Raw genomic sequence first — 57671 nt, forward strand, 5'->3', positions numbered from 1 at the left:
TGGTTCAGGTCGATGTAACGCGCAAGACACCTCGGTCGGCTCCCTCTCCCTCCGGGCGGTCCGACGTTTCGGGAGGGTTGGGGTGAGGGCCGGCTTTAGAACCACGCATCCTGCATTACCAGACACGTATCATCCCGCGCCTCCAGCAACGCCAGCTCATGCTGGCACCCCGGCACTTCCCACGTCAGAAAATAACGCGCCGCCTGCAACTTGCCCTTATAGAAGTCGGCATCCGCCACATTCCCCTTGGCCAACCCTTCCTCGGCCCGAATCGCCTGCTCCAGCCAGCGCCAGCCTATCACTGCATGCCCGAATACCTTCAGGTACAGCGCCGAATTCGCCAGACTGCTGTTGACCTTGCCCTGAGCCAGGTCGGTCAGCAGACCGATGGTCACCGTCTGCAGGCGCGCGACCAGTTTCTCCAACGGCTCACGCAGTGCGGTCAACGATTCGTACGCGACTGCGCGCTCGGCGGTGTTGGCGATCAGGCGAATCAGTTGCTTGAGCCCGGCACCACCGTTCTGCGCCAGTTTGCGTCCCAGCAAGTCCAGCGACTGAATGCCGTGAGTGCCTTCGTGGATCGGGTTCAGGCGATTGTCGCGGTAGTACTGCTCCACCGGGTATTCGCGGGTGTAACCGTGGCCGCCGAGAATCTGGATCGCCAGTTCGTTGGCCTTCAGGCAGAACTCGGACGGCCAGGATTTGACGATCGGCGTCAGCAAATCCAGCAGTTCATGCGCCTGTTTGCGCTCGGCTTCGGTCTCCAGCGTGGTGGTGTCATCGAACAGGCGCGCCGCATACAGACCGAGATCGAACGCCCCTTCAACGTAGGATTTCTGTGTCAGCAGCATGCGTCTGACGTCCGCGTGCTGAATGATCGCCACCGGCGCCGTCGTCGGGTCCTTGCTGTCCGGCACCCGACCCTGCGGCCGTTCGCGGGCGTATTCCAGCGAGTACAGGTAACCGGCGTAACCGAGCATCACCGCGCCCATGCCGACACCGATCCGCGCCTCGTTCATCATCTGGAACATGTAGCTCAAGCCGTGATGCGGCTTGCTTACCAGATAGCCGACGCACTCGCCGTTATCGCCGAAGTTCAGCGCGGTGGACGTCGTGCCGCGCCAGCCCATCTTGTGGAACAGCCCGGCCAGCAACACGTCGTTGCGTTTGCCGAGACTGCCGTCATCGTTGACCAGGAATTTGGGCACGATAAACAGCGAAATACCCTTCACCCCGGCCGGCGCGTCCGGCAGTTTGGCCAGCACCATGTGCACGATGTTTTCCGAGAGTGGGTGATCGCCGCCGGAAATGAAGATCTTGTTGCCCTTGAGGCGATAGGTGCCGTCGGACGCAGGCTCTGCACGTGTACGAATATCCGACAGCGACGACCCGGCATGGGGTTCGGTCAGGGCCATGGTGCCGAAGAAGCGGCCGTCGATCATCGGTTGCAGGAAACGTTGCTTCTGCTCTTCGGTGCCGAAACTTTCGATCAGGTTGGCCGCGCCCATGGTCAGGAACGGATAGGAAGTAGAAGCCGCGTTCGCTGACTGAAAGTGAGCGAAGCAGGCCTGGGACAGCAGTGTAGGAAGTTGCATGCCGCCAGCGTCGAAACTGCGCGCCGCGTTGAGGAATCCAGCCTCGAGGAAGGCATCCACCGCCGGTTTCACCTCGGGAATCAGAATCGCCTGACCGTTCTCGTAGCGCGGCTCGTTTTCGTCGCCCTTGCGGTTGTGCGGTGCGAAGTACTTCTCGGCAATGTTGCGTGCCGTGCCGATGGCGGCGTCGAAGGTTTCGCGGTTGTGCTCGGCAAATCGCTCGCGCCGGGTCAGGCCCTCGGCATCGAGGACTTCGTACAGCTCGAAAGCCAGATTGCGGGAACTGAGCAGCGTCTCGGACATGGCGGCCTACCTTAAATAAAGTATGCCGCAGTCTAGGGAGGCTTATAAAAAGGGGAAAGGAAGATAGATAAGGGTGATGGGGCGGCACAAGTTACAAGCTTCAAGCCGCAAGTAAGAGCAGTTTGCTTTTACTTGCAGCTTGTCGCTCGAAGCTTGCAGCTGCTTTTATCCGATGGTCATCAGGCTGGCGTTACCGCCCGCTGCCGCAGTGTTGACGCTCAACGCGCGCTCGATCACCAGACGCTCCAGCGCAATGTTGGTCTCGCCCTGGGACAGACCCTGGACTCCAACAATGGCGCCAGCACGTTTGGCGATCTGCTGGCAGACCGCACGCAACTGGTCGGAGTGGCCGTGATGCAGAACCGCATCGAACACCACGTCGTCCTTGTTCCAGTCGGAAACCAGTTTGATCCGCGCCTGAATCTCCTTCGGCAGGCGTGCGAACAATGCCTTGCTGGTGTCGGATTCCGGCCAGACCGCCGAACCGCCCACCGCCAGTACCGCCGCGAGTTGGGTCAGCAGATCACCTTCGATGTCAGCCAGGCACAGCACGTGCTCGCGCGGCAGGATCGCGTAGCTGTTCTTCTCGCCGGTCGGGCCGGCCAGTACGCGGGTGATACCGCTTTGCGACTGCGCCGCGTACTGCACGCACAGGGTGCTCAGGTCGGCGAACTTATTGCTGTCGGCCCAGGCTTTCAGGGCGGTCAGCGGTTTGCTCATGGCGTCGCGCAGACGAACGTCCGGTGCCACGGCAGCATCACCGCGAGCGAAGGATTGTTCGATGGCATCGGTAGGACGCGTCGACAGCAGACGGTACAGGTACAGCGGGCCACCGGCTTTCGGGCCAGTACCCGACAGGCCTTCACCACCGAACGGCTGGACGCCGACCACGGCACCGACGATGTTGCGGTTGACGTAGACGTTGCCGGCGTTGACGTTGTCGATCACCTTGGCGATGGTCTCGTCGATGCGGGTGTGCACGCCGAGGGTCAGGCCGTAACCGGAGGCGTTGATCTGGGCGATCAACTGGTCGATCTCTTTACGCTTGTAGCGCACCACGTGCAGCACCGGGCCGAAGATCTCGCGTTGCAGCTCGTCGAAGCTTTCCAGCTCGATCAGGGTCGGCATCACGAAGGTGCCACGTTTCACTTCTTCGGTATCGGCGATGGCCACCTGGTACACGTTGCGACCTTTGTCGCGCATGCCCTGGATGTGCTTCTCGATACCAGCCTTGGCTTCGGCGTCGATCACCGGGCCGATGTCCACGGACAGGCGCTCCGGGTTGCCGAGACGGCTTTCAGCCATCGCGCCTTTGAGCATTTCGATGACGCGATCAGCGGAATCTTCCTGCAAGCACAGAACACGCAGGGCCGAGCAACGCTGACCGGCGCTGTCGAAGGCCGACGACACCACGTCGATCACCACCTGTTCGGTCAGTGCCGAAGAGTCGACGATCATCGCGTTCTGGCCGCCAGTTTCGGCGATCAGCGGAATTGGACGGCCTTGGTTGTCGAGGCGGCCGGCGATGTTGCGTTGCAGCAGGCGGGCGACTTCGGTGGAGCCGGTGAACATCACGCCTTTGACGCGCTCATCGCCCACCAGACCGGCGCCGACGGTTTCACCGCGACCCGGCAGCAGTTGCAGCACGCCTTCCGGAATCCCGGCTTCGAGCATCAGACGCACGGCTTGTGCGGCGACCAGCGGAGTCTGTTCGGCCGGTTTGGCCAGCACCGGGTTACCGGCGGCCAGTGCGGCGGCGACCTGACCGCTGAAGATCGCCAGCGGGAAGTTCCACGGGCTGATGCAGACCACCGGGCCCAGTGGGCGGTGGGCGTCGTTGCTGAAGTCGTTGCGTGCCTGCACCGCGTAGTAACGCAGGAAGTCGACGGCTTCGCGGACTTCGGCGATGGCGTTGGCGAAGGTCTTGCCGGCTTCGCGGGCCAGCAGGCCCATCAGCGGCTGGATCTCGCCTTCCATCAAATCAGCGGCACGTTCCAGAATCGCGGCACGTTCGGCCGGCGGGGTGGCCTGCCAGATCGGTGCGGCGTTCAGGGCGCATTGGATTGCGTTGTCGACGTCTTCGACCGTGGCTTCCTGCACATGGCCGACCACGTCACGCAGATCGGACGGGTTCAGCACCGGTGCCGGCGCTTCGTTGCTGGAGGCGCAACCGAGCATCGGCGCAGCTTTCCAGTTGTTGTGCGCGGTCGCCAGCAGGGCACAGGACAGCGAAGCCAGACGATGTTCGTTGGCCATGTCGATGCCGGCAGAGTTGGCACGCTCGGAACCGTACAGGTCACGCGGCAGCGGAATGCGCGGGTGCGGCAGGCCGAAACCACCTTCCACGGTCGCCATCTGCTCGATCTGTGCAACCGGATCGGCGACCAGTTCCTGAATCGAAATCGACTGGTCGGCGATGCGGTTGACGAACGAGGTGTTGGCGCCGTTTTCCAGCAGACGACGTACGAGGTACGCCAGCAGGGTTTCGTGGGTGCCGACCGGAGCGTACACACGGCATGGACGGTTCAGCTTGCCTTCGGAGACTTTGCCTACAACCTGCTCGTACAACGGTTCGCCCATGCCGTGCAGGCACTGGAACTCGTACTGGCCCGGATAATAGTTCTGACCGGCAATGTGATAAATCGCCGACAGGGTGTGGGCGTTGTGCGTGGCGAATTGCGGGTAGATGACTTCCGGCACCGACAGCAGTTTGCGGGCGCAGGCGATGTAGGAAACGTCGGTGTACACCTTGCGGGTGTAGACCGGATAGCCTTCCAGGCCTTCGACCTGAGCGCGCTTGATTTCGCTGTCCCAGTACGCGCCTTTCACCAGACGGATCATCAGGCGATGACGGCTGCGGCGAGCCAGGTCGATCACATAGTCGATCACGTACGGGCAACGCTTCTGGTAGGCCTGGATCACGAAACCGATGCCGTTCCAGCCGGTCAGTTGCGGCTCGAAGCACAGGCGCTCGAGCAGATCCAGCGACAGCTCCAGGCGGTCGGCTTCTTCGGCGTCGATGTTCAGGCCGATGTCGTATTGCTTGGCCAGCAGGGTCAGCGACAGCAGGCGCGGGTACAGCTCGTCCATTACGCGCTCGTACTGGGCGCGGCTGTAACGCGGGTGCAGGGCCGACAGCTTGATCGAGATGCCCGGGCCTTCATAAATCCCGCGGCCGTGGGACGCTTTGCCGATCGAGTGAATGGCTTGTTCGTACGAGGCCAGGTACTTCTGGGCGTCGTGTTCGGTCAGCGCCGCTTCACCGAGCATGTCGTAGGAATAGCGGAAGCCTTTGGCTTCGAACTTGCTCGCATTGGCCAGGGCTTCGGCGATGGTTTCGCCGGTCACGAACTGCTCGCCCATCAGGCGCATGGCCATGTCGACGCCCTTGCGGATCATCGGCTCGCCGCTCTTGCCGATGATGCGGCTCAGGGACGAAGTCAGGCCGGCTTCGTTGTGAGTGGAAACCAGTTTGCCGGTCAGCAGCAGGCCCCAGGTCGCCGCGTTGACGAACAGCGACGGGCTGTTGCCCAGGTGCGGCTGCCAGTTGCCGGTGCTGATCTTGTCGCGGATCAGCGCATCGCGAGTCCCCTTGTCCGGGATACGCAGCAGCGCTTCGGCCAGGCACATCAGCGCCACGCCTTCCTGGGACGACAGGGAGAATTCCTGCAGCAGGCCCTGAACAATGCCTGCACGACCGCCGGCACTCTTCTGGTTACGCAGTTTTTCCGCGATGGTTGCGGCGAGTTTGTTGGTGGCTTCGGCCATCGGCGCCGGCAGGCGAGCCTGCTCGATCAGCATCGGTACCACTTCCGGTTCAGGGCGACGGTAAGCGGCGGTGATCGAGGCGCGCAGCACCGACTGCGGCAGGATGCTTTCGGCGAATTCGAGGAAGCATTGGTGAGCGTGATCGGTGTGGACTTCGCCCGCGTCGTCGGCGTCCTTGGCGGTCAAACCGTTCAGCTCGGTCAGGGTTGCACCACCCTCGAGTTTTTCCAGGTAATTGAAAATTGCCTGCTTGATCAGCCAGTGCGGTGTGCGATCAATCGAGGTTGCGGCGGCCTTCAGGCGTTCGCGGGTCGGGTCGTCAAGTTTGACCCCAAGGGTGGTGGTAGCCATATTTTTATCCTCATAGGTGCCGCAGTTGCGCGACAACAGCTGGCGGCAAGATTAGCCGCGAGCCGAAACAGGTGCAACCGGGTGCAACCCTTTTTTGTCGGAATATTCTGCAGCTCGTCAGGAAATAATTTCTGGTACGAAAGTGCTGCTCTTGCTTGGTGCTTTTGCTTCTAGAAAAGCTCTGCGACTGCGTTAAAAAGGAGCAAAAAGCCACTTCCGTAAGATAAATCCGACTGGGTGCAACTAATTCCCAAGAAACTGGTTGCACCTGTTTTGCTTTGTTGCATAGGATTCGCGCCCAAGGTGCAACCGGGGAAACCCGGTGCACCGGCCAATGGCTTTCCTGGGGAAACATTGGTCATAAATGCGCGGCCGTGCGATTCGTCTGTCAGGCGTCAGTCTGCAAACGGTGCAACCGCCGCCGCTACATAAAAACAAAGCCAGGGCACGTACGTAATGAGCGCAAGCAATCCAACCCTGATCACGTTCGTGATCTACATCGCAGCAATGGTGCTGATCGGCTTCATGGCCTATCGCTCCACCAATAACCTTTCTGACTATATTCTGGGCGGCCGCAGCCTGGGCAGCGTGGTGACGGCATTGTCCGCCGGCGCTTCCGACATGAGCGGCTGGTTGCTGATGGGCCTGCCGGGCGCCATCTACATGTCTGGCCTGTCCGAAAGCTGGATCGCCATCGGCCTGATCGTCGGTGCCTACCTGAACTGGCTGTTCGTCGCCGGTCGTCTGCGTGTTCAGACCGAGCACAACGGCGATGCACTGACTCTGCCGGACTACTTCTCCAGCCGTTTCGAAGACAAGAGCGGTCTGCTGCGCATCATTTCGGCGGTAGTGATTCTGGTGTTCTTCACCATCTACTGCGCATCCGGCATCGTGGCCGGTGCCCGTCTGTTCGAAAGCACTTTCGGCATGTCCTACGAGACCGCGCTGTGGGCCGGTGCTGCGGCGACGATCGCCTACACCTTCGTCGGCGGTTTCCTCGCAGTCAGCTGGACCGATACCGTACAGGCAACCCTGATGATCTTCGCCCTGCTGCTGACGCCGATCATCGTGCTGCTGGCCACCGGCGGCGTCGACACCACGTTCCTGGCGATCGAAGCGCAGGACCCGAGCAACTTCGACATGCTCAAGGGCACCACTTTCATCGGCATCATCTCGCTGATGGGTTGGGGTCTGGGCTACTTCGGTCAGCCGCACATCCTGGCGCGTTTCATGGCCGCTGATTCGGTGAAATCCATCGCCAACGCCCGTCGCATCTCCATGACCTGGATGATCCTGTGCCTGGGCGGCACCGTGGCGGTGGGCTTCTTCGGTATCGCTTACTTCTCGGCGCACCCGGAAGTGGCCGGTCCAGTGACCGAAAACCACGAGCGCGTGTTCATTGAACTGGCGAAAATCCTCTTTAACCCGTGGATTGCAGGCGTGCTGTTGTCGGCGATTCTCGCGGCAGTAATGAGCACCCTGAGCTGTCAGTTGCTGGTGTGCTCGAGCGCCCTGACCGAAGACTTCTACAAGGCTTTCCTGCGTAAATCCGCTTCGCAAGTGGAGCTGGTATGGGTTGGTCGCGCCATGGTGCTGCTGGTTGCGCTGGTTGCTATCGCCCTGGCTGCCAACCCGGAAAACCGCGTGCTGGGTCTGGTGTCCTACGCCTGGGCTGGTTTCGGTGCGGCCTTCGGTCCTGTGGTGCTGATCTCGGTGATCTGGAAAAAGATGACCCGTGACGGCGCACTGGCGGGCATCCTGGTCGGCGCGATCACCGTGATCGTGTGGAAGCATTTCGAACTGCTGGGTCTGTACGAAATCATCCCTGGCTTCATCTTCGCCAGCCTGGCGATCTACTTCGTCAGCCTGATGGGCCAGCCGAGCGCCGGCATGGTTCAGCGCTTTGAAGCGGCCGAGAAGGATTTCCATCTGAACAAGTGATGGAAATGAGCTGAGGCTCACCAGAAAGCGGCCCGTTTCCTACCAGGAAGCGGGCCGTTTTTTTTGCCTGCGATTTTTCTGAAGGCAAAGTCTGTAGTCGAATGCGCCAATTCTTGAAGGGGAGATCGAAGTTTCAAGTAGGGGAAATCTGATTTTTCAGTCACCCAACCTGCACCCCTTGCCCCTCATGCAGAATCGCCCGCCCTCAATCTGCAGAGAGACATCGGATGTTCGCGCCTGCCAATCAACCGCGTTTCACGTTGACCGTCGAAGGCGCCCTGTTTGACCTCAAAGTCCTTGAGTTCACGGGCAAGGAAGCCATCAGCCAACCCTTTCGCTTTGACCTGGAGCTGGTCAGTGAACGGCCGGATCTGGATCTGGAAAGCCTGCTGCACTGTCAGGCGTTTCTGAGTTTTGATGAAGACGGTTCCGGTATCCACGGTCAGATCTATCGGGTCGGGCAGGGGGATTCCGGCAAGCGTCTGACCCGCTATCACGTCAGCCTCGTTCCGCGTCTGGCCTATCTGGGTCATCGGATCAATCAGCGGATCTTCCAGCATCAAAGCGTGCCGCAGATTGTGACGCAGATCCTCAAGGATCACGCGATCCTGCGCGACGCCTTCGAATTTCGCCTCGGCAGCGATTACCCGCCGCGTGAGTATTGCGTGCAGTACGCCGAGAGCGATCTGGCGTTCATCCAGCGCCTGTGTGCCGAAGTCGGCATTCACTTCCACTTTCAGCACAGCCCGGACGGGCATCTGTTGGTGTTCGGTGACGATCAAACGGTGTTCCCACGTCTGGCCGAGCCGACGCTGTACCTGCCGGGCAGCGGCATGGCTGCATCGGCACCGGCAATCAAGCGCTTCACCGTTCGAGTGGAAACCCGCACCAGCGTGGTCACCCGGCGTGATTACGACTTCACCAAACCGCGGCTGGCGCTGCAGAGCTGGGTGGAAAGCGACCAGCGCCCGGTGCTGGAGGATTACCACTTTCCCGGCCAGTTCACCGATCGCGCCACTGGCAAGCAACTGGCCCAGCGCACGCTTGAGCGGCATGTCGCCGATTACCGTCAGGCCGAGGGGCGCAGCGATCAATCTGCCTTGGTCAGCGGACATTTCCTGCAACTGGCCGAGCATCCGCGCCAGGATCTGAATGACCTCTGGCTGCTGACCGCAATCGAGCACCATGGCCGACAGCCGCAAGTGCTGGAGGAATCGGTGACCAGCGAGGGTGACGAATTCCAGGGTTACCGTAATACCTTTCTCGCCACACCGTGGGACGTGTTCTTCCGCCCGCCGATGGGCCCGGAAAAACCTCGGATGCTCGGTTATCAGCCAGCCGTGGTCACTGGTCCGCAAGACAGTGAAATCCATTGCGACGAGTACGGTCGGGTCAAGGTGCAACTGGCCTGGGATCGCGACGGCGAACTCAACGAGCATTCCAGTTGCTGGCTGCGGGTCGCCAGCGGCTGGGCTCATGACCGTTATGGCAGCGTGCTGATTCCGCGGGTCGGCATGGAAGTGCTGGTGGGGTTCATCGATTCCGATGCCGACAAACCGCTGGTCATGGCTTGCCTGCCGAACGCCGCGACGCCAGTGCCGCTGGACCTGCCGGCCGACAAGACCCGCAGTATTTTCCGCAGCCAGAGCAGTCCCGGCGGTGGGGGCTACAACGAACTGCGCATCGAGGATCGCAAAGGCGCCGAGGAAATCTACCTGCGGGCCCAGCGAAACTGGACGCAGCATGTGCTGAACGATCAGCAGGTGCAGGTCGATAACCAGCGCAGCGTCGTTGTGACCGGTCTCGCCAAGCATGAACTGAAAGCCGATGAGCAGCGCATCACCCACGGCCAGCGCCAGACCGAAGTGAAGCAGGACGACCACCTCACGGTGACCGGCGACCGGCACATCCGCGTAAGCAATCAGGCGATCAACGCCAGTGCTCAATTCCACGTCAGCGCAGGCCAGCAAGTGGTGATCGACGGCGGGGCGAGCGCGACGATTCAGGCGGGCGGGCAGTGGATCAACATCGGCCCCGGCGGGATCTTCAGCAGCGTGCCGATTGTGGTGGGTGGCGCGCCAATGGCGGCGATGAGCGCGGCGCCGACAGTGCCGGGGTTGCCGGAAAAACTGGTGGCGGCACCGGCTGTGATTCTGACTGCGGCGCAAATCATGAGCCTTAAAGGTGATGCGCCGTTCTGCGAAGAATGCGAGCGCTGCAAGGGTGGTGTCTGTGCAGCCTGAACAATGGTTGAAGGATGTGCCGCTGAAGCCGTCGGAGCAGTTGTTCGCGATTTTCAGTAGCGCCAGTGCGGCAGAGCCACTGAAGGCCTGGCCGCTGAAAGCGCAGATGCCGAAACCGGTCTGGGTGGAAACAATTTATGCCGAGTGGGATGCGGTGATGCCCTACGTGGGAATCGTCGACGCGGGCAGTGAGTTTCTGGATTGGGTGGCGACCACGGAGTCTCGCGACTGGGGCTGGCTGGCGGTTTCTTCAGCAGGGCTTGAGGCGGTGGTCGAGCACTTTCGCAGTTTGACCCAGGTGCTGATGCCGGACGGGAAAGTGGTGTTCTTCCGGTTTTGGGATGGGCGGTATTTGTTGCCGATCCTTGAGTCGTCCGAGGTGGATGCCGGGCAACTACTACCGGTCCTCACGCGAGGATTGATCAACGGTCAGGCCGTCGAGATAGGGGGTAGAGCGCAGGTCTCCGGTCGAGAGTTTCCTTGGTGGTCGGTGCCGGAAAAACTGCTGGCGCAATTCGGCGAAGATGCCCGGATCAACAACGCCTTGCAGTGGTTGAGCGAGGAGCAACCGGCGTTGTTCGAAGCGTTCCCCGCCGATGTCTTGCGCTGCAAGGTTGTCAGGTTTTTTGCGGTTTCAGCGTCGGACGAATCGTCGGCTTCGGCACTGCTGGACTACTTGCGGGACGAATCAGAGTGAAATTTCCGGGCAAAGGCTTCGGACGTTTCCTGCGAGTTGCGGCGGTTTGCGTGAACTGGTGGGCGCGGTGGTGCGGGGATAGTCTTTGGCTGTCACCGCAAATTCGGTGACAGGGCGTGGAAGCCCTTTTATCGTTAGGCGCGTCAAGCTGCACCAGTCAGGCGTTTTTGTCGTTTGAGTTTTTGGTGGCTGTGCGCGGGGCGCTTTCGAGTGCGCCGGGTGCCTAACGTCCCGGTCTTCCACACCTGCGTACAGCCGCCACCTAATGCGTGGAAGTGAGAGTTGGCGGCTCCACCCAATACGTTAGGAGTGATTCCAGTGCCAACATTGAAACCCGATCCACCCTACGAGCCCTTCATCCCCCACCCCGACAACCGCCTCATGGCGCTGACCAGTAACTGCAACGACATGCCCACGCTGTTCATCGACACCCACGCCCCGCTCGACATCCTGATGGACGCCGCCAACTACCGAATCCGCGCGGTAATCCAGGTCCTGGAAAACATGTGCATGCGCGGCTCGGTCGAGTGCGACTCGGTCATCCTCAGCGACTTCGCCCAGCTCTGCGTGATTCCGTTGCGTGACGGCTGTGATGTCTTGGATGTGATTGGCCGCAGGTTGCGTGACCGGCCTTAGATCCCCAACCCCTCACCCTAGCCCTCTCCCAAGGGTAGAGGGGACCGACCGAGTTGTTTGGGTCATGTACGCCGACCTGCGACTTCGGTGGTGAACTTCGCTTGGCCAAGCTGAGGTCGCGGTGATTTTTCAGGTCGATGCAAACCGAAAGATCACCTCGGTCAGTCCCCTCTCCCTCCGGGAGAGGGCTAGGGTGAGGGAGCTCTCACGGATGTACCCGACAGCTAGACTGCCCACTCACCCCTTTCCAACATCCGTTTTGGAAAGATCATTTAGTCAGGCGAGAAGATTTCAGTTTTGCAGATACTGATCCTGCGACTTGATGAAAGCGTCAAATTCCGGCGAGTTATAAATTTCCAGACAAGAATAGAACACTATGTTTTTACTAGTCTGTTTGCTGGTTGAGGATGTTTTGAGGTAGGCGCCAGCCATGTATTTCTCAGTCTCAGCATACGGATCATGCGTGACCTCCAGCGTGTCCTCATTCTGAACAATGGTGTGCAGGCCTTTGCCCATGAACGAGTAGGCTCCGGCGGACAGTCCGATGTCTTTTTCCAGTGCAGATTGTTCTTTGAATGGCGCCAGGATGCAGTAGCTCAAACCGTAGTTCTTCAGATTCTGGCGTGCCTGTTCGGTGTGTTCTTCGCCAGCGAAGGCGTGTAATGAGCCCGGCAGGCAAAGGAGGGCAATGATCCGGCAATACATGATTTTCAGACTTCCTGTCAGGTGGTTGCGGCCAGTGTAGCGCCGGGAACGCCCACTCAGCCCCCAACCCCTGACTTGCCGCCCGGTAAAAGGTAAACTTCACGGCCCTCGCAGGAGCAGCCATGAATTATCGTCACGCCTTCCATGCCGGCAATCACGCCGATGTGTTCAAACACCTGACCTTGACCCGCCTCATCGCCCTGATGTCGCGCAAGGAGCAGCCGTTTGCCTATCTCGACAGCCACGCCGGCATCGGTCTGTATGACCTGCAGGGTGATCAGGCCAACCGTACCGGCGAGTACCTGGAAGGCATCGCGCGGTTGTGGGATCAGCCGGATCTGCCGGCGCTGACCGCCGACTATATGAAGGTGCTGCACGAGATGAACCCGGACGGCCAGCTGCGCTATTACCCGGGCTCGCCGGAGCTGGCGCGGCGTCTGACCCGACCGCAGGACCGGGTGATGCTCAACGAGAAGCACCCTGAAGACGGCGTGCAGCTCAAGGAGAACATGGCCGGCGATCGTCGGGTGAAAGTGCATCTGGGCGAGGGCTGGCATGTGGCCCGAGCGATGTTGCCGGTGCAGGAGAAACGCGCGGTGATGCTGATTGATCCGCCGTTCGAACAGCTCGATGAAATGCAGCGTTGTGCGGCGTCGATGAAAGAGGCCATTGGCCGGATGCGCCAGACCGTGGCTGCGATCTGGTATCCGGTGAAGGATCAGCGCGCATTGCGTCGTTTCTATCAGGATCTGGCCGGCACCGGTGCGCCGAAACTGCTGCGTGTGGAGCTGCTGGTGCATCCGCTGGACACGCCGAACAGCCTGAACGGTTCCGGCTTGGCGATTGCCAATCCGCCGTGGGGGCTGGAGGAAGAATTGCGTGAGCTGCTGCCGTGGCTGTCCAAAAAGCTTGGGCAAACCCAGGGTGGGTGGCAGATGGATTGGTTGATCGCCGAGAGCTGATCGCTGACCGATCGTTCCCACGCGGAGCGTGGGAACGATCAGTGGTCGCGGTCAGTTACCCGCCAGACTCGGCGGCATGCAAACGCCCGTGCCGCCAATCCCGCAGTAGCCTTCCGGATTTTTCGCCAGATACTGCTGGTGATAGGTCTCGGCGAAGTAAACGGTCGGCGCCTGTTCGATCTCGGTGCTGATTTCACCCAGACCCGCCTTCGACAGCTCAGCCTGATAAACAGCTTTGCTCTTCAGCGCCGCATCCAGTTGTTCCGGATGGGTCGCGTAGATCACCGAGCGGTACTGAGTGCCGATGTCATTGCCCTGGCGCATGCCCTGCGTCGGGTTGTGCAATTCCCAGAACATCGCCAGCAGCTCTTCGTAGCTGACCTTGGCCTTGTCGAACACCACCAGCACCACTTCAGCGTGGCCGGTCAGGCCCGAGCAGACTTCTTCGTAGGTCGGGTTCGGCGTGTAACCGCCGGCGTAACCGACCACGGTGCTGACCACGCCTTCACGCTGCCAGAAGCGGCGCTCGGCACCCCAGAAGCAGCCCAGGCCGAAAATCGCGAAGTCGACGTCCTGAAAGAACGGGCCCAGCAACGGCGTTTCGGTGAAAACAAAGTGTTTTTCAGGCAGGGCCATCGGGGTTTCGCGGCCAGGCAGAGCTTGTTCTTTAGTCGGTAGCACGTTTTTGTTCACCAGAATTTCCGAGCGCAGAACCATGATCGTTCCTCTCAGTCAGGATGGGATGTAAAAAGTCTGACCGCCAGTGTGCCCAATGATGCCCCGTTAATCACTAGGCAAAATGTGCGGGTACTGTCTTGGGATTTACAGGCAGAGCGGGCCGCGCGGATAGCGCTTGAGCGCCTGGATCAGCTCGGCGCCCGGAATCGGCCGGTCGAACAGGTAGCCCTGGCCGACGTCGCAGCGGTGGCGACGCAGGAACGCCAGTTGCTCGGCAGTCTCGATGCCTTCGGCGACGACCTTGAGTTTCAGGTTGTGGGCCATGGCGATCACGGCGGAGGTGATTTCCATATCGTCCTGGTTGTCCGGGATTTCATGGATGAAGCTGCGATCGATCTTGATGATGTCGATCGGGAATTTTTTCAGGTAGCTGAGCGACGAGTAACCGGTGCCGAAGTCGTCCATCGCCAAGGTCAGGCCCAGGCGCTTGAGCTGGTCGAGCTGCAAGTGGGTGTCTTCGGTCGCTTCCAGCAGCAGGCCTTCGGTCAGTTCCAGTTCCAGCAGATTGGCCGGCAGCGCTTCCTCCTTGAGGATGTTGGCGATCGAGGCCACCAGGTCCGGGTCGGAGAACTGCTTGGGCGACAGGTTGATCGCCACCTGCAGATTGCCCATGCCGGCGGCGGTCAGCGCCTTGCTCATGCGGCAGGCCTGGCGGGCGATCCATTTGCCGATCGGAATGATCAGACCGGTTTCCTCGGCGACGCTGATGAACTGGTCCGGGCGGATCATGCCGCGTTCCGGGTGGTTCCAGCGCAGCAGCGCTTCCATGCCCAGCAGACGACCGCTGCGCAGGCACAGCTTCGGCTGATAGAACACGTCCAGCTCGTTCTGGGTCAGGGCCCGGCGCAGGTTGTTCTCGACGAACAGTTTGTAGCTGGCCTCGGCGTTCAGTGCTTCAGTGAACACCTGAACCTGATGTTTGCCGTTGGCCTTGGCCTTGTGCAGAGCGAGGCCGGCGTTGCGCATCAGGGTCTGCGGGTCGCGACCGTGCAGCGGCGCGCAGGCCAGGCCCACGGAGCCGGTGACGCTGATCAACTGGTTGTCGACGAACATCGGTTTATCCAGAGTCGCCAGCAATTGGTTGGCGATCTGCTGCCCGGTGGCAAGGTCTGTGTCGTCGAGCAACACTGCGAACTCGTTACTGGCGAACCGCGCCAGACTGCCGCTCGGGCTCAGGCTGTTACGCAGGCGCCGGGCCAGGCTGATCAACAGTTTGTCGCCGGTCTGGTGGCCGAGGCTGTCGTTGATCCGCTTGAAGTTGTCGATGTCCACCAGCAGCAGGCTGATCGGGGTATCGCTATCCCGGGCGAAGCGTTCATCCAGATTGCGGATAAATGCAGGCCGGTTGCCGAGGTTGGTCAGGTTGTCGGTGTAGGCCAGGCGCTCGATGCGCTGCTGCGCCAGTTTGGTCTGGGTGATGTCTTCGTAGATGCCGATGTAGTGCGTCAGCTCACGGTTGTCGCCGTAGACCTTGGAGATCGACAACTGGCCCCAGTAGGGTTCGAGGTTCTTGCGGCGGCTCTTGAATTCGCCCTGCCAACTGTTGCTCTTGGCCAGCGCCGACGGCGCGTCGAACAGCAGCTCGCTTAAGTTTTCCAGGGCTGGCAATTCCGAGAGGCGCTGGCCGTGGACTTCCTCGGTGGTGTACTGGGTGATCGCGGTGAAGCTCGGGTTGACGTACTCGACCACGCCGTCGCAGTTGACCAGCAAAAAGGCGTTGGCGCTTTGCTCGACCGCACGCTGGAACAGGTGCAGCGCGCTGGTGGCGGTGCGGCGGTTGTGATTGTTGATGACCTGGGCGAACTGGTCGGCCAGTTCACCGGCAAAAGCGATTTCGTCGGACTGCCAGGCGCGGGTGACGCCGGTCTGCTCCAGGCACAGCACGCCGACCACTTGGCCGTCGACGCGGATGCTGGCGTCGAGCATGGCGTTGACGTCACGCGGGCGCAGGGCTTCGGCCATTTCCCGGGTACGCGGGTCGCGCATCGCGTTGTGCGCGTCGATGGCGCGGCTGCCGTGCAACGCGTCCATGTAATCGGGGAAGCCGCTGACGTCGATGACCTCCGGCAGGATGTATTCCTGGGTGGCGCGGTGGTACGCCGAGATCGGCACCAGCTTCTGGCCTTCAAGGTTCCACAGACTGGCGCAGTCGATTTCGTAGATATCGCAGGCGCAGCGGGTAATCAGTTCGGCGGCTTCTTGCAGGGAGTTCTGGCTGCTGTAACGCTGGCGGGCCAGCAGCAGGATCAGGTCCTGCTGGGCGCGCACCCGCTCCAGATGTTGCAGCTGTTCCTGCTGGGCACGCTGGTTGAGTTCAAGGGCGATTTGCAGGCGTGAATTCTGGGTTTCCAGATCGACGGAGGGCAACGTCGGCGCTTCGTCGAATACATCGTCGACCGCCAGCAGGTAACCGCGCAGCAAGTGGCGGTTGTGCTGTTTGTAGGCTTCACCGAGTTCAAGAATGCTCAACGCGCCGGCGGCGGTGTGCAGGGTATAGCGCACCAGGTAATGCGGGCTTTGGCCGAGTTGTTGCTGGATCGCATCATGCAGTTGATAGCGCGCTTCGGGCTCCATCAGGCTGGCGTAGGGCGAGCCGACCAGGGCGCAGAGCTCGACGGCGGGCTGGCCGAACTGGCGTTCACAGTTGGGATCGAGAAACAGCATCGCCCAGCTGGCTTCATTCAGGCGCTCGAAACGCAGCATGCCGAGCCGCGAGGGCACAGGCAACTGCGTCACTACCTCGGCCACCATACGGCTGGCGGCATCGGGTTGGCTCTTCATGAAGGGAACTCGCTTGGAAATTTGCTGAACGCGCCGGGCTCTCGCCCTCTTTACTGTTGCCTGCGGCAAGGTTGCATCATTGCGGCACCGACTGACAAGAGACATGAAGGCCAAGTGCTATAAGAATATGTCGGCTGCAGTGAACATTTCTCCAGCACTTGCCGGAAACTAATGCTATCAAGCGCGGAGATGGCCGTTCCAGAGCCTTCGGCCATCCGGAACGGTCGTGCCGCTGGATTTCATCGCAGCGGAATATCGATGGATTGCAGGTGCCTGCCATCCCGGTCGTGATAGTTGACCTGGATCCGTCCGGCCTCGACCACCATGTGCGCAAAGTTGTCCTGGCTGATGACTTGGCTGGTCAGTTCGTGCCGGTATTCGCCTGCCTCGGTCTGCGCCAGCGGCTGGTCGAGCATGAAGGTCGCGGCGGTGGCGTAGGGCAGCAATTTGCTGTTGCTCAGCGGCGAAGATACGACGGTGTGTACCTCGAAGTCCGGGTCTTCGCTGTGGCTCAGGCGACTGGTCAGCGAGCCATGCACATCGCCGGAAATGAACACGACGTTCCTGAGCCGATGCCAGCGGATGGTTTCCAGCAGGCGCAGGCGCTGTTCGGGGAAGCCTGCCCAGGCATCATCGCCGTTCATTTTGCGGTCGGGGTAGAACATGACACTGGTGACCACGAACTTGACCCTCGCCGGGCTCTTCACCAGCCAATTGCACAAGGCTTGTTCCTGTTCTTCATCGAGGATGCGGCGGTTCTCGGCCGACAAGTTGCGGCGAGTTCGACTGTCCGTTACAAACCATTCGATATCGCCGTCGCTGAATTGATACCAGTAGTGTTTCAGTGAAGTACGGTCGATTGTGCCGTTAGTTGTTGCGGAGTAAGCCGGGCTATGACTGACTTGATAGAGTTCGTAAGCCTTCATCGCATTGCTGAACAGTATTTCATCGGACTCGTTGGCGTTCATTGGCCAGTTATCTTCTATTTCATGATCATCTAGAATCATGTAAGTCGAAGTCTCCGACATCAGTCGTCGAATATTGGGCAGGGAAAACGCCGTACGATACTTTGCGATGAACTCTTCATAGTCGCGATCCGGTGCGAACAGGTTCAAATCATCAGCGTAGATTTGATCGCCACACATCATGATGGCGCTGATCGCCGGTTGTGCGCCTTCGATCAATTGACTGATCGACGCGAAAATCCGGTCGCCCAGATGCGGAAGAACCGGGATGCCGGCGGTCATGCGCAAGTAGCGGCAGGAACCGAGGATATAAGCGCGCGGCTGCAAGGGCTGATGGCTGCGGGTGCGCAGGCGATACGTTTCCCGTGGCCATTGCAGCGGTAACTCCGCCACGCTATCCACACTGTGGACGGGACTCATCGGGCTGAACCAGCCGGTCTGGTATTCGTAGTCGGTGTCGTCCTGCAAATGATCGAGCACCAGCACTTCAGTCATGTCGCGGGTTGAATCCAGTTTTACAAACTGGCCCGTCTGCCATTGTTTCGAATCCAATATCCGATAGCGAATGCCGGCAAATACGGCAGCGTTATGCTGCAGTCCGCCGCGAATAAAGATCCGCACCTGATTAGTTGTCGTGTAGCCAATGATCGGGCCGACAGTAGGTTTCAGCATGTTCGAGTCCATTCGAATAAGTGTTGGTGATTGATAAAGTTACCCGGCTGGTTGGTGCAACTTTGATGCGCCAAGGTTAGTTGCCTGTTGCTGAAAAATATCGACAGGAAGTGGACTCGAGTCGTGGCTTATATCAGCGCAAGTTGTGGGAAAAGTTCGGGCGACAGTTATTTCAGGCAAAAAAAAGCCCCGCCAAACTGACGGGGTTGAGGTACGAGCGTGTGGCGCTCGAAAACGTGGAACGCGGTCGGCCCTCCGTTGCCGGAGGGCCGAGCGCTTTACAGCAGGATGGTGCGGATGTCCGCCAGCAGGTCGCTCAGACGCTTGGTGAAGCGTGCAGCAGCGGCGCCGTTGATCACACGGTGATCGTAGGACAGCGACAGTGGCAGCATCAGTTTCGGCTGGAAGGCTTTGCCGTCCCAGACTGGCTGGATGGTTGCCTTGGAAACACCGAGGATCGCCACTTCCGGCGCGTTGACGATTGGCGTGAAGCCGGTGCCGCCAATGTGGCCGAGGCTGGAAATGGTGAAGCAGGCGCCTTGCATCTCGTCCGACGAGAGCTTCTTGGTCCGGGCTTTTTCAGCCAGGGAAGCGGCCTCGGCGGCCAGTTGCAGCAGGCTCTTCTGGTCGACGTTCTTGATGACCGGTACGAGCAGGCCATCCGGGGTGTCGACGGCGAAGCCGATGTTCACGTATTTCTTGCGGATGATCGCCTTGCCGCTTGGTGCCAGCGAGCTGTTGAAGTCCGGCAGTTCCTTGAGCAGGTGCGCGCAGGACTTGAGCAGCAGCGGCAGGATGGTCAGCTTGACGCCGGCCTTCTCTGCGACAGCTTTCTGTGCGGTGCGGAACGCTTCCAGCTCGGTGATATCCGCCGAGTCGAATTGCGTTACGTGCGGCACGTTCAGCCAGCTGCGGTGCAGGTTGGCAGCACCGACCTGCATCAGGCGGGTCATCGGCACTTCTTCGATTTCGCCGAAACGGCTGAAGTCGACGACCGGAATCGGCGGGATGCCCGCGCCACCGGTTGCGCCAGCGGCAGCGGCCGGTGCTTCCTTGGCCTTCTGCATCATGGCTTTGACGTAAACCTGCACGTCTTCTTTCAGGATGCGACCGTGCGGACCGCTGGCGCCGACAGCGCTCAGCTCGACGCCGAATTCGCGAGCCAGTTGACGCACGGCAGGGCCGGCGTGAACTTTGGCGCCTGGCTTGGCTGGCGCAGCAACCGGAGCGGCAGCAGCAGGTGCAGCGGCAGCCGGAGCAGCAGCAGCGGCCGGCGCCGGAGCGCTCGGAGCAGCAGCGGCAGCTGGAGCCGGGGCAGCAGCTGGAGCGGCACCTTTGACTTTCAGCTTGAGGATCAGGTCGCCGGTGCCGACTTCGTCGTCCAGCTTGATGGAAACGCTTTCCACCACGCCAGCGGCAGGCGACGGGATTTCCATGCTCGCCTTGTCGGATTCCAGGGTGATCAGCGACTGGTCGGCTTCAACGCTGTCGCCAGCCTTGACCAGCACTTCGATGATCTTGGCCTTGCCGGCCGAACCGATGTCCGGAACGTGGATGTCCTGAACGCTGTCGGCAACCGGTGCAGCTGGCGCGGCGGCCGGTGCTGGTGCCGCCGCAGCGGCCGGAGCAGCAGCCTGGGCCGGAGCGGCAGCAGCAGGGGCCGCAGCACCCGCCACTTCCAGATCCAGGATCAGGTCGCCGGTGCCGACTTCGTCGTTCAACTTGACGCTGATGGCCTTGACCACGCCAGCGGCAGGCGACGGGATTTCCATGCTCGCCTTGTCGGATTCCAGGGTGATCAGCGACTGATCAGCCTCGACGGTGTCGCCGACCTTGACCTGGATCTCGATGATCTGGGCCTTGCCCGAAGAACCGATGTCCGGCACGTGCACTTGCTGAACCGAAGCGGCAGCAGGGGCAGCAGCTGGAGCAGCCGGTGCAGGAGCGGCAGCCGGTGCAGCTTCAGCCTTGGCGGCAGGCGCAGCAGCCGGAGCAGGGGCCGCAGCTGCGGCACCCTCGACTTCCAGTTCCAGCAGTTCGTCGCCTTCTTTCAGGCGATCGCCCAGCTTCACTTTCAGGCTCTTGATGACGCCAGCCTTCGGGGCCGGCACTTCCATGCTGGCCTTGTCCGATTCCAGGGTCAGGATGCTCTGGTCGGCTTCGATACGGTCGCCGACCTTCACAAACAGTTCGATTACTTCACCTTCACCGCTGCCGATGTCAGGTACGCGAATGAGTTCGCTCACAGAGTTTCTCCTCAGCAGTCCAGTGGGTTGCGTTTTTCCGGGTCGATGCCGAACTTGGTGATGGCCTCGGCCACGACTTTAGGTTCGATATCACCACGGTCAGCCAGTGCTTCCAGGGCTGCCAACACCACGAAATGACGGTCGACTTCGAAGAAATGACGCAGTTTCTTGCGGCTGTCGCTGCGGCCGAAACCGTCGGTGCCCAGGACTTTGAATTCCTTGGACGGTACCCACTGACGGATCTGCTCGGCGAACAGTTTCATGTAGTCGGTAGACGCGATGACCGGACCCTTACGGCCGCTCAGGCATTCTTCGACGTAGCTGCGCTTAGGCTTCTGGCCAGGTTTCAGACGGTTGCTGCGCTCTACGGCCAGGCCGTCGCGACGCAGTTCGTTGAAGCTGGTGACGCTCCACACATCGGCGCCGATGTTGAACTCTTCACGCAGGATCTTCGCCGCTTCACGGACTTCACGCAGGATGGTGCCGGAGCCCATCAGCTGTACGTGGTGCGCCGCGTCGCGGGTGTCTTCTTCGAGCAGGTACATGCCTTTCTTGATGCCTTCTTCGGCACCGGCCGGCATGGCTGGCTGCTGGTAGGACTCGTTCATCACGGTGATGTAATAGAAGATGTCCTGTTGCTCTTCGGTCATCTTCTTCATGCCGTCCTGAATGATCACCGCCAGCTCGTAGCCGTAGGTCGGATCGTAGGTGCGGCAGTTCGGGATGGTGGCAGCCAGCAGGTGGCTGTGACCGTCTTCGTGCTGCAGGCCTTCACCGTTCAGGGTGGTACGGCCGGCGGTGCCGCCGATCAGGAAGCCACGGGTACGGCTGTCGCCAGCGGCCCATGCCAGATCGCCGATACGCTGGAAGCCGAACATCGAGTAGAAGATGTAGAACGGCAGCATTGGCTGGTTGTGGCTGGAGTACGAAGTACCGGCGGCGATGAAGGAGCTCATGGCGCCTGCTTCGTTGATGCCTTCTTCAAGGATCTGACCTTTCTGGTCTTCCTTGTAGAACATCACCTGGTCTTTATCGACTGGCTCGTAGAGCTGACCGACGGACGAGTAGATGCCCAGCTGACGGAACATGCCTTCCATACCGAAGGTACGGGCTTCGTCCGGGATGATCGGAACGATGCGCGGGCCGATTTCCTTGTCCTTGACCAGTTGCGCGAGGATCCGCACGAAGGCCATGGTGGTGGAAATTTCACGGTCGCCGGAACCGTCGAGGATCGCCTTGAGGGTGTCCAGGTCCGGGGTCGGTACGCTGAAGCTTTGTGCGCGACGCTGAGGAACGAAACCGCCCAGTGCGGCACGACGCTCGGCCAGGTAACGGGCTTCGGCGCTGTTTGGCTCCGGCTTGAAGAACGGCAGGTTTTCCAGCTCTTCGTCTTTCACCGGGATGTCGAAGCGGTCGCGGAACAGCTTCAGGCTGTCGACGTCGACTTTCTTGGTGTTGTGCGCGGTGTTCTTCGCTTCGCCCGCACCGGTACCGTAACCCTTGATGGTCTTGGCCAGGATGACGGTCGGTTGTTCTTTGTGGTTGACCGCTTCGTGGTACGCCGCGTAGACCTTGTACGGGTCGTGGCCGCCACGGTTGAGTTTCCAGATCTCGTCGTCGGACAGATCAGCAACCATCGCCTTGAGTTCTGGCGTGTTGAAGAAGTGTTCACGAACGAACGCGCCGTCTTTGGCTTTGTAGTTCTGGTACTCGCCGTCGATGACTTCGTCCATGCGACGTTGCAGGATGCCGTCGACGTCTTTTGCCAGCAGTGGATCCCAGAAACGGCCCCAGATAACTTTGGTCACGTTCCACTGAGCACCGCGGAACACGCCTTCGAGTTCCTGGATGATCTTGCCGTTGCCGCGAACCGGGCCGTCGAGGCGCTGCAGGTTGCAGTTGATGACGAAGATCAGGTTGTCCAGCTTCTCGCGGCCGGCCAGGGAAATGGCGCCCAGGGATTCCGGTTCGTCGCACTCGCCGTCGCCCAGGAAGCACCAGACTTTCTGTTTGCCCGGCTGGATGAAACCGCGGTGTTCCAGGTACTTCATGAAGCGAGCCTGGTAGATCGCCTGGATCGGGCCCAGGCCCATCGAAACGGTCGGGAACTGCCAGAAGTCAGGCATCAGCCAAGGGTGCGGGTAGGACGACAGGCCCTGACCGTCGACTTCCTGGCGGAAGTTGTTCATCTGGTCTTCGGTGATGCGGCCTTCCATGAATGCACGGGCGTAAACGCCTGGCGAGGTGTGGCCCTGGAAGTAGATCAGGTCGCCGCCGTGTTCGTCGGTCGGGGCCTGGAAGAAGTAGTTGAAGCCGATGTCGTACAGGGTCGCACTGGAAGCGAAGCTGGAGATGTGACCACCCAGGTCAGAATCTTTCAGGTTCGTACGCATTACCATGGCCATCGCGTTCCAGCGTACCAGCGAGCGAATGCGGCGTTCCATGAACAGGTCGCCAGGCATGCGTGCTTCGTGGGTAACGGGGATCGTGTTGCGGTAAGGCGTGGTGATGGCGTAAGGGAGCTGCGAACCGCTGCGGGTCGCCAGTTCACCCATACGGGTCATCAGATAGTGAGCACGGTCTTCGCCTTCTTTGTCGAGAACCGATTCCAGGGCGTCCAGCCATTCCTGGGTTTCGACGGGATCGAGGTCTTGCATGGCTTGCTCCAGGGCGGAAAGGCTTCCAGAATCGGTTGCCTGAGTTTGCGACTGGCCTTGTGGGCAGACGATTTAAAATTCTTGGATTGCCGACAGGTTGTTCCGGCGGCGTGTAGTTTTACTACAAATCATCCGGCATTTCAGCCTTTCGAATGTATAGACGAGTAGTAAAACTACAGATGAAAGGCTTGTGGCCTCCGACTGCGTTGTGAGAATAATCGTTAAGGTTGGTCTTTAGCCATCCGAAAAAGGTGAAAGTTTGATGCTGGCTGCCAAAGAAAAAGAAATTTCAGCTATTTCTCACTTTTGTTCGACAGTCCTTCGCGTAGCGGTTTTTCAATCATCACTACAAGCGGCCATTTACACGCCGATCAAGGATAGACCATGACCCTGCCCGCGCTTGCCGAACTGCCCGCCATTCTCCTGCCGTTGGTCAGCCGATCGGAGCAGTCGTTCCGTGCGGCCGTCGCCGGACTTGAAGATGATCTTGGCTTCTCCACCTGGACGCCGGAACGCTGGGCGCAGTTCGCCCGCGTCAGCGCCGCCAGCGATTTCGTCATTGAACAGAGCGTTCGTGACCCTTTGATGTTGTTGTCGCTGGTGCAGTCCGGCGAGCTGGACCGGCCGTATGCCAAAGGTGAGTTGTGCGCGCAGATCGCCGCCGCCGTCAGCCTCGCCCAGACCGAAGATGAACTGGGCCGAGCCCTGCGTCGCCAGCGCACCCGGCATCAGGTGCGGATCATCTGGCGCGACCTCAACCGCCAGGCCGATCTGGTGCAGACCTGCCGCGATCTCTCGGACATGGCCGACGCCAGCGTCGATCAGGCCTATCAATGGTTGTACCGCCGCCATTGCGACCAGTTCGGCACACCGACCGGCCGGCGCAGCGGCGAACCACAGCAGATGGTCATCCTTGGCATGGGCAAGCTCGGCGCGGTCGAGTTGAACCTGTCCTCGGACATCGACCTGATCTTCGCCTACCCGGAAGGCGGCGAAACCGTCGGCGTGAAACGCCCGCTGGATAACCAGGAATTCTTCATCCGCCTCGGCCAGCGCCTGATCAAGGCCCTCGACCCGATCACCGTCGACGGTTTCGTGTTCCGCGTCGACATGCGTCTGCGCCCGTACGGCTCGTCCGGCGCGCTGGTGCTGAGCTTCAATGCGCTGGAGCAGTATTACCAGGATCAGGGCCGCGACTGGGAACGCTACGCGATGATCAAGTCGCGGGTGGTGGCCGGCGATCAGGTGGCGGGCGAGCAGTTGCAGGAAATGCTGCGACCGTTCGTTTACCGGCGCTATCTGGACTTCTCGGCGATCGAAGCGCTGCGCACCATGAAGCAACTGATCCAGCAGGAAGTGCGGCGCAAGGGCATGGCCGACAACATCAAGCTGGGCTCCGGCGGTATCCGTGAAGTCGAGTTCATCGCCCAGGCCTTTCAACTGATTCACGGCGGTCGCGACCTGAGTCTGCAACAGCGCCCTCTATTAAAGGTGTTGAGCACGCTCGAAGGGCAAGGCTATCTGCCGCCAGCGGTGATCAGCGAGCTGCGCGAAGGTTACGAATTCCTGCGTTACACCGAACACGCGATCCAGGCGATTGCTGACCGTCAGACCCAGATGCTGCCGGACAGCGCTCAGGATCAGGCGCGAATCGCGTTCATGCTCGGTTTCGCCGACTGGGAAGCGTTCCACGAGAAGCTGATGTTCTGGCGCGGCCGGGTGGCTTGGCACTTTGCGCAAGTGATCGCCGATCCGGATGAGGACGAAGGCGTCGAGAGCGAAGTGGTGGTCGGCGGTGAATGGCTGCCGCTGTGGGAGGAGGCTCAAGACGAAGAAGCGGCCTGTCGCCAGCTGGAGGAGGGCGGTTTCGCCGACGCGACCAAGGCCCTGAAGGCACTGGCGAGCCTGCGCGCCAGTCCGCAGTTGCGGGCGATGCAGCGTCTGGGGCGCGAGCGTCTCGATGCCTTTATTCCGCGCCTGCTCGCCCAGGCGGTGGAGCATGAAAATCCCGATCTGGTGCTCGAGCGGGTGTTGCCGCTGGTCGAAGCGGTAGCCCGGCGCTCGGCTTATTTGGTGCTGCTGACGGAAAACCCCGGCGCGCTGCGGCGTTTGCTGACGCTGTGCGCCGCCAGTCCGTGGATCGCCGAGCAGATCACCCGCTTCCCGTTGCTGCTTGATGAATTGCTCAACGAAGGCCGGCTGTTCAAGCCGCCGCTGGCGCCGGAACTGGCCGCCGAGTTGCGCGAGCGCCTGACGCGGATCCCGGAAGACGACCTCGAACAACAGATGGAAGCGCTGCGCCATTTCAAACTGGCGCACCGCTTGCGTGTTGCCGCCTCGGAAATCGCCGGCAGCCTGCCGTTGATGAAAGTCAGCGATTACCTGACCTGGCTGGCCGAAGCGATTCTTGAGCAAGTGCTGGCCCTGGCCTGGCGCCAGACCGTGGCCAAGTACGGCACGCCGCTGCGCACCGATGGCACGCTGTGCGATCCCGGCTTCATCATTGTCGGTTACGGGAAAGTCGGGGGGATCGAGTTGGGGCATGGTTCGGATCTGGACTTGGTGTTCATCCACGATGGCGATCAGCAGGCCGAAACCGATGGCCCGAAACCCATCGATGGCACGCAGTTCTTCACCCGGCTCGGCCAGCGGATCATTCACTTGCTGACGGCACAGACCAACTCCGGTCAGCTGTACGAAGTGGACATGCGCCTGCGTCCTTCCGGAGCATCCGGGCTGCTGGTCAGTTCGCTCGGCGCGTTTGCGCGCTATCAGGAAAATGAAGCCTGGACCTGGGAACATCAGGCGCTGGTGCGGGCGCGGGTGCTGGTGGGCAGCAAGGATGTCGGCCAGGCGTTCGAGAACGTCCGGGCCCAAGTGCTGGGCAAAGTGCGGGATCTGGCGAAACTGCAACAGGAAGTGAGCGAGATGCGCGCCAAGATGCGCGACAACCTCGGCAGCAAGAGCACTGCCGCCGGTACCGGGGCGAATGCCTTCGAGGCCACGGCGCCGTTCGACCTCAAGCAGGACGCCGGAGGTATCGTCGATATTGAATTTATGGTGCAATACGCGGCTCTGGCGTGGTCGCAAACCCACCCGCCGTTGCTGCGCTGGACGGACAATATCCGCATTCTGGAAGAGCTGGAGCACGAAGGGCTGATGCCGGCCGAAGACGCCAGCCTGTTGCGCGAGGCCTACAAGGCCTATCGTTCCGCCGCCCACCGGCAGGCCTTGCAGAAGGACGCCGGGGTGATACCGGGCGATCAGTTCGCAGACGAACGGCGGCAGGTGATGCGGATCTGGCGTGAGCTGGGGCTAAGCTGATTCTCGAGCGGGGAGGCGTAAAGCCTCCCCGGTTCGTTTATGGAAACCACATGAATATTCTGATCGTTGGGCCCAGTTGGGTCGGTGACATGGTGATGGCGCAGACACTGTTTCAGTGTCTCAAGCAGCGCCACCCGCAGTGCGAAATCGACGTGCTGGCCCCCGAGTGGAGCCGGCCGATCCTCGAACGCATGCCCGAAGTGCGCAAGGCCTTGAGCTTCCCGCTCGGCCACGGCGCGCTGGAGCTGGCGACCCGTCGGCGGATCGGCAAATCCCTGGCCGGCCAGTACGACCAGGCGATCCTGCTGCCGAATTCGTTGAAGTCGGCGCTGGTGCCGTTCTTCGCCGGCATCCCGAAACGCACCGGCTGGCGCGGCGAATTCCGCTACGGCCTGCTCAATGACGTGCGCACGCTGGATAAAGAACGTTATCCGCTGATGATCGAGCGTTTCATGGCGCTGGCCTACGAGCCGAACGCCGAGCTGCCGAAACCTTATCCGCGCCCGAGCCTGCAGATCGATCCGGTGACCCGCGAGGCCGCATTGGCCAAGTTCGGTCTGACCCTCGATCGCCCGGTGCTGGTGCTGTGCCCCGGCGCCGAATTCGGTGAGGCCAAACGCTGGCCGTCGGAGCATTACGCCAAGGTTGCCGAGGCGCGGATTCGCGAAGGCTGGCAGGTCTGGCTGTTCGGTTCGAAGAACGATCACGCGGTGGGTGAAGACATTCGCGCGCGGCTGATTCCGGGCCTGCGTGAAGAGTCGGTGAACCTCAGCGGCGGCACCTCGCTGGCCGAGGCCATCGACCTGATGTCCTGCGCCGATTCGGTGGTCTCCAACGATTCCGGCCTGATGCACGTGGCCGCTGCATTGAATCGCCCGTTGGTTGCGGTCTACGGGTCGACCTCGCCGGGTTTCACCCCGCCGCTGGCCGAGCACGTGGAAATCGTCCGTCTGGGCCTCGATTGCAGCCCTTGTTTCGACCGCACCTGCCGTTTCGGCCATTACAACTGCCTGCGCCAGCTGATGCCGGACGCAGTCAACGATGCCTTGCAGCGTTTGCAGGGCTCTGTGGTCGAGGTTCATTAACTTGCGGGTATTGCTGATCAAGACTTCATCGCTGGGCGACGTGATTCACGCGTTGCCGGCGCTGACCGACGCCGCCCGGGCGATTCCCGGGATCAAGTTCGACTGGGTGGTGGAAGAAGGCTTCGCCGAGATTCCGACCTGGCACCCGGCCGTAGGCAAAGTGATTCCGGTGGCGATCCGCCGCTGGCGCAAGAACATCTGGAAAACCATCACCAGCGGCGAGTGGAAACGCTTCAAGCAATCCGTTCGGGCGAACAAATATGACCTGGTGATCGACGCTCAAGGCCTGCTGAAAAGCGCCTGGCTGACCCGCTACGTCAAAGCGCCGGTGGCCGGTCTTGACAAGGGCTCGGCCCGCGAGCCGATTGCCGCGCGCTTTTATGACCGCAAACTGGCGGTGGCCCGTGGGCAGCACGCCGTCGAGCGCGTGCGCCAGTTGTTCGCGATTGCTTTGGGCTATGACTTGCCCAAAGGCCTGGGCGATTACGGCCTCAATGTCGAGCGTCTGGTCGAACTGCCGCGCAAGAATGCCTACGTGGTGTTCCTCCACGGCACCACCTGGGACACCAAACACTGGCCGGAAGCCTACTGGCGCGAGCTGACCGAGCGGGTCGGCTACCTCGGCGTCGGGATCAAGCTGCCGTGGGGCAACCCGCTGGAGAAGGCCCGGGCCGAGCGCATCGCCGCCGGTTTCAAACACGCCGAAGTGCTGCCGAAGCTGAATCTGGCCGGGGTCGGCAAGGTGCTCGCCGGCGCCCAGGCCTGCGTCGCGGTGGACACCGGTCTCGGCCATCTGGCTGCGGCACTGGATGTGCCGACGATTTCCCTGTTCGGCCCGACCAATCCGGGCCTGACCGGCGCCTACGGCAAGCTGCAGATTCACCTCGGCAGCGATTTCCCTTGCGCGCCGTGCCTGCAAAAGAAATGTACCTATCAACCGACCGCGCAGGATGCCCGTCAGTTTGACCTGAAACGCGAGTGGCCCCTGTGCTTCACGCGTCTGAATCCCGAGCGTGTTGCCAGCCGACTGAGCACGTTGTTGATGGCTGAGGAGCTGCGCTGATGCAATTGGCTTTTGTCCTGTACAAATATTTTCCGTTCGGCGGTTTGCAGCGCGACTTCATGCGCATCGCCCTCGAATGCCAGAAGCGCGGGCACCAGATCCGCGTCTACACCCTGATCTGGGAAGGCGACGTGCCGCCCGGTTTCGAAGTGCTGGTGGCGCCGGTCAAGGCGTTCTTCAATCACCGGCGCAACGAAAAGCTCAGCGCGTGGATGGAAGCGGACCTGGCCAGGCGCCCGGTGGATCGCCTGATCGGCTTCAACAAGATGCCGGGGCTGGACGTCTACTACGCCGCCGACGGTTGCTTCGAAGACAAGGCGCAGAACCTGCGCCATTCGCTGTATCGCCGCTGGGGCCGCTACCGCCACTTCGCCGAATACGAGCGTGCGGTGTTCGCCAAAGACGCGAAGACCGAAGTGCTGATGATTTCCGAAGTGCAGCAGCCGCTGTTCATCAAGTATTACGACACACCACTTGAGCGCTTCCACCTGCTGCCGCCTGGCATCGCCCAGGATCGCCGCCGTCCTGCGGATGCCGACCAGATTCGCGCCGGTTTCCGCGCCGAATTCAACCTCAAGGACGACGAACTGCTGCTGGTGCAGATCGGTTCCGGGTTCAAGACCAAGGGTGTCGATCGCAGCCTGAAAGCGCTGGCCGCATTGCCTGCCGAGCTGAAGAAACGCACCCGGCTGTTTGTAATCGGCCAGGATGACCCCAAATTGTTCCAGATGCAGAGTGCGACGCTGGGCCTGGGCGACAACGTGACGTTCCTCAAGGGGCGCAGTGATATCCCGCGTTTCCTGCTCGGCGCCGATCTGCTGATCCACCCGGCGTATAACGAAAACACCGGTACGGTGCTGCTTGAGGCGCTGGTCGCCGGGTTGCCGGTGCTGGTCAGCGCGGTCTGCGGTTACGCCCATTACATCGCCGAGGCGGACGCCGGGCGAGTGCTGGACGAACCGTTCGATCAGGCGCAACTGGCGCAATACCTGACTGACATGTTGAACGACGACGCTGCACGGGCGGCCTGGAGCCGCAACGGTCTGGCCTTCGCCGAGACGGCCGACCTCTACAGCATGCCGCAGCACGCGGCCGATGTGATTCTGGCGGAGCACGCTTAAATGAAGTTGATGCTGGCTGAACCGTTCAAGAGCCTGTGGGCTGGCCGCGATGCGTTCGTGGAAGTCGAAGGCTTGCAGGGCGAGGTGTACCGCGAGCTGGAAGCCCGCCGGACGTTACGCACGGAAGTCGACGGCAATGGCTTTTTCGTCAAGATCCACCGGGGCGTCGGTTGGGGCGAGATCTTCAAGAACCTGCTGACCGCCAAGCTGCCGGTGCTCGGTGCGGGTCAGGAATGGAAGGCAATCCAGCGTCTGCAGGAAGTCGGCGTGCCGACCATGACCGCCGTCGCGTACGGCGAGAAGGGCAGCAACCCGGCGGATCAGCATTCGTTCATCGTCACCGAAGAGCTGGCGCCGACCATCAGTCTCGAAGACTTCAGCATCGACTGGGTCAAGCAACCGCCGCAGCCAAGACTCAAGCGGGCGCTGATCGCCGAGGTCGCGCGCATGACCGGCATGATGCACCGCGCCGGGGTCAATCACCGCGACTGCTACATCTGCCATTTCCTGCTGCACACCGACAAACCGGTCACTCCCGAAGATTTCAAACTTTCGGTGATCGACCTGCACCGTGCCCAGACCCGCCCGGCGATCACCCAGCGCTGGCGCAACAAGGATCTGGCGGCGCTGTACTTTTCCGCGCTGGATATCGGCCTGACCCGCCGCGACAAGCTGCGTTTCCTCAAAGGCTACTTCCAGCAACCGCTGCGCCAGATCCTGGCCGAAGAAGCGCCGTTGCTGAGCTGGCTTGAAGGCAAGGCCAACAAGCTCTACGCGCGCAAGCAGCGTTACGGGGATGCGCTCTGATGGCGGGTTGGAATCTGGAGCCTGAATACAGCGATCTTGCACAACACTTCGGTAGCCTAGAAGCGGTATTCGCCCTTCAGGGCGAGCGCCTGACCCGCGATCCTTTGTCCGAAGTCATTCGCGTGCAGCTCAATGGCGTCAATTATTACGTCAAGCGCTACGTCGGCGCCGGCAAAGGCTTGCGGCGTTATCTGGGCAAGCCCCGGGTGAAGATGGAATGGCAGAACCTCAAGCGCTTTGCCAAGTGGGGCATTCCCACCGCCGAAGTGGTGGCGTGGGGCCTGGAGCGCAACGGCATGGCCTACGATCGCGGGGCGATGATCACCCGTGAGCTGCCGCGCACCGAAGACCTGTCGGCACTGGCCGAACGCAACGATCCCAAGCTCAAGGATCGCGCCTGGGTCGACGGCGTCAGCCGGCAACTGGCTGGTTACACCCGGGTCATGCACGACCATCGCTTCACTCATAACGATCTGAAGTGGCGCAACCTGCTGATCGACGATCAGGCGCAGCTGTTTCTGATCGATTGCCCGAACGGAGATTTCTGGCGCGGCTTCTGGCTCAAGTACCGGATCACCAAGGATCTGGCCTGTCTCGACAAGGTGGCCAAGTATCACCTGTCGAACACCCAGCGCCTGCGCTTTTACCTGCAATATCGCCGACGTGAACGGCTCAATGCCGCCGACAAGCAACGGATTCGCCACGTGGTGAGATTTTTCGAGGGACGCGAATGACTGATTTTCTGGCCGCTGAAGATCGTGCGCTGCTGGAGCGCCACGGTCTCGGCACGTTCGATGCGCTGTGGTCCAAGCAACTCGACGCCGTGGATGAGCCCAACACCGATGGCGGCGGCTGGAGCAGCGTGTTTCGTCTGGAGCTGGAAGGGCATGGCTATTACCTCAAGCGCCAGTGCAATTACCTGACTCGCACCTTGCACGCGCCATTCGGCGAGCCGACCTTCGCCCGGGAATTTCGCAATATCAGTCGTTACAACAAGCTGGGCATTCCGGCGTTGCAGGCGGCGTTCTTCGGTGAGCGCAAGGTCAACGGTGAAGTCCGTGCGATCCTGCTGACCCGCGCGCTGGAGGGCTGGGACGATCTCGATTCGCTGTTGCAGCGCTGGTCGGATCTCGATGCCGCGCAGCAGTCGGCGATTCTCAAGGCTTGCGGCCTGTTGGCGCGTCATCTGCACGGTATGCGTCAGGTGCACGGCTGCTTTTATCCAAAACACATTTTCCTGCGCGCCGAGAGCGATGGCTATCAGGCGCAGTTGATCGACCTGGAAAAGACCCGCCCGTTGCTGTTCGGCATGCGTGACCGGGTCAAGGATCTGGAACCGCTGCTGCGCCGTGCGCCGGAGTGGAGCGAGGCGCAATTGCGTGAGCTGCTGGCGGCGTATCTCGATCAATCGACGGACAGTTCGCTGGTCGACAGCTGGATCACGCGGCTGACCGCGCGGCGCAGTCGCAAGGAGACCCGCTGATGCAGTTGTCCGACTTGAAAAATGCCGGGCGCACGCCGAGTCTGCCGTTGACGGTTTCGCTCGCGGATGCGGCGGGCGTTGCCGATTTGCAGTTGCTCAGTCTGCTGCGGGTGTTGCCGGGGCAGCGTTACGTTGGTGCCGGTGTGTGGCGCGGGCGTCCGGTGCTGGCCAAATTGCTGGTCGGCAACAAGGCAGCGCGGCATTTTCAGCGTGAACTGGAAGGTGTGAAACTGCTCGCCGCCCAGGGCATGACCACACCGTTGCTGCTGGCCGACGGCCTGAAGGACGGCGAGGGTGGCTGGCTGCTGTTTGAATTCCTCGAAGGCGCCGAAAGCCTCGGCGATGCCTGGAACAAAGTCGAATCCTTGCCGGTGCTGGCCGACGAACAATCGGCGGTGCTGGCCGAAGCGCTTGGCGCCATCGGTCAATTGCACGGCAAAGGCCTGTGGCAGGAAGACCTGCACCTGGACAACCTGCTGCGCCACGGCGGTCAGCTGTATCTGATCGATGGCGCAGGTATCTGTGCGGAAAACGCCGGCCAGCCGTTGTCCCGGCAGAAAGTGCTGGAAAACCTCGGAGTGTTCTTCGCCCAGTTGCCCAAGTCGCTCGAGCCGTTCACCGAAGAATTGTTGGTGTATTACCTGCTGAGCAACAGCGAACACGCGCTGCCGCTGGAAGCCTTGCAAAAGCAGATCGACAAGGTGCGCGCCTGGCGCTTGAAGGATTACCTGATCAAGGTCGGTCGTGAGTGCACGCTGTTCAGCGTCAAGCGCGGCGCGTTCGGTCTGCGCTCGATTCGTCGTGAGGAAGAGCCCGCGATGTTGCCGGTGCTGGAGCAGGCCGATGCCTTGCTCGATCAGGGCCATCTGTACAAGACCGGCGGCGCGGCCAGTGTCGGCAAGGTCGAGGTTGCCGGGCGTCCTCTGGTGATCAAGCGTTACAACATCAAGAATTTTGCCCATTGGCTCAAGCGCTTCTGGCGTCCAAGCCGCGCCTGGCATTCCTGGCGCGAAGGCAATCGTCTGGCCTTCCTCGGCATCGCCACGCCAAAACCGTTGGCGGTGCTGGAAACCCGTTTTCTCTGGCTGCGCAGCAAGGCCTATCTGATCACCGAACATCTGGCCGGGCCGGACATCATCGAGCGCTTTGCGCCGTACGTTGAAAGCGGTGCGGCGCCGGAAAGCGAGTTGCAGGCGCTGGATCAGCTGTTTGCGCGGTTGATCGCCGAGCGCATCAGCCATGGCGACTTCAAGGGGCATAACCTGTTCTGGCAGGAAGATCGCTGGGCGCTGATAGATCTGGATTCGATGTGTCAGCACGGCTCGTTGGGCAGCTTCGCTCCGGCCTATGCCCGGGATCGTGCGCGCTTCATGCGCAACTGGCCTGAGAGCAGCGCGCTGTATCAGGTGATTGATCAGCGGTTGCCCAAAGATGTAGCGGGCACCGCGTGATTGTTTTCGCCAGCGCGTAAGACATTTCTGCAGTTGGATCCGGGTGAGGCATGTGGCGACAAATCCTTGTGACTTGTCCTACGGCCTTCCCGGAACCCATGAACTGCCCCTCGCAAAACCCCGATGCTAGTTTGCCCCGACGTTCCCGGAGGGCAAATCTTGAGCATCAAAAACGCTATCACGATCGGCGCATTTTCCCTGGCACTGTCCGGCTGCGGCACCGCCGTTACGGTGCTGCAGGACGATGAAGACGCCACGCGCGGCCTGCGTAAACAGAAGACCTACTGTCAGTCGATTCCGCGTATCTACAGCGGACTCGCCCACGATTTCTGCCTGCTGCACGCGCCGCCCGATCCTACCGGCATTCTGGTGCCGGTTGTCCTGCTCGATCTGACCCTGTCCGGTGTGTTCGATACGGCTTTTCTGCCGTACACGATCTATCGCCAGACGGTGGACGGGAATATCAGTGTTTATTGGCGACCAGGCCGTGGATAGGCCGATGGACAAGGGTTCAGTAGGTTGAAAGACATGGGGCAATTCGCACAGGGTCATTCCCGCCACGTTTACGCTATAATCCCGCCCTTTAGCTGTCTCTCGCCCGGTGCGAGGGCACATCATTTTTCAAGGCGCATCGCGCCTGAATGCAGACTAAAGAGGCTAGACCCCTGTGGCATTGACGATTCTTGGCCTGTCCGGCGCCCTTAGCCATGATCCTTCCGCAGCCTTGTACATCGACGGCAAGCTGGTCGCGGCGGCTGAGGAAGAGCGCTTCGTACGCGATAAACATGCAAAGAACCGCATGCCCTACGAATCGGCGAAGTTCTGCCTGGAGCAGGCAGGCATCAAGCCTTCCGACGTTGACGTGGTCGCGATTCCGTTCGCCCCGATCAGCATTTTCGGCAAGGCTCGCTGGCAGTACGCCAAGCGTTACTGGTACGCCCCGGACCGCGCACTCGACGCTATCCTGATGGGCAACCGTCGCTACAAGCGCTATCGCAACAAGATCGTCTGGTGCCTGGAGCAACTGGGCTTCGATCCGAAGAAAATCAAGATCGAACCGGTTGAACACCACCTGGCCCACGCCTCCAGCGCCTACCACTGCTCGGGTTTCAAAGAGAAAACCGCGATCCTCGGCATCGACGGCAAGGGCGAGTACGCCACGACCTTCTTCGGTTATGGCGAAAACGGCAAGATCCACAAGATCAAGGAATTCTTCGATCCGGACTCCCTCGGCGGCCTGTACGGCGCGATCACCGAGTTCCTCGGTTTCGACATGCTCGACGGTGAGTTCAAGGTCATGGGCATGGCGCCGTACGGCGACGCCAGCAAATACGATTTCTCGCGCCTGGCTTCGTTCGAAAACGGCGAGCTGGTGATCAACACCGACTACGCCAACGTGATCGGCCTGCGTCGCTATAAAGAGAAGGGCAAGGGTTACTACTTCTCGCCGAAGCTGATCGAGTGGCTGGGTCCGAAGCGCGAAGGCGACATCGCCGACGAGCCGTACATCCACTACGCCGCCAGCATTCAGGCACTGTTCGAAAAAATCGCGTTGCAGATGATCGACTACTACCTGGGCGACGTGCTCAAGGAAACCGGCAAGCTGGCCTACGCCGGCGGCTGTGCGTTGAACGTCAAGCTCAACCAGAAAATCATCGCCCGCGACGACGTCAAGGAACTGTTCGTACAGCCTGCCTCCGGCGATGCCGGCACTGCAGTCGGCGCAGCGGCCTATGTGTCCAACGCCCGTGGCGTGCCGGTCGAGAAGATGGAACACGTCTACCTCGGCCCGTCGTACAGCAATGAAGACGTGATCGCCGCGTGCGCCCGTCACGAGAACAAGCCGACCTGGCGCAAGCTCGACAACATGCCGGAGCAGATCGCCAAAATCATGGTCGATGGCAACCCGGTGGCCTGGTTCCAGGGCCGCATGGAGTTCGGTCCGCGCGCACTGGGTGGTCGTTCGATCATCGGTTGCCCGAGCGTGGCTGGCGTGGCTGACCGCATCAACCACCAGATCAAGTTCCGCGAGCGCTGGAGGCCTTTCTGCCCGTCGATGCTCGACACCGTTGCGCCACAGATGATCAAGATCGATCACCCGGCGCCGTTCATGACCTTCACCTTCGAAGTGGCTGAAGAGTGGAAGACACGCGTGCCGGAAGTCGTCCACGAAGACGGTACTTCCCGGGCCCAGGTGCTCAAGCGCGAATACAACCCGCGCTACTACGACATGATGAAGGCGCTGGAAGTGCTGACCGGCAACGGCGTGTCCCTGAACACTTCGCTCAACCGCCGTGGTGAACCGATGATCTGCTCGCCGACCGACGCCCTGAACATGTTCTTCGGCTCGGATCTGCAATACCTGATCATGGAAGACATCCTGGTGGTCAAAGAAGGCGCAAACGCTTATGACACGCTCGGCTGAACGCCATGTGCTGCAGTTCTGTCACGGCTATGACGGGCCGTTCCTCGACTGCGCACGGCAATACGCCAGCCTGTTTGCGGGCACCCGTTATCGGGTCACCACGGTCTTTCTGACCGGGGCCGCCGATAGCGAGGTGGCCGCAGCCTGCGCCTCCGCTGAAGTGTTGTTCATGGAATACAGCTCCAAGGCCATTCGTGGCCTGAAGCTGGGCGCCATCGGCGATCTGCGCAAGATCGCCGCTTCACGCAATTTCAGTTTCTGCATCGCCCATCGCTTCAAGCCGATCTACATCGCGTTGCTCGGCACTTCGCTGCCGGTGATTGGCGTGCATCACGCGTTTGGCGATTACAAACGCGGCTCGCGCAAACTCTTTGCGCAGATTTTCCGCAGGCGTCTGAGCCTGCTCGGCGTGTCCGATGCAGTGCGCGACGACATGCGCCGTTGCCTGCCGAAATGGCCGGCGGCGCGCATCCAGACCCTCTACAACCGCATCGATGTCTCGGCGTTGCAGATGAGTCAGGTGTCGGCCCGTGAAGCTCGCGAGACCCTCGGTCTGTCGGCGGATGCCTTCATTGTCGGCAACGTCGGTCGCCTGCACCCGGACAAGGACCAGGCCACGCTGCTGCACGGTTTTGCCGCGGCATTGCCCGGTCTGCCGGCCAACAGCCAACTGGTGATTCTCGGCAAAGGGCGTCTGGAACAAGACCTCAAGGAACTGGCCCGTGAACTGGGCATCGGTGATCGCGTGTTGTTCCTCGGCCAGGTGCCGGACGCGCGCAATTACTTCCGCGCATTCGATGTGTTTGCCTTGAGTTCCGACCACGAACCGTTTGGCATGGTGCTGCTGGAGGCCATGGCCGCCGGCGTGCCGTTGCTGGCCACGGCGTGTGGCGGGGCGAAGGAAGTGGTCGAAGGCGTGGGCATTCTGTTCCCGCTGGGTGACGCCGAGCATCTGGCCCAGGGTCTGAAACATCTGGCCGGCATGGACGAGCAGCAGCGTCGTCAATGCGCCGAAATGATGGTCGATCGTCTGCGCGAGCGCTTCTCCGACCGAGCTGTACGCGACACCTTCTGGCATTTGCCGCAAGTTACCGATCTGGCACCGAGGGGCTGATGCTCAACCGATTTCAAGGCTGGCGCGAACGTGGCTGGTCGCCCGTTGACGCCTCAACTTATGCACAGGCCTGGCAGCGTTTCGGCGGCAGCGTCGCGACTCATCCCATGGTGGTCGAGCGTCTGGCGGATCTGGCCGGCATCCCGGTGCGTTATCTGGCCTGGGAGCAGCGGGGCGACGTCAAAGCCGCGATCCCGACCTGGGGCCGCGACCTGGCCTTGTCCAAGGACGTGCTCAAGCGCAACGGCAAGAAAGGCTTGTTCGACCTCGGCAACGCCGAGCTGATCCTGCCGGCCGCCGTCGATGCCCAGGCCCCGCTGCGCCATCGCGGACGCTACCTGTCGGCGCTCAACGAAAACCGCTTCAGCGGCCTCAAGGTGCAGACCGAACAACTGGCCATGGCCCGTACCCCCGAAGAACTGTCGAAGAAGTTTCGCTACAACCAGCGCCGTGAACTGCGCCTGCTGGAAGAGGCGGGCGGTGTGGTGCGGCCGGTCAGCGACTTCTCGAGTGCGGAACTGGCAGCAATCTACTGCGACTTGTTTCAGCGTCGCTGGGGTTTTCCGGCCACTGGCGCGGCACGCATGGCCGAAGTCATCGAATTGCTGCGCGAATTGTTGATCGGCTCGGTGATCTTCCTCAACGACGCGCCGATTGCCATTCAACTGGTGTATCGCGTTGAAGCCCCGGAATGGATCAGCGTCGAATACATCAACGGCGGCGTCGACCCTGAAACCCGCGAATTCAGCCCCGGCAGCGTCCTGAGTTTCCTCAATACGCAAAGTGCCTGGGAGCATGCGCGGGCACTGGACAAGCCGCTGCGCTTTTCCTTCGGTCGTGCCGACCGTGAATACAAGGATCGCTGGTGCAATCCTGTGCCGGTCTTCACCGTATGAGTCAGCCCATGAGTCGCAAACAGCAATTGCTCAAGCGCCACCGGCGCAATAAACGCATCGGCCTGTTGATCGCACTGGTCGTGTTGATCGCTCTCGGTGTGCTGGTGGCCTGGTGGTTGCCGCTGGTGCTGGCAGTGGTTGGCTGGATCGCCCACGAAGCGTGGTTCGCCGATCACCTGTTCTATTCGCCGAAAGACGATTACCAATACAGCTTTCCGCCGTTTACCCCGCAGCCAAAAGTGCATTTGAACGGCGAGCAATTGCGCCTCGACGAAGGCGTGATGCTGATGGACGACGCTACGCTGATCCTCGCGGTGAAGGTCAAAAGCAGCTTTCTGGGACGCTTCTTCGATCCTCGGGTCGAGTTGGCCGGGGGCACCCATCCCGATGCGCAGACGTTCGAACGTGGCGTCAACGGTCTGCGTTATCTGAACCTCAGCGGGCAGGCGCAGGCCTTGTCGCAAGGCCAGTTGCGTCTGCGCGGGCGCTTTTGCCGGGTCTCCGGCGAGCCGGTGCTGTGGGCACTGGAGCAGCCGGACTACCGCCAGCAGCGGGTGATGGTCATCGCCCCTCACGCCGACGATGCCGAACTCGCCGCCTACGGTCTGTACAGCCAGGCCAGTGAAGCCTGGATCGTGACGCTGACCGCCGGCGAGATCGAAGCCGAACATTATCAACAGATGGGCCTGAACAAGGTCGAGGCGGCGCGGCTAAAGGGGCGCCTGCGTGCCTGGGACAGTCTTGCCGTACCGCGCTGGGCCGGCGTACCGCAGGAGCACTGCGTGCAGCTCGGGTATTTCTGCCTGCAACTGGCGGCGATGCAGGCTGCGCCGAATCAGCCGGTGGGTTCGCGGGAAGCTGATTTGAGTGATACACGGATGTTTCGTCAGCTGAATCCGTTTGTCTTGCCCGGTGATGCCGATGGCGCGCCGACCTGGAACAATCTGCTGGCCGACCTGCGTGACGTGCTGTCCCGCGCGCGCCCGGATGTGATCGTGCTGCCGCATCCGACGCTCGATCCGCATCCCGATCACATCTGCGCCCAGGACGCCGTGCTGGAAGTCTTGCGTGGTCTTGACTGGCAACCGGTCCTGCTCGGCTACGCCAACCACCTGCACGATAACGATCGCTGGCCGATGGGTGATAGCGGGCAAGGTATCGCCCTGCCGCCGACATTCGACTCGTCGCAACCGATGCAGCCATTGTGCGTGCCGTTGACGCTCTCGCAGCAACGTGACAAAGCCATGGCCTTGGGCATGATGCACGACCTGCAACCACCGGCTCCGTTCAAGCGTCGCCTGCGGCGCGGCCTGCAGCGCCTGCTTGCGGGGCGTGCGGGCTCGCCCTACGGTGAAAACGAATTTTTCCGCAAGGCTGTACGACGCCATGAACTGTTCTGGCGTTTATAGATGGTACGGGCCTGAAGTACGTCCGCTTTCGAGCGGAAAGACCTTCAGGCGTTGCTCTGTTTGCCTGTCGCGGCAAGGAAGACGATGAAAGTTTTATTTCTGGTGCAGAAAGATCAGCGGGCGATTCTGGATCGCTTGTACGAAGGTGTTGCGGCACATTGCGAGTGCGATTTGCGGTGGCTGAGCAGCGATGAACAGCGCAATCTGCGTCGCTATTTCCGGCGCGAAGTCGACGTTACGCAATATGACCGCATCGTGTTTTTCCTTCGTTTCAAGCAGGAAATCCGTCAGGTCGGATTTATCCGCACGATCCCCAATCTGGTGATTCTGGAACACGATGCCTACCAGAATTACATTCCGTGCAAATACACCGGCAAGTTCAGCGCGCATTACCGCCGCTTGCCGTGGGCGCGGGTGATCAGCTCCGGCTTCGTGGTCACTGAGCGCCTTCGTCAGGAGGGCTTCGACGCCGTCTTCGTGCCCAAGGGCTACGACCAGTCACAACTTGAAGATCAGGGGCGCGAGCGGGATATCGAGCTGGCTTTCGTGGGTAGCACCAACAGTGTTGCCTACAGCGGTCGCAAAGCCTTGCTCGACGAGTTGGGGCGCGTCGAGCCTCTGGTGGTTACCCGCACGAAGTCCGGAGAGGAATACCGCGACACGCTCAACCGGATCCGCTTTTTTGTCAGCGCCGACGTTGGCATGGGCGAATTCATGATCAAGAATTTCGAAGCGATGGCCTGCGGTTGTGTATTGCTGGCGTTTGATCAGGGGGCAGAGGAAAGTCAGGCCCTAGGGTTGAAGGACATGCACAACGTGGTGTTCTACAAGGACATCGCACAGCTTCAGGAGAAGCTGGCCGTATTGCGCAGCGATCCGGAACTGGCGCCGCGAATTGCGCGCAACGGTCGCGAGCTCGCGGTCAGTCAGTTCAGCTTTGCACGAATCGGCCAACGTATCGTCGAGGAACTTAAGCCAGAACTGCGGGCTCGTGCGCCGCTGAGCCTTCTGGAAAAGGTGCGTCTGAAGCTGGGCATTTGACAAGCACTACCCGGCAATCGATATTGCTGGCGACTTTTACCTAATTGAGATTCCGGTGCAATTTACTCAAGAAAGTGACATCACCCTGGTGGTCACCAGCTGTGGTCGAATGGATCTGCTCAAGATAACGCTTGAGAGCTTCGACCGGTTCAATACCGCTCCCATCCGTGAAGTGTTCATCACGGAGGATGCGGGGGATGAAGGTGTGCACGCTGTGATTCCTGCTCATTGGAAGGAGCATTGCACCGTATTCATCAATCGCCCGAAGCTGGGGCAGCTGGCATCAATCGACTTGGCTTACGCACATGTCACCACACCCTATGTCTTCCATTGCGAAGACGACTGGGAATTCTATCGCCCGGGATTTGTGGAAGACTCCAGGACCATTCTCGACCTGCGCCCGGAAATTCTGCAGGTCTGGCTGCGTAGCTATAATCATGACTTGCGGGTGCACAGTCCTTACATTCGGCTGGAGACGCGGGAGATCGTCGGCGGGGTAGCTTGTTACCCGTTGGTGTCCGACAAGCCTGAGTGGCAGGGCTTTTCGCTGAATCCTGGCTTGCGGCGGATGAAGGAATACCGCTTGTGCGCACCTTTTGCCGGATTCAGTGGGGAGAAGGCGCTGTCCATTCGCTACGCAGACTTGAATCTGACGGCCATGACGCTGGAAGCGGACGCCGTCATGCACACGGGTTTCGGTCTGCATGTGCAAACGGCTGTCGAGCGTCAGCGCAAGGCGCGCCGCAGTCGTCGCGAACAGATAAAGTTCGTATTGTCTTTGCTGTTGGGAGTCTGTATTGGCTGGTTCATCAATTAAATGCACCGCAGCTTTTTTCCAGAAACCCAGGTATTGGCTTCGTTCCCTATGAGTATTCTCAACGTCATGTGGGCCGGGGGTGCTCCGTTTGCCTCAACTCATAAGGTGCATCAACAGATCCTGTCTCAGGCCGCCTCGTCGGAGCCGGTTCAAACCTGGTTGCTTCAAGGCCGCGCCTGCGAAGGTGGGCTGAGCGTTGGCGAAGTGACGGAGTGGGGGCTGTCCTCCGCCCGGTTGAAAGGGCGGCATTTCTGGCGGCTGACGAGGCCCTGGATGCGTTCCAGATTTCACAAAGCCCTCAAAAACAGCGGTGCACGCGTGGTGCTCCTCGATGGCCTTGGCGTAGCACGTACATTGCTGCCTGTCATCGAAGCCATGCCCGACGTTCGTGCGGTGGTGGTCTTTCATGGTTCGACGCGGCTTCATCCTGTGGATCGCGCGCTCTTCAAACGAATTCCCTCCTCGCAACTGACGCTGGTTGCAGTCTCGAACACCCTCGCGGCGTCGTTGTGTCAGGACTTGCAGATTCAGGTCATGACGTTGCGCAGCGCTTTCGATCCTCTGGCGTTTCGTGCCGACCTTCTCCCTCGGGAGCAGGCGCGAGCGCGATTGGGTCTTGCGCTGGACAAACCGGTATTGGGAGCTGTTGGGCGACTGGTCGCGGGCAAGGGGTTTGGTTGCCTGCTCGACGCTTTCGCCGAAGCCTTGCTTCAGCGACCTGATCTGCAGTTGGTGATTCTCGGTGAAGGCACGGGGCGCGCTGTGCTGGAGGCGCGGATCGATGAGTTGCAATTGCGTGGCAAGGTCTTGCTGCCGGGGCATCTGGATGATGCGGCTCAGCTTTACCGGGCATTCGATTGGGTTGCCATGCCGTCGCTGAATGAAGGCCTGGGGCTGATCATGCAGGAAGCCGTCATGGCGGGTGTTCCGGTTTTATCCAGTGAGCTGGAGGTGTTTCGCGAACAGTTGGCCGATACCGGCTGGTATGCCCCCGTTCAGGATGTGGCCGCCTGGCGTGACGCGATCCTGAGGGCGTTCAGCGCATCGGCCGAAACAGTCGCCGCCGAGCAATATCAGGCGCTGGCGCCTGACCAGGCCTGGCTCGATTTCAGCCAGGCTGCCCACGACCTGCTTTCATGAAGGCATTACGGCCTTTTCCAGTGCGTGCATCGGAAAGGTTTCGTTCAGCTTCTCGCGTTCAATATAGCGAGCGAAATGCTGCAGGTTGCGCTTGACCAGATACCGGGGCAACGGCGCCCGCAAAAAACGCAAGTCTGCTACATCGATCAGGCCCATGCAGTTGTCGGGCGTCACCACAATGTTGCCCAAGTGCAGCGAACGAAAATAGATTCCCGATTCATGAAGATTGCGGATCAGACCGGCCAGGTCTGGCAATGCCTGCTGCCACGAAAAACCATCCTTGCTGGCAATCTGGCGCAAGGTCTCTCCCGGCAATGGCTGGTAGAGCACAGCTGTCATGCCAGGAGCTTGCAGTTTATAAAGCTGCAGGACCTGAAGGGTTGGAACGCCCAGTTTTTGCAGTCCGACGGCGTTATCGATGAAGCGTTTCGAGTAGGGGCGCCACAGTGCGGATGAAAAAAACCGTTTGCGGCGGAACAGTTTCAGAATATTCCCATCCTGCAACAGGTAGACTTTCGGCCCGTAGCTATCGGCCTCCAGGATTCTGGCACCGTCAATCATTTGATTCAAAGTGGCCTCTGGCAGCCGGGAAAATTGCATCGTGAAAAGCCTTGTGGGAAGAACGGGGCGCTGTGGCGGGCAATGATGCCGAAAAGTTTCAGCTTTAACCATGCCGGGCTGGGTGGGTGAACTCTATCAGGAGCAGTTTGATGCAAGAAACACGTTGGGCGAAAGCATGGATGTCGACAGGTCTGTTGTGGTTTCTGTTAGCCATTGCCATTGCGCCTACCAACAAAGCCTATCAGCAAGGCCTGGTCGTATTGCTCTGGATACCTGCGCTGGTCTTTTCCTGGTCTGCACGGGCCCGGCTCAGGGAGATGTTTCATGAACAGCGCTGGATCTGGCTGCCGATGCTCGGGCTTCTGGCCTGGTCTTTGATCAGTCTTTCATGGACGAACGCCGCGGACAGCGGGCGCGAGGCCAAGCGGTTGCTGTATATCGTGGTTTTTCTTCTGTTCTTTCCGGTTTTCGCCAATGGCAGACCCGACCGTGTGATTCGCATCATGCAATGGGGTGGCATCGGGCTGGCGGCCACGGCAATCGCGGCTATCGTCAAATTCTACCTTCTCGATGGCAATGTCCTGATGGCGCGCGTGGAAGGCCTGGGCGAGCTGGCCCACCCGATCCTCGGGGGCTATGTCATCGGCCTGGCGGCGGTATGGCTTGTTCTGTGGCCACCACAAACCGGGCGGATGCAGATTGTCTGGGTCATCGCGATGACGTTTCTGGGCATGTTCGTACTGCTCAGCCAGAGTCGCGGCGCCGCATTGGCATTGTTTCTCACGCTGCTTGCCATGCCGATCTGGTGCGGTGACCGCCGCAGCCGTGCAATTGCGGCGTGCGCGTTGGTTGTCGCCATGCTGGCTTTCGTGTTGTTCGAGCCGTTGGTCATGGCGCGCGGCGTTTCCTACCGGCCGCAGATTCTGATGGCCTGCCTGCAAATGATCGCCGAGCACCCCCTGCGTGGGCTGGGTCTTGGTGGCGACTACAAAGTGTTTGCTTCGGGCATGTATTTTGACCATGCCCATAATCTGTTCACCCATGTCGCTATCGAGCTGGGCCTGCCAGGCTTGCTGTTGTGGTGTGCAATCTGGATTGCCGTCTTGTGCCAGGCATGGAAAGCCCGGGAAACCCTCTACGGGCGGGGCATCATTGGCATTTGGCTGTTCTCGAGCCTGGCCATGCAATTCGACGCCGCCAGCCTGACCGGAACCCCAAGGGCCGAGTGGTTTGTAAGCTGGTTGCCTATTGGTCTGGCCAGTGTTTTGGTATGGGCTCGGGCCAATCCCGGTGCCTGTGATAAAATTTCGCGTTCTTCCTAATCAGTGAGCCCTACGATGAGTGACGTACCGCCCAAAGCGGAACAGGATTCCAGCCTGAAGATCTACTTTCGGCTGTTGGGGTACGTAAAGCCCTATATCGGCCTTTTCCTTCTGAGTATCGTGGGCTTCGTGATTTTTGCCTCCACCCAGCCAATGCTGGCGGGAATACTCAAATATTTTGTCGATGGCCTGAGCAATCCCGAAGCGGTGCTCTTTCCCAATGTTCCTTATCTCAAGGACCTGCAGTTGTTGATGGCCGTGCCGCTGCTGATCATTCTGATCGCTGCCTGGCAGGGGCTGGGGTCGTTTCTCGGCAACTTTTATCTGGCGAAAGTATCGCTGGGACTGGTGCATGACCTGCGCATCGAGTTGTTCAACAAACTGCTGGTGCTGCCCAATCGTTATTTCGACACCCATAATTCAGGGCATCTGATTTCGCGCATCACGTTCAACGTGACCATGGTGACCGGTGCCGCCACCGATGCCATCAAGGTGGTTATCCGTGAAGGCCTGACGGTGGTGTTTCTGTTCGCCTATCTGCTCTGGATGAACTGGAAGCTGACCCTCGTCATGCTGGCGATCCTTCCGTTGATTGCCTTAATGGTGGGGAGTACCAGCAAGAAATTCCGCAAGCAGAGCAAGAAGATCCAGGTGGCCATGGGCGACGTGACTCACGTGGCTTCCGAAACCATCCAGGGCTATCGCGTGGTGCGCAGTTTTGGTGGCGAGAGCTATGAAGAGCGCCGCTTTGCCGCCGCCAGCCAGAGCAACACCGACAAGCAATTGCGCATGACCAAGACCGGAGCGGTCTACACGCCCATGCTGCAGCTGGTGATCTACAGCGCCATGGCCGTGCTGATGTTCCTGGTGCTGTTCCTGCGTGGCGATGCCACGGCCGGTGATCTGGTGGCGTACATCACGGCCGCGGGTCTGCTGCCCAAGCCGATCCGGCAGTTGTCGGAGGTCAGTTCGACCATCCAGAAAGGGGTTGCCGGTGCCGAAAGCATTTTCGAGCAACTGGACGTAGAACCTGAAGTGGATAACGGTACGGTGGAGCGTGACCGGGTCAGCGGCCATCTGCAGGTACGCAACCTCAGTTTCACTTACCCGGGCACCGAGCGCGAAGTGCTGAAGAACATCAACTTCAGTGCGGCGCCAGGCCAGATGATCGCACTGGTGGGTCGCTCCGGTAGCGGCAAGTCGACTCTCGCCAGCCTGATTCCGCGTTTCTATCATCACGATATCGGGGAGATTCTGCTCGATGACGTCGAGATCGAAGATTACCGATTGCGCAACCTGCGTCGCCACGTTGCACAGGTCACCCAGCATGTGACCCTGTTCAACGACACGATTGCCAACAACATCGCCTACGGCGACTTGGCCGGTGCTCCCCGGGCCGATATCGAAAAGGCCGCTACCGACGCCTACGCAATGGACTTCATCTCGCAAATGCCCGAAGGCCTGGACACCCAGGTCGGGGAAAATGGCGTGTTGCTGTCCGGCGGTCAGCGTCAGCGCCTGGCGATAGCACGGGCGTTGTTGAAGAATGCACCGCTGCTGATTCTCGATGAGGCGACATCGGCACTGGATACCGAATCCGAGCGGCACATTCAGGCAGCGCTGGATCACGTCATGAAGGGCCGCACCACGCTGGTCATCGCTCATCGCCTCTCGACGATCGAGAAGGCCGATCTGATTCTGGTGATGGATCAGGGCCAGATTGTCGAACGTGGCACCCACGCACAGTTGCTGGCGCAGAACGGCTACTACTCGCGTCTGCATGCGATGGGCCTGGATGCTCCGGCTGAAGACATCGCCTGATCCCGACGACAGGATGGGACTGCCCCATCCTGTCGCCCTTCGGGGCGTGCAATGCGCTTCCGAGATATGTATCCGTTTCTTTACGCTTCTTGACCAAACTTGAATAAATCCCGGTAACACGCTTGTTAAGGTTCTCGAACGAACTTTGACTTCAATCGAGAGGGCCATCCCTTTCGCGTGGGTACTGCGATGCTGCAACGTTATCTCTGGAAGCTGTTGCCCAAGGCACAGCGGCAATTTCTGCTGGATCGACTGTCAGTCGTGGACCGTCAGGTCGTGAACAAGTCGATGTCTGCGAATCGGCACTACCCCCCATCGTTCGCGCAGCGTTCCTGTCTGTTTATCCACGTGCCCAAATGCGCCGGCAGCAGTATCTGTACGGCGATGTTCAACGGCAGGACTCCGGGTCACCTGCCGCTGTACTGGTACGAGCAGCAGTTTCCCGAGCAGTATGCCGCTGCGTACAAGTTTGCTTTCGTACGAGATCCTCTGGAGCGGGCGTATTCGGCTTATGCGTTTCTCCACGGCAATACGTTGAGCGGGCGTGATCATGCCGCGCAGCAACTGGTTCGGCAGTACCGGGACTTCGACGATTTCATTGCCCGCTGGCTGCATACGGAGACGATCTCGCGACAACTGCATTTTGCCGCACAGAGCGATTTTTTGACCGACTCGCTGGGCCATCTGGCCATGGATTTCATCGGCTATCAGGAGCACCTGGAGCGGGATTTTCAGATTGTCTGCGAGCAGTTGGGGATGGTGTGTCAGCTGCCACACGTCAACGTTTCCGTGCTGCGCCAGCCGACCAAGGCGCGAGAGTTCTGCTCCTTGCGTACACGGCGTTTGGTACGTCGGGTTTATCAACGCGACTATGAGTTGCTCGGTTATGAATGAAGTGTTGCCCGGTCTGGCGACCGCATCGGCCATTCGCCCATACAGCTTCACGCTGTCTGCTCGGGACAGAGCCGCGCTCAAGGCCCAGCGTCCACGTTGCCTGTGGCTGACCGGATTGTCCGGTGCCGGCAAGTCGACCCTGGCCAACACCCTGGAAGTGCATTTGCATGAATTCGGCCTGCACACGTTTTTGCTCGACGGCGATAACGTGCGCAACGGTTTGTGCCGGGACCTGGGAATGGACGATGCGAGTCGTCGGGAAAATATCCGGCGCATGGCTGAAGTGGCCCGGTTGATGGTCGACGCCGGCCTGATCGTCATTGTGGCAGCCATCTCGCCGTTCCGGGCGGAACGGGAGGCAGCGCGAGATCTTTTTGCCGAGGGCGACTTTGTCGAGGTGCATGTGAGCACGTCGCTGAAGGTGTGTGAGCGCCGGGACCCGAAAGGTCTGTACCAGGCCGTGCGAGAGGGCCGGATCAAGCAGTTCACGGGTATCGACAGCCCTTACGAAGAACCCTCGGCGGCGGAATGCCGGATCGATACGGAAACGGTCGAGCCGAGAGAAGCCTGCGAGCTGCTGGCGGCTTTTCTGCTTAAAAAATGAGCAAAAAAGCCAGCTGTTTCATCCTGTTGCAGCCGCCGCACAAGCCTTCGCCAACCCTGTGTTAATATCGCGCCCCTGTTCATTTTGTATGTGGGTTGCTCCATGAAGTTGTCCATGCCGCGATTCGATCAAGCCCCTGTCTTGGTGGTCGGCGATGTCATGCTCGACCGTTACTGGCATGGTGGTACCTCACGGATTTCCCCTGAGGCGCCGGTTCCTGTCGTTAAAGTCGAGCAAATCGAAGACCGCCCGGGCGGTGCCGCTAACGTTGCCTTGAACATTGCCGCGCTGGGTGCGCCGGCGTCGCTGGTCGGTGTGACCGGTGACGACGAAGCCGCCGACAGCCTGAGCAACAGCCTCAAGGGTGCGGGCGTGCGAGCCTTGTTCCAGCGCATCGCGCATCAGCCGACCATCGTCAAGCTACGGGTCATGAGCCGGCACCAGCAATTGCTGCGTATCGACTTCGAAGAACCGTTCGCCACCGACGCACTGGCCCTCGGCGCGCAGGTCGACGATCTGCTCGAAGGCATCAAGGTGCTGGTGCTGTCCGACTACGGCAAGGGCGCCCTGAAAAACCATCAGGCGCTGATCCAGGCCGCCCGTGCCAAAGGCATTCCGGTGCTGGCCGACCCGAAGGGCAAAGATTTCTCGATTTACCGTGGCGCGAGCCTGATCACCCCGAACCTCAGCGAGTTCGAAGCCATCGTCGGCGGTTGCGCCGATGAGCACGAGCTGGTGACCAAAGGCGCAACGCTGATGCACGACCTGGATCTCGGCGCGCTGCTGGTGACCCGTGGCGAACACGGCATGACCCTGTTGCGTCCGGATCATCCGGCGCTGCACCTGCCGGCTCGGGCCCGTGAAGTGTTCGACGTGACCGGTGCCGGCGACACAGTGATTTCCACCCTGGCGGCCGCAATTGCCGCTGGCGAAGAACTGCCGCACGCGGTGGCGCTGGCCAATCTGGCGGCGGGCATCGTGGTCGGCAAGTTGGGTACCGCGGCGATCAGCGCCCCGGAACTGCGTCGCGCCATTCAGCGTGAAGAAGGTTCCGAGCGTGGCGTGCTGGGTCTGGAGCAACTGCTGCTGGCAGTCGCCGATGCCCGTGCGCACAACGAGAAAATCGTGTTCACCAACGGCTGCTTCGACATCCTGCACGCCGGCCACGTGACCTACCTCGAGCAGGCGCGGGCCCAGGGCGATCGCCTGATCGTCGCGATCAACGACGATGCTTCGGTCAGCCGCCTGAAAGGGCCGGGCCGTCCGATCAACAGCGTTGACCGGCGCATGGCGGTTCTCGCCGGTCTCGGCGCGGTGGACTGGGTGATCAGCTTCGCTGAGGGCACCCCGGAAAACCTGCTGCGCGAGGTCAAGCCGGACGTGCTGGTGAAGGGCGGCGATTACGGCATCGACCAGGTTGTCGGCGCGGATATCGTCAAAGCCTACGGCGGCACCGTTAAAGTGCTGGGGCTGGTGGAAAACAGCTCGACCACGGCGATTGTGGAAAAAATCCGCAAATCCGAGTGATGCAAACATGAAGACCGCGCCTGTGATGACTCTCCGGAGTCACTCGCAGGCGCGGTCTTTTGCCGTTCAGGAGTTCACTTTCTTGCGTGGCACGATCTTCTTCAGCAGTTGCTTGGCCTTGCCGCGCAAGCGCGCCAGCCCGGTGTCCTTGGGCGGTGGGGTCAGACCCTGCTGGCGCAGCCAGTCCTTCCAGCGAATACGCTCGTCGCGCACCAGCCAGCCGTCCTGCCGGGCGAAACTTTCCGCCAGGTACAGACCGCGAGTGCCCGCCGGGTACAACTGACCTTTCTTCAGCGTGTACAGCTCGGGCAGCGGTTCGCCGTCCTGCAACGGCATCAAGTACAGATCGGGGCGCTTGCGGTCGAGTCGGGCGACCAGTTGATCGCCTTCCAGCCGTTCATCGACATGGAACAGGCTGAGGTTCTTGGCTTCCTTGGGCACGTCCAGCCGCAGGTCGTAGATCAATTGCAGGGACGCGGTCGGCAAATGCACGTAGGCCCGCGGCCGTTCAAGCAATTGCAGATTGGCGCAGCGCACCGGCCGTGCCGAACCGGACAGCGGCGTCAGGCGAAAGGGCAGAGCCTCGCGATAATGCAGCGCCGAGGCATACGGCGCCGGCAGCCAGGTGTCATTGAAGCGCCCGCCGAGCCAGCCTTCCGGGGTTTCCAGCAGGCATTCTTCGGCGATCTCCTGGATCGCTGTGTGCAGCGGAATGTTCAGCTCATGGGCCGGCACGTAACCGGAAATCAGCTTGAGCACCACATCGCCGCGATCCTGCCGACGCTGGCGCACCAGCACCCAGTAATCGCGATTCTGCCAGTGCAGCGTCAGGCGCACCGAGACGCCGAGGTTGGCCAGCTCCAGCGCAAACCGCTCGGCGTCAGCCACGTTGACCGGTTTGCGTCGCTGCAGGGTCTGGGCGAAATTCAGCGGCATGCCGACGCTCTGGTAGGTCAGGCCTTCCGACGTGGCTTCGACGAACAGCGGCAGCGTCTTGAAGTTGCTCGGGTTCTTTCTGATGAGCGTACGCGGCATGTCGGCTCCTGCTTAAGGCCGCGAGGCGGCGTCAGTGACCACGAAGGACCTGGGCAACGGTCGCAACGTTATGGGCGAGGTGCAGCGGATTGATTGTCCCGACAATGGCACTGGCCACGCCGGGCTGGGCGAACAGCAACTCGAAGCTGGCGCGCACCGGATCCACGCCGGGACTCAGGCACACATGACCGCTGGCCAGTGCCTTTTTCACCAGAATGGCTTTGCCGTGGGCAGCAGCATAGTCAATGACCGCCTTCTCGTTTTGTTCGTTCAAATTGTAGGTGACCATCGCACAGTCGCCTTGCTCCAGTGCTTTGAGGCCACCGTCGACGGTTTTGCCGGAAAAGCCGAAGCCGCGAATCTTGCCCTCGGCCTTGAGTGCCGCGAGGGTTGCGTAGACTTCGCTGTCGTTGAGGATCGCCAGATCGTTACCGTCGGAGTGCACCAGCACCAGGTCGATAAAATCGGTTTCAAGACGTTGCAGGGTGCGCTCCACCGACATCCGAGTGTGAGCGGCGCTGAAGTCGTGGGTCGACTGGCCGTCGACAAATTCTTCGCCGACCTTGCTGACGATCACCCAGTCCTGACGCTGACCGCGCAGCAACGGGCCGAGACGTTCCTCGCTGCGGCCATAGGCCGGTGCGGTGTCGATCAGGTTGATGCCCAGCTCCCGCGCCTGCTTGAGCAACATGCGCGCGGCGTCGTCGTCGGGAATCTGGAAGCCGTTGGGGTATTTCACGCCCTGGTCGCGGCCGAGTTTGACGGTGCCCAGGCCCAGTGGCGAAACCAGCAGGCCGGTGCTGCCCAGTGGGCGATGCAGATCGTGCAGGGTCGGCAGGCTCATGGCAGCAGTTGCTCCCAGGCGGGAACACCCATCGGTGGTTTTGGCAGCTCGGGCAGCGGAGCCGGGTGGCTTGGCTGGATGCCGTCGCGTTCGAGGGACGCGATCACGCGGTCAGCGAAGTCTGGCGCCAGGGCCAGTTTGGTTGGCCAGCCGACCAGCAGGCGACCTTCTTCAGCGAGGAAGGCGTTGTCTGGACGGGTAAGACCGGTTTGCAGCGGTTCGGCGCGATCGACGCGCAGGGTCGCCCATTGCACGGTGCTCAGGTCGATCCATGGCAACAACTGGCCAAGTTCTTTTTTAGCGGTGGCGATCTGTTCGGCCGGCTCACGGGCCACGCCTTCGGACTCGGCAATGTCGCCGCCCAGATACCAGACCCACTGGCCGTCAGCGGCCGGGTGGGTGGTCACGGTGATGCGCGGCTTGGTGCCGCCACCGAGGCAGTGCGCGTACAGCGGCTTCAGGCCCGGGCCTTTGGCGATGATCATGTGCAGCGGCCGGCGTTGCATGGCCGGATGAGTCAGGCCCAAAGCAGTGAGCAGGTCGGCGGTACCGGCACCGGCACTGAGGACGATGCGCTGGGCGCGGATCTCGCGGCCGTCGACTTTCAGGCCAACCAGTACGCCGCTTTCCAGCAGCGGCTCGATGGTCTGGCCGGCGAGCAGACCGTCACCCGACAGGTCGGCCAGACGCTGGATCAGGCTCGGCACGTCGATCACCAGTTCGGCGAGGCGGTAGACCTTGCCCTTGAAACGCTTGTCTTGCAGGGCCGGCGGCAGTTGATCGCCCTTGACCTGATCGACCCGGCCACGCACCGCTTTGCTGGCGAAGAAACTGGTGAGGTTGCCGGCGAGGGTGCCCGGCGACCACAGGTAATGGGCTTCGGACAGCAGGCGCACGCCGGTCAGGTCCAGTTCACCGTTGCCGGCCAGGGCTTCACGCCAGCGGCGCGGCATGTCGGCGATGGCTTCCGAGGCGCCGGTCAGTGCACCGTGCAGCGCGTACTTGGCGCCGCCGTGAATGATGCCCTGGGACTTCACACTCTGCCCGCCGCCGAGGCTGGCGCTTTCCACCAGCACGGTCGAGAAACCCTGGCGACGCAGGCGCGCGTTCAGCCAGAGACCGGCGACACCCGCGCCGACAATCAGCACGTCGGTGGAAATTGGAGATGGCATGCAACGACCTCAGTGTTCAAGACGAGGGCGCAGTATACAGACTCGGGGAAAAGGGGATTTGTCGATGATCAACAGAGGGAAGGCATGAGCCCTTGCAGGAGCGAGTACCTGCAAGGGCTCATGTCAGGATCAATGGCCGGCCGTTTTCGAGAACAGCTGAATCACCACCACGCCGAGCACGATCAGCGCCATCCCGAGCATCGCCGGGATATCCAGCTTCTGCCCATAGATGAACAGCGCCGCGACGCTGACCATCACGATACCCATGCCGGCCCACACCGCGTAGGCCACGCCCACCGGCACGCTGCGCACCACCAGGGTCAGCATCCAGAACGCGATGGCGTAGCCGACGATGACCAGCACCAGTGGCAATGGCGTGCTGAAGCCTTTGACGGCTTTCATCGAAACGGTCGCGATCACTTCGGCACAGATGGCGATGGCCAGGTAGACGTAAGCGTTCATGTTCAAATCCTCGTGTGTAGCGTTGCTTTCTGAGGCGGCATTCTAGTGACTCCCCAGATGGGGTAAAGTCATTACCTATCTGTTTACAAGATGGGTTGGCCGATGAGCATGCAGTGGAATCTGGAGCAGTTGCGGGTGTTCGTCGCGGTGGCCGAACAGCGTTCGTTTTCCGCCGTGGCGCGTCAGCAACGCAAGGCGCAGTCGGCGATCAGCAGCGCGATTGCCATGCTCGAGGACGACCTCGGTGTCAGTCTGTTCGAGCGTAGCAGTGGTCGCCAGCCGAGTCTTACCGAAACGGGTGAAGCCTTGCTTGAAGAGGCGCGTGAAGTGTTGCGTCAGTGCGAGCGCCTGAATGGTCGGGCCGTGGCCATGATGCGCGGGCAGGAAGCGCAACTGCGGGTAGCCCAGGACGAAGCGATGCCTTATCAGGCGCTGGTGGAAAGCTTCGGCGCGCTGGCCGAGCAGTTTCCCAGTCTTGAGGTGCAACTGACCAGCGCCGCCCAAGGCGAGGTTTCGCGCAAGCTGGTGGAGCGCCGGGCCGATCTCGGGCTGCTGTTCTATCACGACGAAATCCCCGAAGCGCTGGAGCGCCGGGTGCTGGGCAGTGTGGAAATGGTCACCGTCTGCGGGGTCAATCATCCGCTGGCGGCGCAGTCACGGGTCAACTGCCAGCAGCTTGCTCAGCATCGGCAACTGCTGATGTCGACTCAGACCAGCGTCTACCCCGGCAGCGAACCGGCCAGCCCACAGGTCTGGCGCGCCGACAGTTTCTACGTGATGGCCGAATGGCTGGTGCGTGACCTCGGCTGGGCCTGGCTGCCACGCCACGTGGTGCAGTACTCGGCGTATCAAGGTTTGATGGTGGAACTCGACAGCGAATGGACGCCGCCGGCGCTGGTGGTGGAACTGGTCTGGCGCCGCGACGAACCCCTCGGGCCGGCCGCCCGTTGGCTGGCGGAGCGATTTGCCATACACCTGCGGGCGATCGGCGGCAAAAGCCGATAAACTCCGCCGCCATGAATAGAACTCTCTACACCGCGCTGTTTTACCTGGGGCTGCCATTGGTGGCGATTCGGCTGTGGCTGCGCTCGCGCAAGGCACCGGCGTATGCCAAGCGGATTGGCGAACGATTCTCCTACGGCATGCCGACCCTGCAACCGGGCGGCATCTGGGTTCACGCCGTGTCGGTGGGCGAGAGCATCGCCGCCGCGCCGATGATCCGTGCACTGCTGCAACGTTATCCACAGCTGCCGATCACCGTGACTTGCATGACCCCGACCGGCTCGGAGCGCATTCACGCGTTGTTCGCCAACGAGCCGCGCATCCAGCACTGCTATTTGCCGTATGACTTGCCCTGCGCGGCGGGGCGTTTTCTGGATCGCGTGCAGCCGAAACTGGCGGTGATCATGGAAACCGAACTGTGGCCCAACCACATTCACCAATGCGCCAAACGCAGGATTCCGGTGGCGCTGGCCAACGGGCGCCTGTCCGAACGTTCGGCCAAAGGCTATGGCCGATTCAGCAAACTGACCGCGCCGATGCTCGCCGAGATGAGCCTGTTTGCCGTGCAGACCGAAGCCGAAGCCCAGCGCTTCCGCGATCTCGGCGCGCGTGCGGAGACAGTCGAAGTCACCGGCTCAATCAAGTTCGACCTGACCATCGACCCGCAGCTGCTGCAACGCGCTGCTGAACTGCGCGGCCAATGGCAGGCGCTGGAGCGACCGGTATGGATCGCCGCCAGCACCCATGAAGGCGAAGACGAAGTGGTGCTGAATGCCCATCGCCGTTTGCTGGCCAACCATCCCGATGCGCTGCTGATTCTGGTGCCGCGCCATCCGGAGCGTTTCAACTCGGTGTTCGAGTTGTGCCAGCGTGAAGGCTTTGCCACGGTGCGTCGTTCGACCGGCGCGAGCGTCGATGCTGCAACGTCGGTGCTGCTCGGCGACACCATGGGCGAATTGCTGTTTCTCTATGCCCTGGCCGACAGCGCGTTCGTCGGCGGCAGCCTGGTGCCCAACGGCGGCCACAACCTGCTGGAACCGGCAGCGCTGGCGAAACCGGTGATCAGCGGCCCGCACCTGTTCAACTTCCTTGACATCGCCGCGCAACTGCGCAGCGCCGGAGCCTTGGCCGAAGTGGATGATGCCGAAGGTCTGGCGACAGAAGTGCAGCGTCTGTTCGAGTTGCCGCGCGACGCACAGCGCATGGCGGAAGCCGGGCTGAGCGTGATGCGCCGCAATCAGGGCGCGTTGCAACGCTTGCTCGATGGCCTGGGAAGGTTGATCGACCGTCCATAAAAAACGCAGCCTCAGGGCTGCGTTTTTTGTTTAAGGCCGGGCCTTGAGCTGCGCTTCCGCAGCCTTGGCCAGATCCGGCGGCAGGAAATCCTTGTCCGGGTTGTAGTCGGCTTTCAGATAACGCGTCAGATCCTGCAGATCACCCGGGTTCAACGTCCCCGCCGCCTGCTTCAAGCGCAGATTGTCGAGGATGTAGTCGTAGCGGGTGTTGTTGTAGTTGCGCACCGAGGTGTACAGCTGACGCTGGGCGTCGAGCACGTCGACGATGTTGCGCGTACCTACCTGGTAACCGATTTCCGTGGCTTCCACTGCGCTCTGGTTGGAGATGATCGACTGGCGGCGCGCCTGCACCTGCTCGACGTCGGTGTTCACCGCGCGGTGCAGGTTGCGGGTGTTCTCCACCACTTGCCGGCGCAGGCCTTCACGCTGTTGTTCGGTCTGGTCCAGCCGCGAGTACGACTCGCGCACTTGCGAGCTGGTCAGTCCGCCGCTGTAGATCGGGATGTTCAGTTGTAAGCCCACGGTGCTCTGCTCGACATTGCCACTGTACGGCGTACCGAACGCATTCGGGTTGGAGAAACCCAGGGCGTCGTTGTCGCCCTTTTCGTATTTGGCCACGGCGTCGAGGGTCGGCAGGTGGCCGGCCTTGCGCTGTTTCAAAGTCTGTTCGGCGGAGCTGACCGCGTAGTTGCTGGCCAGCAGATTGAGGTTCTGTTTCGCGGCGGTATCGACCCAGGCCTTGGCGTCGTTCGGCGCCGGCGGCAGGATCGGCAACGTGTGGACGATGCCCTGGATCGAGTTGTACTGGCGGTTGGTCAGGGTGATCAGCGCTTCGAACGCATCATCGACCTGACGCTGGGCGACGATCCGGTTGGCGCGCGCGGTGTCGTAACTGGCTTGCGATTGCAGCACGTCGGTCTTGTCCGACAGGCCCACATCGAAGCGCTCATTGGACTGATCGAGCTGGCGCTTGAACGCGGCTTCCTCGGCTTTGGTCGAGGCCAGGTTGTCCTGGCTGCGCAGCACGTTGAAGTAGCTTTCGGCGGTTTGCAGGATCAGGTTCTGCTCGGTGGCCGAGAGTTGCAGCGCGGCCTGCTCGTTGACGTCCTTGGCGGCCTGGTACTGGAACCAGCGGTCGGCGCGGAACAGCGGTTGCGCCAGCGTCGCCTGATAGGAGTGCGCGCTGCGATTGGCGATGGCCGAGGGCTGGTCGATCGAAGTGCGCACGTTGGCGACTTCAGCGCCGCCGGACAGGTTCGGCAGTAGCCCGGCGCGGGCCTGGGGCACCACTTCTTTCTGCGCACCGTACTGGGCGCGGGCAGCGGCCAGGTCGGCGTTGTTGTCGACGGCTTCCTGATAGACGCTGACCAGATCGGTCCTGGTCGATAAAGGCGCTTCTGCTGCCCAGGCCGTTGCGGTGGACGCACAAGACACGGCGACAGCCAGTGAGAGTTTGCGCAGCATGAGGCGATCCCTAGCATGAATATTATGGAAGTAATCCGGGCGCCAAAGGTAAGGCGCGGCCCATGCAGCGTCAAGGCGCAGCATGGCGTAGCGAGTGTAGTAGCGCAGGCGGCAGGCAACAATCTGCCAATTGCGCCATTCATCATGGTGTTTACCGCGGTGTTGGCGTTCTTTGCCGGTTGTGTCTAGACTGGCCGGGTTCTTGTCGGGGTGCCTTGCTATGAGGCTGAGATCGAATAATTTCGGATCCCGTTGAACCTGATCAGGTTAGCGCCTGCGTAGGGAACAAGATTTCTCGTCACCCGGCGAGTCCTCTTGTGCTTCGTCCGGGATATTGTTCGACAATCGAACGCTCGACGACGATGCACAGCACCAGTCCTGGTGCGTCCGTGCCTTTCAGGTTCTGCTCCGACAATCCACTGCCTGGATGCTGTCTGGAGAGCCCGTGATGACTACAAAATCTAAAAACGCGATCAACCTGAGTGACTCGGCCAAGGTCGACGAGCAGTCGGTTCAACCATTCACCCGTTCGCAAAAAATCTACGTTCAGGGCTCCCGCCCGGACATCCGCGTGCCGATGCGCGAAATCACCCTTGATGTGACCCCGACCGACTTCGGCGGCGAAATCAACGCGCCGGTCACCGTCTACGACACCTCGGGCCCGTACACCGATCCGAACGTGGTGATCGACGTGCGCAAAGGTCTGGGCGACGTGCGTTCGGCGTGGATCGATGACCGTGGCGACACCGAGCGCCTGCCAGGCCTGAGTTCGAATTTCGGTCAGGAGCGCCTGGCCGATCCGGAGCTGACCAAACTGCGTTTCGCCCACGTCAACAACCCGCGCCGCGCCAAGGCCGGGGCCAACGTCAGCCAGATGCACTACGCGCGCAAAGGCATCATCACCGCCGAGATGGAATACGTCGCCATCCGCGAAAACATGAAGCTGCAAGAGGCCCGCGCTGCCGGTCTGTTGAAGCAGCAGCACGCCGGCCACAGCTTCGGCGCGAGCATCCCGAAAGAAATCACCCCTGAATTCGTCCGCGAAGAAATCGCCCGTGGCCGCGCGATCATTCCGGCCAACATCAACCACGTCGAACTGGAACCGATGATCATCGGCCGTAACTTCCTGGTGAAGATCAACGGCAACATCGGCAACAGCGCGCTGGGTTCGTCCATCGAAGAAGAAGTGGCGAAACTGACCTGGGGCATTCGCTGGGGCTCGGACACCGTGA

General features: G+C 61.0%; 44 protein-coding genes and 1 riboswitch (1 of these 45 running past the window's edge). Of the genes, 30 read left to right on the plus strand and 14 right to left on the minus strand.

The annotated features are described in order from the left end of the window. Nucleotides 1-95: 95 nt before the first annotated feature. Both C1X29_RS04475 and putA read right to left on the minus strand, forming a co-directional pair. Nucleotides 96-1898, minus strand: coding sequence for an acyl-CoA dehydrogenase (locus tag C1X29_RS04475; RefSeq protein WP_102716938.1), 1803 nt, complete (start codon nucleotides 1896-1898; stop codon nucleotides 96-98). A gap of 165 nt (nucleotides 1899-2063) precedes the next feature. Beyond that, nucleotides 2064-6017 carry a trifunctional transcriptional regulator/proline dehydrogenase/L-glutamate gamma-semialdehyde dehydrogenase gene (gene putA, locus C1X29_RS04480; protein ID WP_102716939.1) on the minus strand — a complete coding sequence of 1318 codons (3954 nt, stop codon included), beginning with the start codon at nucleotides 6015-6017 and terminating at the stop codon, nucleotides 2064-2066. Between the two features lie 456 nt (nucleotides 6018-6473). On the opposite strand from putA, the gene putP reads away from it, so the two are divergent. The 4 genes from putP to C1X29_RS04500 all read left to right on the plus strand — a co-directional run bounded on the left by putP (nucleotide 6474) and on the right by C1X29_RS04500 (nucleotide 11534). Beyond that, nucleotides 6474-7958, plus strand: coding sequence for a sodium/proline symporter PutP (gene putP, locus C1X29_RS04485; protein WP_102716940.1), 1485 nt, complete (start codon nucleotides 6474-6476; stop codon nucleotides 7956-7958). A gap of 227 nt (nucleotides 7959-8185) precedes the next feature. After that, nucleotides 8186-10201: a type VI secretion system tip protein VgrG gene (locus tag C1X29_RS04490; protein ID WP_085746451.1), complete on the plus strand. Its 2016-nt coding sequence runs from the start codon at nucleotides 8186-8188 to the stop codon at nucleotides 10199-10201. Beyond that, entirely contained in the window at nucleotides 10146-10898 is a 753-nt protein-coding gene (locus C1X29_RS04495; RefSeq protein WP_102716941.1) for a DUF4123 domain-containing protein, read from the plus strand. The genes C1X29_RS04490 and C1X29_RS04495 overlap by 56 nt, the downstream gene beginning before the upstream one ends. A 318-nt stretch (nucleotides 10899-11216) precedes the next feature. Then, nucleotides 11217-11534, plus strand: coding sequence for a hypothetical protein (locus tag C1X29_RS04500; RefSeq protein ID WP_102716942.1), 318 nt, complete (start codon nucleotides 11217-11219; stop codon nucleotides 11532-11534). Between the two features lie 291 nt (nucleotides 11535-11825). Here C1X29_RS04500 and C1X29_RS04505 read toward each other — a convergent pair whose 3' ends face one another. Next, nucleotides 11826-12239 carry a hypothetical protein gene (locus C1X29_RS04505; RefSeq protein WP_102686820.1) on the minus strand — a complete coding sequence of 138 codons (414 nt, stop codon included), beginning with the start codon at nucleotides 12237-12239 and terminating at the stop codon, nucleotides 11826-11828. Between the two features lie 122 nt (nucleotides 12240-12361). Between C1X29_RS04505 and C1X29_RS04510 the strand changes: the two genes are divergently transcribed. Then, the gene (locus C1X29_RS04510) at nucleotides 12362-13201 is read left to right on the plus strand and encodes a 23S rRNA (adenine(2030)-N(6))-methyltransferase RlmJ (protein ID WP_085746455.1); all 840 of its coding nucleotides are present in this window, start codon (nucleotides 12362-12364) and stop codon (nucleotides 13199-13201) included. A 51-nt stretch (nucleotides 13202-13252) separates the two neighbouring features. Here the strand turns inward: C1X29_RS04510 and msrA are convergent, their stop codons facing one another. From msrA to aceE, 5 genes are all read right to left on the minus strand, one after another. Then, the gene (gene msrA / locus C1X29_RS04515) at nucleotides 13253-13918 is read right to left on the minus strand and encodes a peptide-methionine (S)-S-oxide reductase MsrA (protein WP_102716943.1); all 666 of its coding nucleotides are present in this window, start codon (nucleotides 13916-13918) and stop codon (nucleotides 13253-13255) included. Between the two features lie 105 nt (nucleotides 13919-14023). After that, the gene (locus C1X29_RS04520) at nucleotides 14024-16720 is read right to left on the minus strand and encodes a bifunctional diguanylate cyclase/phosphodiesterase (protein ID WP_102686819.1); all 2697 of its coding nucleotides are present in this window, start codon (nucleotides 16718-16720) and stop codon (nucleotides 14024-14026) included. A 239-nt stretch (nucleotides 16721-16959) separates the two neighbouring features. Further along, nucleotides 16960-18357, minus strand: a complete 1398-nt coding sequence (locus tag C1X29_RS04525; RefSeq protein WP_102686818.1) for an alkaline phosphatase D family protein — start codon at nucleotides 18355-18357, stop codon at nucleotides 16960-16962. Between the two features lie 278 nt (nucleotides 18358-18635). Continuing rightward, complete coding sequence (gene aceF / locus C1X29_RS04530) at nucleotides 18636-20603, minus strand: dihydrolipoyllysine-residue acetyltransferase (protein WP_102686817.1); 1968 nt, start codon at nucleotides 20601-20603, stop codon at nucleotides 18636-18638. Between the two features lie 11 nt (nucleotides 20604-20614). Continuing rightward, nucleotides 20615-23260: a pyruvate dehydrogenase (acetyl-transferring), homodimeric type gene (gene aceE / locus C1X29_RS04535; protein WP_011332129.1), complete on the minus strand. Its 2646-nt coding sequence runs from the start codon at nucleotides 23258-23260 to the stop codon at nucleotides 20615-20617. Between the two features lie 262 nt (nucleotides 23261-23522). Here aceE and C1X29_RS29630 point away from each other — a divergent pair, with 262 nt between their 5' ends. The 17 genes from C1X29_RS29630 to C1X29_RS04615 all read left to right on the plus strand — a co-directional run bounded on the left by C1X29_RS29630 (nucleotide 23523) and on the right by C1X29_RS04615 (nucleotide 42436). After that, a complete protein-coding gene (locus C1X29_RS29630; protein WP_255261909.1) occupies nucleotides 23523-23648 on the plus strand; it encodes a hypothetical protein in 126 nt (41 codons plus the stop codon). Then, nucleotides 23645-26584: a bifunctional [glutamate--ammonia ligase]-adenylyl-L-tyrosine phosphorylase/[glutamate--ammonia-ligase] adenylyltransferase gene (glnE, locus tag C1X29_RS04540; protein ID WP_102716944.1), complete on the plus strand. Its 2940-nt coding sequence runs from the start codon at nucleotides 23645-23647 to the stop codon at nucleotides 26582-26584. The genes C1X29_RS29630 and glnE overlap by 4 nt, the downstream gene beginning before the upstream one ends. A 50-nt stretch (nucleotides 26585-26634) precedes the next feature. Further along, on the plus strand, nucleotides 26635-27669 hold the full coding sequence (gene waaF / locus C1X29_RS04545; RefSeq protein ID WP_039766536.1) for a lipopolysaccharide heptosyltransferase II: 1035 nt from the start codon (nucleotides 26635-26637) through the stop codon (nucleotides 27667-27669). 1 nt (nucleotide 27670) lies between these two features. Continuing rightward, entirely contained in the window at nucleotides 27671-28732 is a 1062-nt protein-coding gene (gene waaC, locus C1X29_RS04550) for a lipopolysaccharide heptosyltransferase I (RefSeq protein ID WP_074689605.1), read from the plus strand. Continuing rightward, a complete protein-coding gene (locus tag C1X29_RS04555) occupies nucleotides 28732-29853 on the plus strand; it encodes a glycosyltransferase family 4 protein (RefSeq protein WP_085746461.1) in 1122 nt (373 codons plus the stop codon). Before waaC ends, C1X29_RS04555 begins: the two co-directional genes overlap by 1 nt. Beyond that, nucleotides 29854-30660, plus strand: coding sequence for a lipopolysaccharide core heptose(I) kinase RfaP (gene rfaP, locus C1X29_RS04560; RefSeq protein ID WP_102716945.1), 807 nt, complete (start codon nucleotides 29854-29856; stop codon nucleotides 30658-30660). Then, nucleotides 30660-31394, plus strand: a complete 735-nt coding sequence (locus tag C1X29_RS04565) for a lipopolysaccharide kinase InaA family protein (RefSeq protein ID WP_102716946.1) — start codon at nucleotides 30660-30662, stop codon at nucleotides 31392-31394. Before rfaP ends, C1X29_RS04565 begins: the two co-directional genes overlap by 1 nt. Then, a complete protein-coding gene (locus tag C1X29_RS04570; RefSeq protein WP_102686815.1) occupies nucleotides 31391-32143 on the plus strand; it encodes a lipopolysaccharide kinase InaA family protein in 753 nt (250 codons plus the stop codon). The genes C1X29_RS04565 and C1X29_RS04570 overlap by 4 nt, the downstream gene beginning before the upstream one ends. Then, nucleotides 32143-33594 carry a lipopolysaccharide kinase InaA family protein gene (locus C1X29_RS04575; RefSeq protein WP_102716947.1) on the plus strand — a complete coding sequence of 484 codons (1452 nt, stop codon included), beginning with the start codon at nucleotides 32143-32145 and terminating at the stop codon, nucleotides 33592-33594. The genes C1X29_RS04570 and C1X29_RS04575 overlap by 1 nt, the downstream gene beginning before the upstream one ends. Before the next feature lie 159 nt (nucleotides 33595-33753). Continuing rightward, complete coding sequence (locus C1X29_RS04580) at nucleotides 33754-34089, plus strand: YceK/YidQ family lipoprotein (RefSeq protein ID WP_085746466.1); 336 nt, start codon at nucleotides 33754-33756, stop codon at nucleotides 34087-34089. Between the two features lie 172 nt (nucleotides 34090-34261). After that, a complete protein-coding gene (locus tag C1X29_RS04585; protein ID WP_007952261.1) occupies nucleotides 34262-36019 on the plus strand; it encodes a carbamoyltransferase in 1758 nt (585 codons plus the stop codon). Continuing rightward, nucleotides 36003-37133 (plus strand): glycosyltransferase, encoded by a 1131-nt coding sequence (locus C1X29_RS04590; RefSeq protein ID WP_102686813.1) that lies wholly within the window; start codon nucleotides 36003-36005, stop codon nucleotides 37131-37133. Before C1X29_RS04585 ends, C1X29_RS04590 begins: the two co-directional genes overlap by 17 nt. Further along, nucleotides 37133-38029, plus strand: a complete 897-nt coding sequence (locus C1X29_RS04595; RefSeq protein WP_102686812.1) for an antimicrobial resistance protein Mig-14 — start codon at nucleotides 37133-37135, stop codon at nucleotides 38027-38029. Before C1X29_RS04590 ends, C1X29_RS04595 begins: the two co-directional genes overlap by 1 nt. An 8-nt stretch (nucleotides 38030-38037) precedes the next feature. Next, nucleotides 38038-39438, plus strand: a complete 1401-nt coding sequence (locus tag C1X29_RS04600; RefSeq protein ID WP_102716948.1) for a PIG-L family deacetylase — start codon at nucleotides 38038-38040, stop codon at nucleotides 39436-39438. Nucleotides 39439-39522: 84 nt separating this feature from the next. Then, nucleotides 39523-40479 (plus strand): glycosyltransferase, encoded by a 957-nt coding sequence (locus C1X29_RS04605; protein WP_102686810.1) that lies wholly within the window; start codon nucleotides 39523-39525, stop codon nucleotides 40477-40479. Between the two features lie 55 nt (nucleotides 40480-40534). Beyond that, the gene (locus tag C1X29_RS04610) at nucleotides 40535-41296 is read left to right on the plus strand and encodes a hypothetical protein (protein ID WP_085746471.1); all 762 of its coding nucleotides are present in this window, start codon (nucleotides 40535-40537) and stop codon (nucleotides 41294-41296) included. A gap of 48 nt (nucleotides 41297-41344) precedes the next feature. After that, nucleotides 41345-42436 carry a glycosyltransferase gene (locus C1X29_RS04615; protein ID WP_102716994.1) on the plus strand — a complete coding sequence of 364 codons (1092 nt, stop codon included), beginning with the start codon at nucleotides 41345-41347 and terminating at the stop codon, nucleotides 42434-42436. Here the strand turns inward: C1X29_RS04615 and C1X29_RS04620 are convergent. Continuing rightward, entirely contained in the window at nucleotides 42431-43036 is a 606-nt protein-coding gene (locus C1X29_RS04620; protein WP_102686808.1) for a toluene tolerance protein, read from the minus strand. The genes C1X29_RS04615 and C1X29_RS04620 overlap by 6 nt on opposite strands. A 110-nt stretch (nucleotides 43037-43146) precedes the next feature. Between C1X29_RS04620 and C1X29_RS04625 the strand changes: the two genes are divergently transcribed. The 5 genes from C1X29_RS04625 to hldE all read left to right on the plus strand — a co-directional run bounded on the left by C1X29_RS04625 (nucleotide 43147) and on the right by hldE (nucleotide 49165). Further along, nucleotides 43147-44319: an O-antigen ligase gene (locus C1X29_RS04625; protein WP_085746474.1), complete on the plus strand. Its 1173-nt coding sequence runs from the start codon at nucleotides 43147-43149 to the stop codon at nucleotides 44317-44319. 15 nt (nucleotides 44320-44334) lie between these two features. Beyond that, nucleotides 44335-46140, plus strand: coding sequence for a lipid A export permease/ATP-binding protein MsbA (msbA, locus tag C1X29_RS04630; RefSeq protein WP_085746475.1), 1806 nt, complete (start codon nucleotides 44335-44337; stop codon nucleotides 46138-46140). A 189-nt stretch (nucleotides 46141-46329) separates the two neighbouring features. Beyond that, on the plus strand, nucleotides 46330-47034 hold the full coding sequence (locus C1X29_RS04635) for a sulfotransferase family 2 domain-containing protein (protein WP_102716949.1): 705 nt from the start codon (nucleotides 46330-46332) through the stop codon (nucleotides 47032-47034). Then, complete coding sequence (cysC, locus tag C1X29_RS04640; RefSeq protein ID WP_102716950.1) at nucleotides 47027-47638, plus strand: adenylyl-sulfate kinase; 612 nt, start codon at nucleotides 47027-47029, stop codon at nucleotides 47636-47638. Before C1X29_RS04635 ends, cysC begins: the two co-directional genes overlap by 8 nt. Nucleotides 47639-47740: 102 nt before the next feature. After that, nucleotides 47741-49165 (plus strand): bifunctional D-glycero-beta-D-manno-heptose-7-phosphate kinase/D-glycero-beta-D-manno-heptose 1-phosphate adenylyltransferase HldE, encoded by a 1425-nt coding sequence (gene hldE, locus C1X29_RS04645; RefSeq protein WP_007952241.1) that lies wholly within the window; start codon nucleotides 47741-47743, stop codon nucleotides 49163-49165. A 66-nt stretch (nucleotides 49166-49231) separates the two neighbouring features. Here the strand turns inward: hldE and C1X29_RS04650 are convergent, their stop codons facing one another. The 4 genes from C1X29_RS04650 to C1X29_RS04665 form a co-directional block, all read right to left on the minus strand. Then, complete coding sequence (locus C1X29_RS04650; protein WP_102686806.1) at nucleotides 49232-50200, minus strand: metal ABC transporter ATPase; 969 nt, start codon at nucleotides 50198-50200, stop codon at nucleotides 49232-49234. Nucleotides 50201-50231: 31 nt separating this feature from the next. Then, nucleotides 50232-51044 carry an aldo/keto reductase gene (locus C1X29_RS04655; RefSeq protein WP_102686805.1) on the minus strand — a complete coding sequence of 271 codons (813 nt, stop codon included), beginning with the start codon at nucleotides 51042-51044 and terminating at the stop codon, nucleotides 50232-50234. Continuing rightward, complete coding sequence (locus tag C1X29_RS04660; RefSeq protein ID WP_102716951.1) at nucleotides 51041-52216, minus strand: FAD-binding oxidoreductase; 1176 nt, start codon at nucleotides 52214-52216, stop codon at nucleotides 51041-51043. The genes C1X29_RS04655 and C1X29_RS04660 overlap by 4 nt, the downstream gene beginning before the upstream one ends. Before the next feature lie 129 nt (nucleotides 52217-52345). Next, a complete protein-coding gene (locus tag C1X29_RS04665) occupies nucleotides 52346-52678 on the minus strand; it encodes a multidrug efflux SMR transporter (RefSeq protein ID WP_007952237.1) in 333 nt (110 codons plus the stop codon). Nucleotides 52679-52780: 102 nt separating this feature from the next. On the opposite strand from C1X29_RS04665, the gene C1X29_RS04670 reads away from it, so the two are divergent. Then, a complete protein-coding gene (locus C1X29_RS04670; RefSeq protein WP_007952236.1) occupies nucleotides 52781-53683 on the plus strand; it encodes a LysR family transcriptional regulator in 903 nt (300 codons plus the stop codon). 11 nt (nucleotides 53684-53694) lie between these two features. Continuing rightward, nucleotides 53695-54975, plus strand: a complete 1281-nt coding sequence (waaA, locus tag C1X29_RS04675; protein ID WP_102716952.1) for a lipid IV(A) 3-deoxy-D-manno-octulosonic acid transferase — start codon at nucleotides 53695-53697, stop codon at nucleotides 54973-54975. Between the two features lie 30 nt (nucleotides 54976-55005). Here the strand turns inward: waaA and C1X29_RS04680 are convergent, their stop codons facing one another. Then, nucleotides 55006-56439 (minus strand): TolC family outer membrane protein, encoded by a 1434-nt coding sequence (locus tag C1X29_RS04680; protein WP_085746481.1) that lies wholly within the window; start codon nucleotides 56437-56439, stop codon nucleotides 55006-55008. Nucleotides 56440-56635: 196 nt separating this feature from the next. Continuing rightward, nucleotides 56636-56741, plus strand: a riboswitch (TPP riboswitch). Between the two features lie 146 nt (nucleotides 56742-56887). Here C1X29_RS04680 and thiC point away from each other — a divergent pair. Continuing rightward, on the plus strand, nucleotides 56888-57671 hold the beginning of the coding sequence (gene thiC, locus C1X29_RS04685; protein WP_102716953.1) for a phosphomethylpyrimidine synthase ThiC. 1106 nt of this gene lie beyond the right edge of the window; the window shows 784 of its 1890 coding nt (coding positions 1-784); the start codon lies at nucleotides 56888-56890; its stop codon lies beyond the right edge, outside the window.

The organism is Pseudomonas sp. GW456-12-10-14-LB2, from assembly GCF_002884345.1.
Lineage (GTDB): Bacteria > Pseudomonadota > Gammaproteobacteria > Pseudomonadales > Pseudomonadaceae > Aquipseudomonas > Aquipseudomonas paraglycinae.

What these genes read in the sequence shown, in the direction of transcription:
- C1X29_RS04475 (WP_102716938.1), bottom strand. Translation starts at nt 1,898, where the DNA reads ATGTCCGAGACGCTGCTCAGTTCCCGCAATCTGGCTTTCGAGCTGTAC.
- putA (WP_102716939.1), bottom strand. Translation starts at nt 6,017, where the DNA reads ATGGCTACCACCACCCTTGGGGTCAAACTTGACGACCCGACCCGCGAA.
- putP (WP_102716940.1), top strand. Translation starts at nt 6,474, where the DNA reads ATGAGCGCAAGCAATCCAACCCTGATCACGTTCGTGATCTACATCGCA.
- C1X29_RS04490 (WP_085746451.1), top strand. Translation starts at nt 8,186, where the DNA reads ATGTTCGCGCCTGCCAATCAACCGCGTTTCACGTTGACCGTCGAAGGC.
- C1X29_RS04495 (WP_102716941.1), top strand. Translation starts at nt 10,146, where the DNA reads ATGCGCCGTTCTGCGAAGAATGCGAGCGCTGCAAGGGTGGTGTCTGTG.
- C1X29_RS04505 (WP_102686820.1), bottom strand. Translation starts at nt 12,239, where the DNA reads ATGTATTGCCGGATCATTGCCCTCCTTTGCCTGCCGGGCTCATTACAC.
- C1X29_RS04510 (WP_085746455.1), top strand. Translation starts at nt 12,362, where the DNA reads ATGAATTATCGTCACGCCTTCCATGCCGGCAATCACGCCGATGTGTTC.
- msrA (WP_102716943.1), bottom strand. Translation starts at nt 13,918, where the DNA reads ATGGTTCTGCGCTCGGAAATTCTGGTGAACAAAAACGTGCTACCGACT.
- C1X29_RS04520 (WP_102686819.1), bottom strand. Translation starts at nt 16,720, where the DNA reads ATGAAGAGCCAACCCGATGCCGCCAGCCGTATGGTGGCCGAGGTAGTG.
- C1X29_RS04525 (WP_102686818.1), bottom strand. Translation starts at nt 18,357, where the DNA reads ATGCTGAAACCTACTGTCGGCCCGATCATTGGCTACACGACAACTAAT.
- aceE (WP_011332129.1), bottom strand. Translation starts at nt 23,260, where the DNA reads ATGCAAGACCTCGATCCCGTCGAAACCCAGGAATGGCTGGACGCCCTG.
- C1X29_RS29630 (WP_255261909.1), top strand. Translation starts at nt 23,523, where the DNA reads ATGCTGGCTGCCAAAGAAAAAGAAATTTCAGCTATTTCTCACTTTTGT.
- glnE (WP_102716944.1), top strand. Translation starts at nt 23,645, where the DNA reads ATGACCCTGCCCGCGCTTGCCGAACTGCCCGCCATTCTCCTGCCGTTG.
- waaF (WP_039766536.1), top strand. Translation starts at nt 26,635, where the DNA reads ATGAATATTCTGATCGTTGGGCCCAGTTGGGTCGGTGACATGGTGATG.
- C1X29_RS04555 (WP_085746461.1), top strand. Translation starts at nt 28,732, where the DNA reads ATGCAATTGGCTTTTGTCCTGTACAAATATTTTCCGTTCGGCGGTTTG.
- rfaP (WP_102716945.1), top strand. Translation starts at nt 29,854, where the DNA reads ATGAAGTTGATGCTGGCTGAACCGTTCAAGAGCCTGTGGGCTGGCCGC.
- C1X29_RS04565 (WP_102716946.1), top strand. Translation starts at nt 30,660, where the DNA reads ATGGCGGGTTGGAATCTGGAGCCTGAATACAGCGATCTTGCACAACAC.
- C1X29_RS04570 (WP_102686815.1), top strand. Translation starts at nt 31,391, where the DNA reads ATGACTGATTTTCTGGCCGCTGAAGATCGTGCGCTGCTGGAGCGCCAC.
- C1X29_RS04575 (WP_102716947.1), top strand. Translation starts at nt 32,143, where the DNA reads ATGCAGTTGTCCGACTTGAAAAATGCCGGGCGCACGCCGAGTCTGCCG.
- C1X29_RS04590 (WP_102686813.1), top strand. Translation starts at nt 36,003, where the DNA reads ATGACACGCTCGGCTGAACGCCATGTGCTGCAGTTCTGTCACGGCTAT.
- C1X29_RS04595 (WP_102686812.1), top strand. Translation starts at nt 37,133, where the DNA reads ATGCTCAACCGATTTCAAGGCTGGCGCGAACGTGGCTGGTCGCCCGTT.
- C1X29_RS04600 (WP_102716948.1), top strand. Translation starts at nt 38,038, where the DNA reads ATGAGTCGCAAACAGCAATTGCTCAAGCGCCACCGGCGCAATAAACGC.
- C1X29_RS04605 (WP_102686810.1), top strand. Translation starts at nt 39,523, where the DNA reads ATGAAAGTTTTATTTCTGGTGCAGAAAGATCAGCGGGCGATTCTGGAT.
- C1X29_RS04615 (WP_102716994.1), top strand. Translation starts at nt 41,345, where the DNA reads ATGAGTATTCTCAACGTCATGTGGGCCGGGGGTGCTCCGTTTGCCTCA.
- C1X29_RS04620 (WP_102686808.1), bottom strand. Translation starts at nt 43,036, where the DNA reads ATGCAATTTTCCCGGCTGCCAGAGGCCACTTTGAATCAAATGATTGAC.
- C1X29_RS04625 (WP_085746474.1), top strand. Translation starts at nt 43,147, where the DNA reads ATGCAAGAAACACGTTGGGCGAAAGCATGGATGTCGACAGGTCTGTTG.
- msbA (WP_085746475.1), top strand. Translation starts at nt 44,335, where the DNA reads ATGAGTGACGTACCGCCCAAAGCGGAACAGGATTCCAGCCTGAAGATC.
- C1X29_RS04635 (WP_102716949.1), top strand. Translation starts at nt 46,330, where the DNA reads ATGCTGCAACGTTATCTCTGGAAGCTGTTGCCCAAGGCACAGCGGCAA.
- cysC (WP_102716950.1), top strand. Translation starts at nt 47,027, where the DNA reads ATGAATGAAGTGTTGCCCGGTCTGGCGACCGCATCGGCCATTCGCCCA.
- hldE (WP_007952241.1), top strand. Translation starts at nt 47,741, where the DNA reads ATGAAGTTGTCCATGCCGCGATTCGATCAAGCCCCTGTCTTGGTGGTC.
- C1X29_RS04650 (WP_102686806.1), bottom strand. Translation starts at nt 50,200, where the DNA reads ATGCCGCGTACGCTCATCAGAAAGAACCCGAGCAACTTCAAGACGCTG.
- C1X29_RS04655 (WP_102686805.1), bottom strand. Translation starts at nt 51,044, where the DNA reads ATGAGCCTGCCGACCCTGCACGATCTGCATCGCCCACTGGGCAGCACC.
- C1X29_RS04660 (WP_102716951.1), bottom strand. Translation starts at nt 52,216, where the DNA reads ATGCCATCTCCAATTTCCACCGACGTGCTGATTGTCGGCGCGGGTGTC.
- C1X29_RS04665 (WP_007952237.1), bottom strand. Translation starts at nt 52,678, where the DNA reads ATGAACGCTTACGTCTACCTGGCCATCGCCATCTGTGCCGAAGTGATC.
- C1X29_RS04670 (WP_007952236.1), top strand. Translation starts at nt 52,781, where the DNA reads ATGAGCATGCAGTGGAATCTGGAGCAGTTGCGGGTGTTCGTCGCGGTG.
- waaA (WP_102716952.1), top strand. Translation starts at nt 53,695, where the DNA reads ATGAATAGAACTCTCTACACCGCGCTGTTTTACCTGGGGCTGCCATTG.
- C1X29_RS04680 (WP_085746481.1), bottom strand. Translation starts at nt 56,439, where the DNA reads ATGCTGCGCAAACTCTCACTGGCTGTCGCCGTGTCTTGTGCGTCCACC.